This is a genomic window from Fictibacillus macauensis ZFHKF-1 (assembly GCF_000269865.1).
GTDB lineage: Bacteria > Bacillota > Bacilli > Bacillales > Fictibacillaceae > Fictibacillus_C > Fictibacillus_C macauensis.
In genome coordinates this window covers 56,419-114,089 of the sequence record NZ_AKKV01000030.1, presented here as the reverse complement: position 1 = coordinate 114,089, position 57,671 = coordinate 56,419, and the positions used below count along the sequence as shown (strand labels likewise).

Genomic DNA, 57,671 nt, shown 5'->3' with positions numbered 1-57,671 from the left:
CAAAAGGGTTACAGTTCACACTCGCTTCAGCTATTAAATCGTATAGTGAACATCCTAAGCTGTTGAAAGCGCAACATGAGCAGACAAAAGACGTGCAAATTTTTCTTTTCCAACAAGCCACGTTTCTGCCAGAAGAGCTATTACGCTTGTTACAGCAGTATGATTATCCGAAGAGTGTACCGAAAGTAGTCCTTTATCATACAGAATTCAATGGAGGCTTTACAAGAGAGGATGCGGCGCTTCTTCTCTTGTTGAATACGCTTGGTGTAGACATTATTATGTACAATCCTTCAGGACAATCAGATATTGAACATTTTATTGATTCGATGCATTATGATGTTCATCATTTAGAAGATATTGTTTTTGAACAGTTGTATGTTTCATCTGAGCAACATAAAGGGTCACTAATTAAGCGCTTAGTGCGCAAGATTTTCTAAATTGTTTGAAGAGGAGAGGTTGTTATGACCACAGAATTACAGTTGCAAAAACAGGATTTAAATGAAGGAAGTGCGAATCAACTTCGCGAGCAGCTTCGCAATGAACCACAAGTCCTACAACTAGTACAAGCTATGGATTTAAGAGATCAAAATGAATTGCTCTCTTTAGGTAAGGAACCAGCAGAGCGCTTGTCACGCTTTTCTGATCGCATTTTAGATTCTATGTCGGTAACGAAATTAGAAGAATCTAGTCAGTTATTAAATAAGCTAGAAAAAGTGATGAAACGCTTTGATAGTAAAGAGTTAACAAAAGAACCTGGATTCATGGATAAGCTATTTAAACGTGCTAAGCAAACAGCAGAAGCTATTTTTAAAAAGTATCAAACGATGGGAAATGAAATTGATCAAATTCATGCACAATTTGCCATTATTGAAGATGAGCTTAAGCGCATGAATAACGATATTGAAGGGCTTTATCAGGAAGATATTGAATATTACTATGAACTAGAGAAGTATTCTGTGGCAGCTGAACTGAAGCTTGAAGAAGTGAAAACAACCATTTTACCCAAACTAGAAGAGCGTGTGAATGGCGGTGACCAGTTAGCGCGTATTGAGCTTGAAAATGTACATGCTGCTAAAGAATTATTAGAACGTAAAGTGGATGACTTAGAAAAAGCTAGAATGGTAGCAGTCATTGCTGCTCCTCAACTAAAAACAATGCAGCGCGGTAATAATGATCTTGTTGCTAAAATTAATAGCGCCTTTATTACAACGATTCCGATTTTTAAAATGGGGATTATCCAGTCGGTGCATGCAAAACGTCAAAAGCTACATTCTGATGCGCTTCAGGCATTTGAAGAACGGACGAATGAACGGTTGAAACAAGTAACGAGCGACATTATGAATCAAAGTATTGATATTGCGCGGCAAACGGGTAGTTCGAGTATCAAAATGGAAACGATTGAAGAAATGTGGGGAACGATTGTAAAAGGAATTGATGAATACAAAAAAGTGAAAGATGAGCAATCCCTAAAGCGTGTTGAAGATCGGAAGCGTTTAGAAACGTTGCGAGAAGATGCAAAACGCGTACTGTCGCAGTAAACTCTCTTCTGTTGAGTTTTAGAGCAGGATGTGGTGTAGGCGCTATATGGCCTGTTGTGTTCTTTTTTGAAATGAATGGTTCAGTCGCTGCATACAGTAAAGAGATTGCGCGAAACAACCCGAGAAGGACCTGGTAAGGAGATGGAGTGAGAATATGAAGCAAGCGGAATCCATGATTACAGTTGACTCTTTAGTGAAACGCTATGGCAATTTTACTGCGGTAAATGGGGTAACCTTTCAAGTGCAAAAAGGAGAAGTTTTTGGATTATTAGGTCCTAATGGTGCTGGAAAAACAACGACACTTGAAATGTTGGTCGGTCTTCGTAAACCTGAGGAAGGGACCGCCTTTATTGGCTCCTTTAATATTCGTAAAGAGCTACAAAAAGTAAAAGAAGTCATTGGTGTACAGCTGCAATCTACGACACTATTTGAGTTATTAACCGTTGAGGAAATTTTACAAATGTATGGTAGCTTTTATCCGAAGCATTTACCGATTGCTGAATTGATTGATGATATGATTCTGACCGAAAAGCGAAAAAGCCGCATTAAGAGTTTATCTGGTGGTCAAAAACAACGGCTTGCTATTGCACTCGCTCTTGTACATGATCCTTGGGTTATTTTTCTTGATGAACCAACAACAGGGCTTGATCCACAGGCACGTCGAACGCTTTGGGATATTGTCTTAAAGTTAAAAAAGCGAGGAAAAACAATCGTGCTTACAACGCATTACATGGACGAAGCGCATGTGTTATGTGACCGCATTGCGATTATGGATCGTGGAGAGCTCATTGCACTCGACACACCAGAGACATTAGTGAGAAATCTTCACGCGGCAAGTGCGATTTCCTTTTCTGTTTCTTCAGAAGTAGATTTGAATGAATGGGCCAAGGTTGAAGGTGTTACGAAAGCAGACTGCAAAGAAAAGGAAGTCGTTCTGTACAGTGATGATTTGCAATTGACCTTAACAAGCTTAATCCAAACAGCAAGTGAACGGCAGATTGCGTTAGAAGATTTACAAACGAGGACAGCTACCTTAGAGGATGTTTTTATCCATATGACAGGAAGGAGCTTGCGTGAAGAATGAAAGCTTATTGGCAGTTAACTTTAGCGCAGCTACGTATTTTTATTCGCAATAAACAAGTATTGTTTTGGACGCTAGCCTTTCCTATTTTTTTAATGGTAGTCCTTGGTTTTACGTTAGGAAAAGGCGGGGGGATTTCCGTAACAGTAGGCGTTGTCGATGCTGACAAAAGCCCACAATCGCACGAATTACTCTCGTTGTTAAAGAAAAATAAAGCCTTATCTTTTGAAGCAAAAAATACAAAAGAGCAAGCCATTTCGTCACTAAAACAAGGTGATTTGCAAATCGTTTTGCAAATTCCAAAAGGATATGAAGAGCGGATCAAGCAGAAAGGTGCAGGCTCACCTTTTGCTTTACCTGTCTATTACGATGAAACAAATTTAACCGTATCGCAAGTAGGACAACAGCTTGTTAATAATGCAATTGATACGATTAGTAAAAAACAAACCAAATACAAGCCATCAGTCGTTATTCAACCTGAGGGTATTGAATCGCTACATTTAAGTTATATTGATTTTCTTGTGCCAGGAATCGTTGCGATGATGATCTTAAATAACAATATGAATGGTGTTGCTGGGCAAATTGCTTCTTGGCGTGAACGCGGGATCTTACGGAGAATGCAAGGCACCATGTTAAAGGCCCATACGTTTATTGCTGCACAAATTACCGCGCGCCTCGTATTAAATGGGTTGCAAGCGCTCATTGTTTTAGGTGTAGCACGCATGGTCTTTGGCGTTGCTATTAGAGGCTCATGGCTGTCAGTAATTGCTTTTGTTATTCTGGGTACCCTAGCTTTTATGGCCATTGGCTTTATTATTGCGGGCATCGCTAAAACACCGGAAAGTGCAGCACCAATTGCTGGTTTTCTATCGTTTCCAATGCTTTTTCTGGGCGGTGTGTTTTTTCCAATTAAAGATATGCCCGACTTTTTGCAACCGATTATTAAATTGCTCCCTATCTCTCATCTGTCTACAGCATTGCGAGAGACGATGAATGTAGGTGTTTCCTTTGCCTCCTTAGGGATGGAGGCGCTCATTCTAGCCGGATGGCTAATCATTGCTTTTGTAATTGCAAGTATAACCTTTAAATGGGAATAGGAGATGAGATGATGGAACAACAAAATTTAAAGAATCATGCACGAATGCATCCACTCTATCATTATGTGTTGTCAATCTTTGTTCTTGCTAGTTTTGGCACAGCCATCACATACCTTATTACGTCTTGGATACACGGAGAAAATAAACTGCTTTCTGTCGTTCTCTTTCTACTCTCTATTGTCGTCCTTATAACGTTTATGTTGCTTCGTATGTATCCGTTACGGGCACAAGATCGGGCTATTCGTGCAGAAGAAGCATTGCGTTATTATATTTTAACAGGTGAGCGTTTGCCTTCTTTACTTTCTATCGGTCAAGTCGTAGCTTTACGCTTTGCTAGTGATGAGGAATTTCCTAGTTTGTGTGAACGGGCGGTAAAAGAAGGATTAGAGCCTGCCACCATTAAAAAAGAGATTCAACAGTGGAAAGGTGATTATAATCGCCTATAACGATACAATCCGAGTGTTTGCGATTTTTTGCAACCCACTCGGATTTTCTTATTTAAAGTGAAATGATGGCAAATACTGAAGCAACAATGATCATAACGAGGGTACTACCGCAAGCCCACTTCAAAAAAGTACGTTGAAGATCGCCAAATTCTTCACCAACCATGCCAACAAGCAAATAAGTAGAAGGAACGAGTGGACTTAATAAGTGCACAGGTAGTCCTAATAAAGACGCACGCCCAATCATGGCTGGATCAATGCCAAAACCAGCGCCTGCTTTAGCAAGCAAGGGGAGCACACCATAATAAAAGGCATCATTAGACATGAAAAAAGTAAGAGGAGCACTCAAAATAGCTGTAATAAGAGCGAAATGAGAACCAGCTCCAGCAGGCACATTTGAAATGATAACGCTTGCAATTTCGTCAATCATTTTAGTACCTGATAAAATGCCAGTGAATATACCGGCTGCAAAAACCATGCTAACAACGGATAAGGCATTGTCAGCATACTGAGCAACGCGCTCTTTTTGAGTGCTACGATTTGGATAGTTCAGCGTAATAACAACAGCAAAGCCAACCATAAAAAGGACGGTAGGTGGTAACCATTCCATAATTAAGGCTACAAGCAATAACAAGGTAATAGTGACGTTAGGTACTAAAAGCTGAGGCCTCTTCAAACTATTTGATTGAAGTGCTGCGCTTAAAAAGGGAGTGGAATCTCCTTCAATTGGAATGACTCCGATGCGTTTACGCTCCTTTTTCCCTAGTGTATAAGCCATGAACAGGACAAAAAGTATGCCTCCAATCATTGCTGGAATAACTGGCGTGAAAATATCAGACATTTCTAGATGAAGTGCTGTCATGGCTCGCGCCGTCGGTCCACCCCATGGAAGTAAATTCATGACTCCGGACGCAGAAACCGCAATTCCAGCTAAGAGCAAAGGACGCATCCCAATACGCTTATAGAGTGGTAACATCGCAGATATCGTAATCATATAAGTTGTCGTTCCATCACCATCTAGTGAAATGAACAAAGCAAGTATGGCTGTTCCAAGTGTGATTTTTACAGGGTCGCCTTTTACAATTCTTAAAATGAGCGCAATGACGGAGTCAAATACACCGGCATCAATGAGGATGCCGAAATAAAGAATGGCAAATAAGATCATGATTCCTGTTGGAGCAACGCTTTTAATGCCTTCTAAAGCCATCGGACCTAGCTCTGTTGTAAAGCCTCCAATTAAGCCGAATATAACGGGAACAATGATAAGTGCTACAATGGCAGTTAATCGTTTCGTTAAAATTAGTATCATGAAAGTAAGAATTAATAGAAAGCCTAAAAGCGCTAACATTGCGTTCCCCTCCTGTTTCAATCCTGTATACAAAAAAGTTTCACTACTTAATAATAAGCATAACAAATAAAAAAGTTGGTATCAAAAGGGAATTTTGAAATCATCGCTTTTACATAAGATAGAAGGCATCACTGCATAGCTGCGGTGCATCCACCGTATTGATGCGGCATATGCCGTGATACAGAAAAAGAACCTAGTTTTCACTAGGTTCTCTTTTCGTGCTTATTTTAATTTAAAGGAGCTTTTTAATGAAACAATACGGTTAAAAACAAGTTGCTCTTCTGTTGTATGTTTTGGATCAACATTAAAATAGCCATGACGGAAAAATTGGAACTTATCATGTGGCTTGCTGTCTTTCATAGTTGGCTCAATGAAGCCGTGTTGAATACTTAATGACTGCTCATTTACAAAATCGAGGAATGTTTTCCCTTCATTTCCGTCAGCCGATTTTAAATCTTCATCACGAATGAGTGGTTCATATAAGCGGAATTGTGCTGACACAGCTTGTGTTGCTTCAACCCAGTGAAGCGTTCCTTTGACTTTACGCCCCGTAAAGCCAGAACCACTTTTCGTTTCTGGATCATACGTACAGCGTAATTCAATGACGTTCCCTTCATCATCCTTAATTACTTCTTCGCACTTAATGAAGTAAGCATGCTTTAAACGAACTTCATTTCCAGGGAAAAGGCGGAAATATTTTTTTGGAGGATCTTCCATGAAATCATCTTGTTCGACATAAATTTCCCGGGAAAACGGAATTTGACGAGAGCCCATTTCCGGGTTTTCTGGATTGATCTCAGCATCAAGCATTTCTACTTGTCCTTCTGGATAGTTCGTAATCACGACCTTTAATGGGTTAAGAATACCCATGGTGCGCGGTGCTTTCATTTTTAAATCTTCACGCACAAAGTGATCAAGCATAGCTTCGTCAACTGCACCGGAACCTTTGGATACGCCGGTTGCTTGAACAAATTCACGAATAGATTCAGGAGTAAAACCTTTGCGACGCAGTCCAGAAATGGTTGGCATACGCGGATCATCCCAGCCATCTACATAGTTTTCATCAACAAGCTGCTTTAATTTACGCTTACTCATTACTGTATTCTCAATGTTCAAGCGACCAAATTCTATTTGTTGCGGTTTAGCTTCCATCTCACATTCTTCAATGACCCAGTTATACAGTGGACGTTGCTCTTCGAATTCAGTTGTACAAAGTGAATGCGTAACCTCTTCAATGGCATCTTCTAGAGGATGAGCGAATGCATACATCGGGTAAATGCACCACGTATCTCCTGTATTATGGTGGGTTGCATGAGACACGCGATAAAGTACCGGATCACGCATATTAATATTCCCAGCAGTCATATCAATTTTTGCGCGTAGCACTTTTTGTCCGTTTTCGAATTCACCATTTTTCATACGAAGAAAGAGATCGAGATTTTCTTCTACTGTACGATTGCGGTACGGACTTTCTTTACCGGGTTCTGTTAGTGTGCCGCGGTATTCACGAATTTCTTCTGCAGAAAGATCATCTACATACGCTTTTCCTTTTTTGATCAGAAGGACTGCACGCTCATACATTTCTGAGAAATAGTTAGAAGCATAGTGGAGGTTTTCCCACTGATAACCTAGCCATTCCACATCATGTTTAATTGCATCTACGTATTCTTGATCTTCCTTTAATGGATTCGTATCATCGAAACGTAAATTAGTCGTTCCATTAAATTCATCGGCTATTCCAAAGTTAATCACGATCGACTTTGCATGTCCGATATGTAGATAACCATTTGGTTCTGGTGGAAAGCGTGTTACCACATTCTTTCGTTTACCTGAAGCTAAATCTTCTTTAATGATACTTCGTATAAAATTAGAGTTTTCTTCCATCCCGTATCAGCCTTTCTGTTTATTCTATTTCCCCATTATAGCACTCGTTAGGCGGAAACAAAATTGTCATTGTTAGTGAAGTGTGAAAAGAATAGATAAGAATTAAAAAAATGGATCTTGTACGAGTAAGAAGCGCTTGAGAAGTCTGTCTATCGATAGTATTAGCAAAAAATAGAAAACACACACTGTGCTTTCCCACATGCGTGTACACAGAAATTTTTGTCGAAGAATCATTTGTCCTGCAACGTAGTAATATTTTAGTAAGAAGCAGGAATATTCACTTCAATATCGTACTATAGACGGGTGGTATGGAAATAATGTAAAATATTTTCAGAATATTGATTTTATTTACAATATTTAAACATTAATGATGATTTATCCAAAAAAGAGGGGGATTGAACATGAAAAAGAAGGCATGGGCAGGCACATTAGTATCATTATCTTTAACCGCAAGTATACTAGCAGGTTGTGGATCAAATGCAACAAATGGCGGCACAGATAGTAAAGAAATCGTAATTGGTGCGAATTTGGAGCTGTCTGGAAACACAGCTTCTTATGGTCAATCAATAAATGAGGGATTACAGCTCGGTTTGGATGAAATCAATAAGGGTGGCATTAAAGGTAAAAAGATTAAGCTCGTAAAAGTGGATAATAAGTCCGATGCTGCCGAAGCAACGAGTGGTTCTATTAAACTTGTAAGTCGCGATAAAGTAGCTGCCATTATCGGTTCGGCTACGAGTACTGATACACTCGCACAAGTACAGATTGCTAACAAAAATAAAGTACCGCTTATTACACCTACAGGGACAAATCCTGATATTACGAATAAAGATGGGAAAGTAAATGACTACGTCTTCCGTACGTGCTTTATTGACCCTTTTCAAGGTACTGTAGCTGCTAATTTCGCCTTGGACAAATTGAAAACGAAAAAAGCGGCTGTATTTATTGATAGTGCAAGTGACTATTCGAAAGGACTATCCGCAGCTTTTAAAGATGCCTATAAGCAAAAAGGTGGAAGGATCGTTGCGGAAGAAGCATATGTGGCAAAAGACACAGATTTTAGAGCGACGTTAACACGCTTAAAGGCTGCAAAACCAGATTTCATTTTTCTACCAGGCTATTATGAAGAAGTTGGTCTTATTATTAAGCAAGCACGGGATTTAGGCATTAAGGTGCCAATTATGGGTGGAGATGGCTGGGATTCTCCGAAGCTTGTAGAAATTGCTGGTGATAAAGCCTTAAATAAAACGTATATTACAAACCATTACTCCGCAGCTGATCCTGATAAAAAAATTCAAACGTTTGTTTCGGCTTTTAAAAAGAAATATGGCGGAAAATCACCAGATGCTTTTAGTGCACTAGGCTACGATACCGCTTATTATTTAGCAGATGCTATTAAACGAGCAGGAGATGTTACGCCTGAAACGATTAAAAAAGCGTTAGAAGAAACAAAAGAATTAACACTCGTTTCTGGAAAATTAACGCTTGATAAAAAGCACGATCCAATTAAGTCTGCATCCATCCTAGAATACAAAGAGGGTAAGCAAGTGTTCAATACGAAAATCAACCCGTAACACACGAAAGCGGGGCAGGGGGCGAGCGCTCCCTGGTTCGCTATTGTATTCTAAAAAAAGCTTGATAAAGGAGCGTTTTACAGATGGAATATGTCCAGCAGCTCGTCAATGGAATTTCTGTTGGTAGCATTTATGCGTTAATTGCACTCGGCTATACAATGGTATACGGGATCGTTAAATTAATTAACTTTGCGCACGGTGATGTATTTATGGTTGGTTCCTTTGTTGGTTTTTATAGCATAACGGTTTTACATTTACCTTTTGTAGCAGCGTTGCTTGTCTCAATGGTTGTTTGTGCAATATTTGGAATGCTCATTGAACGGATTGCTTATAAGCCGTTGCGTAATGCCACACGCATTGCAGCTCTCATTACAGCAATTGGTGTTTCCTTATTAATTGAATATGGATTTATCTACGTACGAGGCGCACAGCTTGAGGCGTATCCAAGAGATGTTTTACCAGATTTTAAAATCAACCTTTTTGGCGCTGAAATTGAGAGTCAAGCGATTCTCATTCTTGGAGTCTCCATCGCATTAATGATTCTATTGCAGTTTATTGTACATAAAACAAAGATGGGGAAATCAATGCGCGCTGTTTCATATGATGCTGAAGCTGCACAGTTAATGGGCATTAATGTGAACAGAACAATTTCCTATACGTTTGCTATAGGATCAGCACTAGCAGGAGCTGCGGGTGTAATCTTCGGTGTCTATTATACGAAGATTGAACCGCTTATGGGGATCATACCTGGATTAAAAGCATTCGTAGCGGCCGTGCTCGGTGGAATTGGCATTTTACCTGGTGCAATGGTTGGCGGCTTATTGCTTGGGGTCATTGAATCATTTGTTAGTGCGATTGGTTTCTCTTTATGGCGAGATGGAGCAGCCTTTATTGTACTTATTCTTATTCTCGTCTTTATGCCGTCTGGATTGTTCGGTAAGAACAGAAGAGAAAAGGTATAGGAGGAAAATGAGATGGCCTTTTTAAAAAAAGTAGGCTTCTTTTGGGGCGGGATCGTTGTATCACTAGTCATTTTTGCTGTTGTCCAATTTCTATTAAGCAATGGCACACTCGATCTTTTTTATGAAAATACGTTAGTTTATATGGCAATTAATATTATTTTAGCTGTGAGCCTTCATTTAATTATCGGAATTACAGGGCAGTTCTCGATTGGTCATGCCGGCTTCTTAGCTGTCGGCGCCTATGCTTCGGCCATTATTACGATGAAGCTAGAGCTTCCTTTTCCGCTAGCACTTCTCGTTGGGGGGATTGTTGCTGCACTCGCCGGTTTTGTGATTGGGTTTCCAAGCTTGCGATTGCGAGGTGACTATCTGGCGATTGCCACGCTTGGATTTGGTGAGATTGTTCGCATCGCCTTTTTAAATGTTGATTATGTGGGTGGCGCGAGCGGGATGATGGTTGAGCATTTCACGACATGGCCATGGGTATTTGGCTGCATGTTAGTCACTATTCTAGTCATTTTAAACTTTACTCGTTCCACACATGGACGTGCCTGTATTTCCATTCGTGAAGACGAAACGGCCGCCGATGCGATGGGAATTAATACGACCTATTATAAAGTGTTAGCCTTTATGATTGGCGCTTTCTTTGCAGGAGTGGCTGGTGGCTTGTTTGCTCATAATTTCTATATTATTCAGCCGTCTAACTTCGGCTTTTTAAAATCATTTGATATTCTGATCTTCGTCGTACTTGGTGGCCTTGGGTCATTATCAGGCGCTGTTATTTCCGCAATTTTACTCACCGTTATATCTGCTTTTTTGCAAGATTACCCAGAAACGCGCATGATTATCTACAGCCTTGTCTTAATTATCGTGATGCTATACCGTCCTCGGGGACTCATGGGTACGAAAGAAATTACTTCTCTGTTCTCAAGAAAAAAGAAATCGAAGGGTGGCGCGAAAGATGGACAAAGCGAAACCGTTGCTTAATGTAGAGAACTTAGGAATATCCTTTGGGGGATTGCGTGCTGTTCAAGGTGTAGACTTACAATTGTTTAGCAAAGAAATGGTTGGTTTAATCGGTCCTAATGGTGCTGGGAAAACAACGTTCTTTAATATGCTAACAGGTGTGTATGAACCGACAGAAGGTACGATTATGTTAGGGAATCGTAAGCTAAACGGCTTGTCACCTTATAAAATTACACAAGGTGGTATTAGTCGAACGTTTCAGAATATCCGACTGTTTGGGGAACTATCTGTCATTGATAATGTAAAAGTGGCTTATCATTCACAAGCAAAGCATTCCTTGTTAAGTTCTATTATCCGACTACCCCAACATTTTAATGGAGAACGAGAAATGGAAGAAAAAGCATTAGCTTTTTTAGAAATATTTCAATTACAGCGTTTTAAAGATGAAAAAGCAAAAAATCTTCCATATGGACAGCAACGACGATTAGAGATTGCGCGCGCACTAGCGGCTTCGCCTAAATTGTTATTGCTTGATGAACCAGCCGCTGGTATGAATCCTCAAGAGACAAAAGAACTGATGAACTTAATTGCTCTAATTCGTGAAACGTTTGAGCTTACGGTACTACTAATCGAACACGACATGCCGCTCGTTATGGGTGTTTGCGAGCGAATTTACGTGTTGGATCATGGGCAATTAATTGCACAAGGTACACCTACAGAAATAAAAAATAATCCAAAGGTGATTGAAGCGTACTTAGGAGAGGAGGTTTCTTAATGTTAAGCATTGAAGATGTGCAGGTTTTTTATGGCAACATTCGAGCGCTTGAAGGAGTATCACTTCATGTTAAACAAGGAGAAATCGTAACGCTGATTGGCGCCAATGGAGCGGGAAAAAGCACGCTATTAAAAACCGTTTCGGGCTTGTTAAAACCGAAAAAGGGTCGCGTGTTATTGGAGGGAAAAGAAATCGGTGGCAAGGCTGCCCAACTTATTGTCAAAAAAGGGATTTCTCATGTGCCTGAGGGAAGACGCGTCTTTGCAAATATGACGGTAGAAGAAAATTTACAGCTGGGTGCCTATTTACGTAAAGATAAAGAAGGACTTAAGCAAGACTATGAAAAAGTATATTCTTTATTTCCAAGGTTGTTAGAACGGCTAAAGCAACAAGCCGGCACGTTATCTGGCGGCGAGCAACAAATGTTAGCGATGGGGAGAGCGCTTATGGCAAAACCGCGGCTCCTTTTGTTGGATGAACCGTCAATGGGGCTAGCTCCTCTGCTTGTAAAAACTATTTTTCGTATCATTGAAGAAATTAACCAAGCGGGTACTACCATACTCCTTGTAGAACAAAATGCACATTTGGCCCTTTCCATCGCTCAACGAGCTTACGTCATGGAAACAGGTCGAATTGTTCTTTCGGGTACGTCTGATGAGTTAACATCAAGCGACCAAGTCAAAATGGCGTACTTAGGTGGACATTAAACGAAACGATCGCAAGACAAAACGAACGATGAAAAATAATCGTTCGTTTTGTCTTGCTCATAGGATGGATGATGCTAGGGAGCGCATAGTAAACAGGTAACTAAATTATACTTTGCTTCTGGTGGGAATTTATCATGACAGCGCTGACACGTTCGATATTGCTTTTTTCGTGCACGAATCATTGTCATAAAGAGGTTAAGGATGAGGTTTTTTCGTTCAAATGGATGAAGCTGTAGAAGTTCATCCCAGTGAAGTTCATTTTTTTGAACCCGTTCTACCTGATTTGTATGATAACCAAAGCAAAGTCCTTGCTCCTGGCGGGTAATAAAAAAAACAGGTGCTACTTTACAAAATCCTTCAACAACAAAAAAATAGTCTTTTTGTCGTGGTTCGTCTTGTTTTTGATCCAATTGGTCCTTTTGTATACATCGAGACAACCAGCGTGCTGCCTGCGCTTTTGTTGATTTCATAGACATTTCCCTTTCAACTTTAACTAAACTGCTAGCACGAAAGAACTAGAAAGTTATTGGACTATTTCGACATTTTTTGAGTATATCCTTTATGATTCTCAAAATCTTTTTAAAAAAGAGATAGAATAAAAGATAGAATCTTAACGATGAAATAAGAAAGAGGGATAAGAATGGAAATTATAGATTTTCATTGTGATGCATTATTGAAGTTGCAACAAGGTCAAGGAGAGCGTTCATTTGCCAATGATTCTAGGTTGGATACGAATAAAGAACGATTGCAAGCGGGGAAGGTCAAGGTTCAGTGCTTTGCTATATTCATTGAACCTAATGTACCATTCGATCAAAAATTTCAGATGGCTCTTAAGCAAGTGGATTATTACTATAAAGAAATTTTGCAAAAAAATAAAGAGATGAAGCATCTATCTTCATGGGAAGATTTTGATACGTTACAAGCTGGTGAAATTGGGACAATGCTTACTTTAGAAGGAGTGGATGCCATTGGGGATGATCTTACAAAACTCCATATATTGAGGCAACTTGGTGTTTTAAGTGTAGGCTTAACATGGAATCATGCCAATTTAGCGGCGGATGGAGCGTTAGAACCTCGTGGAGCAGGGCTTACTACTTTTGGAAAGGAAGTCGTACGCTTTTTAAATCAGCATGGAATGTTAACAGATGTTTCGCATTTATGTGAGAAGGCTTTTTGGGATGTAATGGAGGAGGCCCACTATCCATTTGCCAGTCATTCTAATGCAAAAGCTATTTGTAATCATCCGCGAAATGTAACAGATGATCAAGCAAGGGCTCTTTTTCAAAGCGGGGGAACGGTTCATGTTGTCTATCATCCACCTTTTATTAATGAAAACAAAACAGAGGCAACCATTTCTGATTTAATTGCTCATATTGATCATTTTTGTGCATTAGGTGGTGTTTCTCATGTCGGCTTAGGTTCTGATTTTGATGGCATTTCAACGTATGTAACACATCTAGAGCATGCTGGGAAAAGTCAAAATTTAATCAATGAACTACTAAAATATTATAGCGAAGAGCAAGTGAGGGGATTTGCATCGACAAACTTTTTACATCGTCGACCCACTATACGAAGCGTTCATACGCAGCGTAAACCGGGATAGTAGAGTAATAAAAACGACCTACCTCGTTTTGTGTAGACAAGGTGGGTCGGTTTTCTGCTGTTTGTTACCAAAACATTGGTTTGGCTACCATTAGCCAGAGCATAACGAGCATTAACGCTAAATATAACCAAATCGTTTTTTGTAGCTTAGAAGCTAACGGTGGTCGCGGAGCGTCATTGTTAGCAAACTTTCGAATGGTCGGTGAAAATGCTCTTGCTAAGAAAAATAAAGAGCTCACAAGAATCAAAATGGTTATAAGCAGCCATGGTGTCTTCCAAGACCATCCTGTCACATAAACAAGAAGAATCCCTGTTACGACGAGCACGTGACCTGCATGCTTGCTTAATCTTACGACGGCTTTAAAGACAGAAAGGTAAGCGTTCTCTTCTGCACGCACACCTTGTCGTAAGTGTTTAATAAATGGAAGAAGAATGAAAAAAGGCCCTATTGATAATATGACGCTAAAAATATGAGCATATAGAAGTAATGGATAGGCACTATTCATTGATTGGGTAAATTACGCTTGGAATGCGCGAAATTCATGGACCCATACTTTCATATGCGGTAACCAAGGCATACCAGGGTGAATAGAAAGAATGGATTGTTTATAGGCTTCGACATTTTCAAAGCCTTCTTGCTCGGCATGTTGATCCGTTAACTCACCAAGCGTTTGAACATACACATCTTCTACGATAAATTGTTGACCATTTAACTCCATCATTTCGCCAATATCAGCATAGCGTCCATTACGGCGCGTAGCCGTTTTCTTACCTGCCACTACTTTTTCTACATCTTTAGGCAAAGTAACGAGGCGTTCTATACTACATGTTTTAGGTGGTAGCTGGCTATTTCTTTCTTCAACAGTCATGATGATCCCTCCTTAAATTTTCTGGATTATTTCTTTTACTCTCCCTACTTGTCCGCTTTGAAGCCGAACTTTAATGCCATGCGGATGGAAAGCTGCTTTTGTTAAAAGGTCTTTTACAATGCCTTCGGTTAACTGACCGCTTCGTTGATGTTCCTTAAGAACGATGCGTACTAAAGAGCCGACCGTAATGTCTCGTCTTTGTTGTCCGTCCAAAAATCATCACCTCGTCTCTAAAAGAAGTATAACACGCTTTTAAAATCGTTTGCAGAGCTAGTTTCGCTTCTGAAAATATGACATAAATAAATGAAAAGTATAAATAGTATAATAATTGTAAGAGACGATGTATGATATAGACAGAGTAGACTAAAGACAGATGTTGGAAAGGGGTGGTCACAACAACGATGAAAGTTATTTCGATGTTAAAACCGTATCGGCTCCCGTTTTTTATTGCACTTTTCTTTTTGCTAGCAGAGCTAGCAGCTGAACTTGTTCAACCGTTGTTAATTGCTAAAGTTATAGACGAAGGCATCATGCAAAAAGACGTACATGCCATCTTCTTTTGGGGTGCTATTATGATGGTCGTTGCGCTTTTTGCATTTTGTGGTGGCATTATAAACTCTTTTTTCGCCACTCATGTTAGTCAAAGCTTCGGCTATGATGTTCGTAGGGCGTTATTTACTAAAATTCAATTTTTTTCATTAGCCAATTTTAATCGCTATCCTACCTCTTCCCTCATTACACGATCGACGAATGATGTCACACAAATTCAAAATACGGTGTATATGACGCTGCGAATTATGCTGCGTGCTCCGTTATTTGTCATGGGAGGTCTTGTTCTTGCACTCCTTGTAAATGTTAGATTAGCACTATTTCTAGTTGTAGCAGCGCCACTCTCTTTTTTCTTTTTACGATGGGTCATGAAAAAAGGGAATGCTGTATTTCGAGCGTTGCAAACTGGATTAGACAAGGTTAATGGCGTCATGCGTGAAAATTTATCTGGAATCCGAATCATTAAAGCGTTTCAACGGAGCACCTATGAAAGGAAGCGCTTTTCTAACGTGAATGAACAATTAAAAGATAATACAATGAAAGGCTTACGACTAATGGAAGCAACTACACCAGTTTTATTAGTCATTATGAATGCAGCTATTCTTTGTATTCTTTGGTTTGGTAATCTGCAAATTCAAGCAGGGAGCACGCAAGTAGGCGATTTAGTCGCAATTATCAATTATAGTATGCGCATTACAGCTATTTTTGGATTGTTTTCATGGATCATGATGACATTTTCCCGAGCAAAAGCATCTTCCGAACGAATTAATGAAGTGCTAGGAGCTGATGTTGATCTTACTGAAAAAGAACAAAAGACGGCTGAACTTCCTACAGCAAGTGGTAGTATTCTGTTTGATAACGTTTCGTTTTCTTATCCAGGTAGTTCAAAGCAAGTGCTTAGCCAATTTTCTTTTGCAGTATCCAACCGTGAAACGATTGCGGTCATGGGAGCTACGGGAGCCGGGAAAACTTCACTGTTTCAGCTCATTCCAAGGCTTTACGAGGCTACAAATGGCAATATCCTAGTGGGTGGCGTTGATGTAAAAAAGCTCCCGCCCCGAATATTAAGGAAACAAATCGGCTTTGTCCCGCAGGATCCGTTGTTATTTACAGGGACGGTACAAGAAAATATATTATGGGGAAAAGAAAATGCGACCGAAGAGGAAGTGAGAGAAGCTTGTCGGCGTGCACAAATTTTAGAAACCATTGACGCGTTGCCACAAGGTTTTCAAACGAAAATTGGTCAAAAAGGTGTTAACTTATCTGGTGGTCAAAAACAGCGGTTATCTATTGCACGAGCACTCGTACGAAAACCTGCTATCTTATTGTTAGATGATAGTACAAGTGCACTTGACTTACAAACAGAACACAGACTGCTGGAAGCGTTACGAGAAATTCATGTGACGACGCTTATTATTACGCAAAAGGTTGCTACAAGTAAAAGAGCTGATCGTATTTTGCTATTGGAAGACGGCAAACTTCTTGCGCAAGGTTCACATGATTCGCTACTACAACGTTCATCCCTCTATAAGCATATTTGTGAATCGCAGCTAGGAAAGGAGCTGACGCAGGATGTTTAAGCAGTTAAAGGAGCCGTTTCAATATGAACGACTACACCTTGACGAACGCAAGCCTGCTGTAAGTCAGCGCGGCAAAAAAAAGGAGAGAGCAAAAAATTTTCGTGGAACGGTTGGGCGGATTTGGGCCTATTTAGCTCGCGAAAAGCTAATGCTGATGCTTGTACTTATGATGGTTGTCGTTAGTTCAATTGCTAGCTTGCTTGGCCCTTTTTTAATTGGTCGGGCTATTGATCATTATATTATTCCGAAGCAATATGGAGGTTTTGTGCTCCTTTTAGGTGGGTTAGCGAGTGTGTATGTGATGAATTCGCTAGCATTGTGGTTTCAAAACTATTGGATGATTGGTATTTCTCAAAAAACGGTTTTTATGATGAGAACAGAGCTTTTTACCCAGTTGCACAAACTACCAATTTCATATTTCGATCGCCGCCAGTACGGAGAAATTATGAGTCGTGTTATTAATGATATTGAAAATGTTAGCTCGACTTTAAATAGCTCAGTTATTCAAGTGTTTTCCAGTGTGCTCACCTTAATGGGAACACTCGGGTTTATGCTTTGGTTAAGTCCGCTACTCACGCTTGTTTCGCTGATCATCGTTCCAATTATGTTTTTTGGTATGCGTTGGATTACTAAAAGAACAGGGCGCTTATTTAAAGAGCAGCAACGGAGACTTGGAGATTTGAACGGTTATATAGAGGAAAGTATTTCTGGACAGCGCATTGTCAAGGCTTTCTCACAAGAAGACCGAGTGCTGCAAGAGCTGTTAAAGAAAAACCAAGCATTAAAAGTAGCCGGCTTCTGGGCGCAAACCTATTCAGGCTTTATTCCAAAACTTATGAATGTATTGAATAATGGAAGCTTTGCACTCATTGCGGCTACGGGTGGTTTTTTTGCTTATAAAGGAATGGTAACAATCGGAACAATCGTTGTTTTTGCTGAATATACGAGACAGTTTACGCGTCCTTTAAATGATCTTGCTAACCAGTTTAATACGCTTTTATCCGCTATTGCTGGGGCTGAACGTGTTTTTGAGGTATTAGATGAAGAAGAGGAGGAAGCAGGAGAGCAGGAGAAAAAGCAGTTGGCTTCTCTACGAGGGGATGTTGCGTTTGAAAACGTGAGCTTCTCTTATGAAAAAGGACAACCAACGTTAAAAAACGTTTCTTTTTCTGTTGGGTCAGGAGAGACGATTGCATTTGTTGGTCCTACAGGTGCGGGGAAAACGACGATTATTAACTTATTATCTCGCTTCTATGACCCGAATGAAGGGCGGATTCTAATCGATGGCCATGATTTGAGGGAGTACAGTAGAAGTTCCATTCGACAACAGATGGGGTTTGTTCTACAAGATCCGTTTTTATTTGAAGGAACAATTATGGACAACATCCGTTATAGTCGCTTAGAGGCGACAGACGAAGAAGTTATGGAAGCAGCAAAGCAAGCGAATGCGCATTCTTTTATCTCTTCGCTTCGAGATGGTTATCATACTAAGATTGGTCAAGAAGGTAGTGGAATTAGTCAAGGACAGAAGCAGTTATTAAGTATTGCGCGCGCCATTGTAGCGGATCCAATGTTATTAATTCTAGATGAGGCAACTAGTAGTATTGATACGATAACGGAAGTGAAAATACAAGAAGCGCTTTTACGGTTAATGAAAGGGAAAACAAGCTTTGTCATTGCTCATCGCTTAAATACGATTCGACATGCAGATCATATTTGTGTGTTGCAGGCAGGAGAATTAATAGAGGATGGTTCTCATGAACAGTTACTCATTCAAAAAGGCTTTTATGCAGAATTATATGTAAGTCAGTTCGATCAAGTAGAAGGCTAATCTATTATTTATACGAAGAACTTTATCATTTCTCACGAGATGATAAAGTTTTTTTCGTAAATGGATCAAAAATGATGCGTAATTGAGAATGCTACTACGCTGTTGAGACGCCAATAACAATGATTTTACCTAGAATCTTAAGAAAAAAATCGATAAGTGACAAGACACTTGTAAATTCAATATATGGTACATTTATAGGTCTATTTATTAATTAGGATACTGTATATTGATTATAGTTATATCTAAAAATGGTAAATAATAGAATAAAATCGTCTTTTTTAGTGATTTTCATACAATAGATTCTTAAAAATTTGTTAACTGATTTTAGTATTTCAAGAGATAATATTGTTTTGGAATAACTACAAAGTAGCCTAATCACAGGCCTTATTTGATAATTTTCTGAAAAATCCGCAAATGTTTTCGTGATAACGTTTTCTTGAAATAATTTTTCAATCATTAATTACCAATATTAGGCGATATTTAACCCGTTTACTTTCTTCACATTCCATGATTTAATGAAGTTACAGAAAGCCACAAACGCTTTCATAGCAAGGGATTGGAAGCACTAGTAATGTTAAGTTTGCGAAAGTAGGTGGAATGAACTCTTTTTAGACTGAATATTCCGAATAGTAGCACTACTTAATTTACTATCTACCAAAAAAATCTAGCTATTACATTCAGGAGGAATGAACGTGAAAAAGACACTGATTACCGGAGTACTCGCCACTACTTTAGCAGCTGGAGCTACTGTTCCAATGAATGCACTTGCAGCAACGCCTCAAAAAGCAACTGCTGTCACAAACGTAGGTGACGTAACGATTAAAAACACGTTATCATCATCTATTTTCAAACTTGGATCACAAACCCCATTACTTACAGCTTACGGACTTGTTGTTCTTAAGCAACCCGATGTAAAAGGAACAGCACTTACTAGTTTTGTATCGGCACAACGCGTTACAAAAAACAATGTAAAAGAATGGCTTGATGAGCAAAGCCCAAAATTAGTTAGTCTTAATCAAGATATGATGCGCTTTAGCAGTCGTTATGCAGCATATCAACCAAAATTAGCTGAACTTGCTGGAAAGTTCGATACGGATCCAGCAGCTAAAGAAAGCTTCCTTAATGCTTTCAATAAATTAAAAGTACAAGCTTCTGGCGTAAAAGATGATATGGAGCAAACATTAGTTGAACTTGAGCGCTACAAACAGTTGCTTGATAAAGATAACCAAAATCTCACAGCAAAAGGTGATAAAGCAATCGAATCACTCAATGCGAACAGTGGAGAGCTAGCAAATGTTCGTGCTGAAATTAAGAAAATTGAAGACGAGATTCAAGAACAATTAACAATTGTCTTAAGTCGTCCGAAAGAAATCATCAAAGGCTCAATCAAAGTAAGTGAGGAAGTATTTACAACTGTCAATGAAACAGGAACTTCGCAAAAATTTGATTTTGCTTCAGTAGGTAAAATCGCAGATGCACTAATTGATGTCAGTGATGATAAAGCAACTGCTGCTTATGCCGTTATCCAAAAGAAAACAGCTGCATTAATGCCTCTATACAAAAAATTAGCGCTACTTAATGGTCAAGCAACACAAATTACGATTGTAGAAGATCAAGCAAGTGCGTTTGCAGATATGGTTGATCGCCAAATTGCAATCTATAAGTTCTTAGTAGAAGATTGGACGAAATTCAGCGCTAATATGGATGACTTGAGTGCAGCTCTTACTCAAGATGGCGTAAAGCCATCGGCAGTTAAATTAAAACTTGAAGAGTTAGATAAATTTAGCACAAGCCTTGGAAAACAAACAAAGCAATTCGATGACTTTACGACTCAAGTTGAAGTTTTATCTTAATCCATTTTTACTCTACATCAACGTAAAGGAGAAACAATCATGTCGAAAAAACCATACAAAGTAATGACCGTGACTGCACTAGCAGCTGCTCTATTCACAGGAAGTGTTGTACCAGCGTATGCAGCAACGAACGATGCACCTGCAGCCGTTAAATCTGTTAAGGCAGCAGCCCAAAAAGAAGTATCATACCAATTAGGGCCAGATGGCTTAAGAGAAGCACTTGCAGAAACTGGTAACCATACGATCGTAATGGATCTATACGCATTATCCGTTTTAAAACAAGCAAATATTACATTAAATGGTGTAACATCGATTGATGATACGTTAAAAGGGAAAATCAATTCTCATCAGTCATTATCAAAAGCAAATGCAAACTTCTGGTTAGATACGGTTAAGCCACATATTGTTCAAACAAACCAAAATATCGTTAACTACGATACGAAATTTTCAACCTACTACAATACCCTTATTAAGGCGGTAGATGATGGAAATAAAAAGACGCTAGAAACAGGCTTAACGAAACTTAAAACAGAAATTTCTGGAAACCAAGAAGAAGTAGAGAACTTGATTCAAGAACTACAAAGTTTCCGTAATAAATTATCAAAAGATACGCAAAGCTTCAAAGACGATGCAAATGAAGTAACGGCAATCCTAGCTAGTGAAGATGCAGGTATTCCGTTGTTAGAGAATCAAATTACGACGTATAACAAAACGGTGAGAGACCTAAACGGTGCAATCATTGGATCCGCAGTAGCAACGGCTATTGGGCCACTAGCAATCGTAGGTGGAGCAATCGTAATCGCAACCGGTGTTGGTACTCCGCTTGGCGTAGCCATTATCGCGGGTGGCGCAGCTGCAACAGTTGGTGGAACAGTTGGTATTGTTCTTGCAACAAAAGCACGTGATGAAGCACAAGAAAGCTTGAAAAACGTAACGAAAGAGCTTAGTAATGCAAAGCTTCAAGTCGGTTATATTACAAATGTGAAAAACCAACTTGGTACATTAACAGATACGATTGATCAAGCAATTACGTCACTTGAAGCCATTAAAACACAATGGTCGCGCATGGATTCTAAGTACACATCACTTATTAAAAATGTAAAAACGCTTGATCCAGAAGATCTAGACTTCATTAAAGAAGATTTAGAAGTTTCTAAGAAGAGCTGGAATGACGTTAAGACGTATGCAGATAACTTATTCCAACAAAATAATGTTAAAGTAACTGAAGCAAAATAATCAATCATGTGTCAAAGATCTTCCGTTCATACGGAAGGTTTTTGGCTATACACATATTACGTCAGGAGAGAGAACAATGTCTGTATTACAACGCTGGATGAATCGAAAGAACAAACAATCGCAGAAGGATATAAAAGAAAAGATCCAGGTCGTTGAACGGTCAAAGTCATCTATTCCTGAAAGTAAGCTACATGTTTCGAGTAAATTATTTATGATGAGCAAGCTTGCCCAAGCGATTACAACACAAAAAAAACATGAAATGCTGACGTTTCCTGGAGTGGACGAGAAAGAGTTAGATCGCTTTCATTCGATGGAACAGGAAATTGTAGACTATACTCAACGATGGTTACATTCAAACTACGTAACCATTGTACATGACATGTATGAAGTTCATACGAACAATGTTTACGTTCAAAGCCAGATGAAGTTACTAAAGCTTGAGTCAGCTACGTTTAATGCTGCTTACATCGAACCAATTTGTGGAGAAATCGAGCGTAATAAACAACGATATCAGCATTGTCTAACATTACTAGCTCAACATCGCAATGAATTAATGGATTTTGCGGCAACACTACGAACATATGTAGATGCATGGACAGTAAATGTGCAAGCGTCGAAAGAACTACTACCTACTATAGAAAAACAAACACGAGCACTTAAAGATGCGGTTGCAAAAGAAATGCAAAGTAAAGAAGCATTCCCAAATGAAGCGTGGGTATATGAGCAATTTCAATTCTTAACAGACGAAGAAATAAAAGCGATGGAGGAAAAAAGCGTTGCTCTCCGCGAAGAGGATCATTTTTTTCTGGCATTGCTACAAGAAGGGAATCAGCTGTTGTCTGTAATCTATGCCTTTATTAATGCAACGCAATCATTCATTCAATACTGTCAAAATGCTGCAGGCAAGTGTTCCGTTGTTATGAGAAATATGAAGCAATTAACGTTTGATTCGTCGCTATTTGCACGTGAAGATCTATTCGTTTTAAAGAAAAGCTGGAAAGAAACATACGATTACGGAAATCAAACGTTTCAACAGGTATAAACCAAAGACATCGTGGGGAATAGAGGGGCCGGTGAGATGATGAAACATACGATTAGAAAACTAGTAATAACAGCAGGAATTACTGGATTAACCATGAGCTATGCAGCAACGTCCTATGCACAACTCGATGCACAACAGGTAACCAAGGAAGAATATGCAAAAAGCTATTCTTTAGGAGCAGGCGAGTTTAAAGAAGCGATGCAAACATCGAATGCTAACGCACTAGCTCTCGATACGTATGCAAAGATGATCCTAGAGCAAAAAGAACTAGACTTAAATGGCATTCGTGATGTGAATAATAGCTTAAAGAGTCGTATTACCACTCATCAATCGAATGTTCGTGGAAATGCTTCCTACTGGATCAATACGATTGCACCAAAAATGAGCGCAACGACACAAGGTATCATTGCATATAGCAAAACATTTCATGAGGCGTACGATACGTTAGTAAAAGATGTCAAGAAAAAGGACGCCAATGCATTAGCGTCCCATTTAGGAAACCTTATGACGAGTGTTTCTGAAAACAAAGCGAAAACAGATGAACTTATTTCACTTTTATCTCAATACCGTAGTAGTATTACTTCGGATACACAAAATTTCAAAACCGACGCCGAAGAAATTACGACTATTTTAGCAGCTAACGATGCAACGTTACCTTTGCTACAAAATGAAATTAATCAGATTAATGGTTCCATTAAAAAAGGAAATGATTTAATTATTGCAGGTGGCGTCCTATGTGCCACTGGCATTGGCTGTATAGCAGGTGGACCAATGATTGCTAATGGCAAAAAAATGGTGAATAACGGAAGAAATGTCCTTGCTCAAAAAACAGCGGAGCTTTCTTCTACACAAGCTGAAGCAGCAGTTTTAATGAATGTAAAAAATCAGGTGAATAATTTAACTAGCTCGATTGACTCAGCCATTACGGCACTACAATCTGTTTCAAATTACTGGCAATCTATTGAAAGTAAATATAATAATGTAATAAAAAATCTTAAGACCGTTACGCCTGATGACTTTAACTTCCTTGAAGAAGATCTACAAGTAGCGAAGAAAAGTTGGGATGACTTAAGTCAGTTTGCAGTTGAGCATGTAGAATAAAACGAAGCCCTCTTGTTTCGATTGTGAACTTAAGAGGGCTTCATTTTAGTGTCGAGTTAAAAAAAACTTTTTACTTCTGTTGTTTCTGAGCCACACGTTTGACACGCATATTGTATTTCAAGTGCATCTTCACTAACCACATGCTCTGTTTCCTTTTGACACTTTTCACAGTGACGTTTCATGATTGCTTCTTTCATTCGTCTACCTCCTTACAGTTGTAGTGTTCCTAATTTCTCGTTTCTTTATTATTAGCAGAAGGAAAACGCTTTTCTTGACATCTTTTTTTAGTATCCTAAACTTATAGTCAAAAAGGACGATGAACTTTAGGATAGAAATGCTATCCGAAGAAATAGGTGAAAAGGTACATGAACAAGCGACAACAGGCTATTATTACACTGCTACTTGAAAGAAAACGGGGAGCTTCTGTTCATGATTTGGCAGAAGCATTGTCTTGCTCTGAAAAAACGATACGTAATGATTGTAAAGTTATTGATCAAGAGTTAAGAAAAACGGAAAAGATAAGACTTGTTCGTAAAAGAGGCGTAGGTTTGTACTTAGAAGGTAGCGAACAAGAATTGCGGCATATGAAAGAAAAGAGGGTTGCGACCACTCTTCATACGAATAAGGACGATGAAGTTCGTAGATATCAACTCATTCGCCAGCTTCTTTTGAAGAATAAAGAGATGACGCTTCAAGCATTAGCGGACCAATATTATGTGAACAAGGGAATGATTCGTCACGATTTAGAGGAAATGGAGGCATGGTTACAAACCTTTGGTATTACTATAGTTGTGAAGCAAAAGGTTGGTATTGCTTTAAAGGGCAATGAACAAGCACGAAGGGAAGCGCTCTCACGCTTGACGGGGATGTTAATTCTCGCTACTGAAGAAGAGCAACAATACATTCATTCTATTTTTGCTGCGCATGAAATTCAACTTGTAAAGGCAGGTCTTCAACAATTACAACAGAAAATGACTGGCTCTTTTACTGATGAGGCCGTCAATCAACTTGTAACACACATTTTGGTAGCAATCGCCCGGGTCAAAGTAGGTAGCCGGATCAGCATTGCACCAGAAGAAGCTTGGAAAGTTGCAGAGTCTCCTGAATATGAAGCAATCCTCCATTTCCTTCATCAACTTGAACGTCAACTTGTTGTGAAACTTCCTCCAGAGGAGCAACAATATTTAGCGATCCGTGTGCTTGGTGCAAAGGTGTATTATGACTTTATTGATCAGACTCAAAATCAGAAGCTCTTGCAAGAGGCCGGTACGGACGTAGTAGAATTTACGAAGAGATTAGTAAAAGCAATCTCTGAAGTGACAGATACGCCTTTTACGCAAGATGCACTTCTCATCGAAGGGCTTGTTGCCCATGTGAAAACGACGTTTTATCGAATAAAGCATGGTTTGCCGCTAGCTAATCCTATGATGAAAGAAATTAAAAAAAGATACTTTTCAATGTTTGAGCTGATCTATTATGTAATTCCGCCTTTAGAACATATGATGGCTGTAGCTTTTCCGCCAGACGAAATTGCGTATCTTACCTTGCATTTTCAAGCGGCCAATGAGCGTCTTGAAAAGAAAAATGCGAAACATCGTAAAGTGCTTGTCGTTTGTACAATGGGAATTGGTATGTCTCAGCTTATTGTAACAAAGCTTCAACGAAAGTTTCATTCTTTAGAAATACTAGGAACGGCTTCGTTACATGATGCCCCAAGTGAAATTCAAAAAAAACATCCGGATCTTGTAATCAGTACGGTTGCCTTTGAATACTCCGATGTGCCCATTCTAGTCATATCGCCGCTTATGACTGAAGAGGAAGAATTAAAGATAGAACAGTTTATTGAGCAAAACGAAGAAGAGCGATTTGCGCCAGGAGAATCGTTGATACAGCAGTTTATGACACCAACACTCGTGTTTATTGAAAGCAAGCCATGTACACGAGAATCGATTATTAAAGAGCAGGCAACAGCGATGCAGCAACAAGGATATGTGATGGAAGGGTATTTAGAAAGTGTGTTACAAAGAGAACAGCAGTCATCTACAGCTGCAGGCGGAGAAATTGCCATTCCTCATGGTAATCCATCCTTTGTGTTTCGAACAGTTCTCGCTATTACGGTTATGCGGACACCTATGCAATGGGGCACAACCTCGGTGTCACTTGTAATGCAACTTGCTGCCCGAAAAGAAGATCATCACCAGCTACAAGCATTATTTAAAGAAATCTTTCAGCTAACAGAAAATTTACAGTGGATTCGAACACTTCAACAAGCAGAAGATACTAAAGCTCTTTATGCTTTGTTTTGTTGAGTCACAAAGTACGGAACGTGGTTTATGCGCCTCGTTTCTTTTTTTTGGCAATGTTTCTTTCCTATCTTAGGAGAGTTTAGTTTCGCTATAATTCATCGTTTAAAATCGCAAGAATGTAAGCGTTTTTATATAATGCGTTTTTACCGTAACTTATGGTAAATAAAAAATTTTTTATCATAATTTTGTACGCTACACTTAGACTATAAACCTGTTAGAACTGGAGGATTACTTATGAAAGTATTAGCTATTACTTCGTGTCCAAACGGCATTGCTCATACGTATATGGCAGCCGAAAGCTTGCGAAAAGCTGGGGAGGCATTGGGTGTTGAAATAAAGGTGGAAACACAAGGTTCTATTGGTGTGGAAAATGAATTAACGAGCGAAGAAATTCAAACAGCAGATGGAATTATTATTGCAGCGGATAAAAATGTAGATAAGAGTCGTTTTGTGGGAAAGCCGCTAATTGAAACAGGTGTTCAAGATGGTATTCATAAAGCGCAAGAGTTAATTAAGAAGTTTGAAACAGGAAATGTCGAAGTATACGAAGAAAGTCGAGCAACTGTTGAGGAAGGAAAAGCAGAACGCAAAAGTCAGCAAAATGCTTTCTATCGTCATTTAATGAACGGTGTATCTTACATGATTCCATTTGTCGCCGTTGGAGGTCTTTTAATCGCACTTTCGCTTGCGATTGGCGGCGTGCCAACAGATAGTGGTCTGCAAATTCCAAAAGATTCGGTATGGAAGCAAATTAACGATGTAGGTGTCGCAGGCTTTACCTTTATGGTACCAATTTTAGCTGGATTTATCGCCATGAGTATTGCCGATCGTCCAGGATTAGCTCCTGGGATGATTGGTGGTTATATTGCTGCAAATGGTAGCTTCTATGGCAGTGCAGCAGGGGCGGGATTCCTAGGAGGAATTCTTGCAGGTTTTGTGGCAGGTTATGTAGCAAAATGGATTAAGACATGGAAAGTTCCACAAATGATTCAGCCGGTTATGCCTATTTTAATTATCCCATTACTGGCTTCTATTGTTGTTGCTAGTCTGTTCATTTTCGTTGTTGGAGCACCAATTGCTAGCATTATGAGTTGGTTAACAACCTTCTTAAACGGCATGCAGGGAGCATCAAGTGTCATTTTAGCCTTAATTCTTGGTGCAATGATTGCTTTTGATATGGGTGGTCCTGTCAATAAAGTAGCCTTTTTATTTGGAGCAAGTATGATTGGACAAGGAAATGTGCAAATCATGGGTGCTATTGCAGCAGCTATCTGTGTTCCGCCAATTGGAATGGGTGTTGCTACCCTACTTAACAAACGAAAATATGAAAAAGCAGAGCGCGAAGCTGGAAAAGCTGCGATTGCGATGGGACTCGTTGGTATTACTGAAGGAGCAATTCCATTTGCAGCAAAAGATCCGCTTCGAGTTATTCCGAGCATTATGGTAGGGTCCATGGTAGCTACTGTTATAGTAATGCTGAGTCATGTAGGAAATAACGTCCCTCATGGTGGAGCCATCGTTGCTGTCTTGGGAGCAATTAGTCATCCCATTATGTATTTTGTTGGCATTATTGCTGGGGTAATTGTGACAGCGCTTATGGTTAACGTGTTAAAGAAAAATATTAGCTAAGTACAGGAGTGATTTAATATGAAATTAACAGAATTAATGACAGAGAACCTTGTGGATCCTGCACTCAAAGGGGCAGGAAAAGATGAAGTCATCGACCTTCTTATTGAAAAACTAGATGCTGAAGGGGTATTAAAATCAAAACGTAAATTTAAGAAAGCTATTGAGAAGCGAGAGAAAGAGGGGAGTACGGGTATCGGATTTAAAGTAGCGATTCCTCATGGAAAATCAAAAGCAGTCAACAAACCTGCAGTTGCATTTGGCTTAAGTTCAGATGGTGTTGATTGGAATAGTGTTGATGGTGACAAAGCCCAACTCATCTTTATGATTGCGGTGCCGGAAGAAAGTGCTGGAAATGAACATTTAAAAATTTTACAAATGCTTTCTATTAAACTCATGGATGAAGCTTTTCGTAACGAGTTATTGCAAGCATCGACGCAAGAGGAAGCGTGGCAGTTGCTTGAGCAAATCGGTTAATAGCTAGTCATGACCCAAACAGGTGTAGTAAACACTGTTTGGGTTTTTTGTTTGCTCTATAGCTGATGAAAAGAGAAATACGCTATCGCACTTTTTTAGAACATTTGTTACCGAAGTAGTAAAATCTTTTAAAAATCATCCTTTTTTTGTCAAAATTAGTTGTTTTATAGAAGTTAATAACTTACAATTTATAGTAGTTAAAAAATTCTGATTTTAAGATTAAGGGGGATTTGGATGGAAGATTTTATTACATATTTAAATGATACTATTTTATGGAGTCAGCCTATGGTTTATATTTGCTTAGGCATTGGCTTGGTATTTACGGTATTGACGCGCTTAGTACAAGTACGATTATTTAAAGATATGATTAAGCTTATGTTTCAAGGGAAAAGCTCTGATGCGGGTGTTTCTTCCTTTCAAGCGTTAGCGATTGCACTGTCAGGACGAGTTGGGACAGGAAACATTGCAGGTACAGCTACAGCTATTGGTTTTGGTGGTCCAGGTGCCGTTTTTTGGATGTGGGCCATTGCCTTTATCGGAGCATCTACAGCTTTTATCGAATCCACACTTGCCCAAATTTATAAAGTAAAACAGGGCGGAGAATATCGCGGTGGACCAGCCTATTATATTGAAAAGGGAATTGGCTGGCGATGGTTTGGGGTGTTATTCGCCTTTGCAGCAGTGCTAGCAATGAGCGTTCTTATGCCAGGTGTACAATCTAACTCAATTGCCACGGGAATTGAAAATGCTTTTGGCACAAATACAAGCATTACAGGTGCAATTATTGTCGTATTACTTGCTATCATTATTTTTGGCGGAGTAAAGCGAATTGCGAACGTAGCTCAATATGTTGTCCCATTTATGGCAATTGGTTATGTTCTCGTATCACTTATTATCGTTGCGGTTAATATTACAGAACTTCCTAATGTTATTAAACTCATTTTCCAAAGCGCTTTCGCGTTAGATTCTGTTTTTGGTGGAATCGTTGGTATGGCTGTGCAATGGGGAGTAAAACGTGGTATTTATTCGAATGAAGCAGGACAAGGCACAGGGGCGCATCCAGCAGCAGCTGCTGAAGTATCTCATCCCGCAAAGCAAGGTCTTGTTCAAGCTTTTTCAGTATACATTGATACGCTTCTCGTTTGTTCAGCAACAGCATTTATGATTTTATTTACAGGAATGTATAATACACAAGCGCCTGATAAAACCTTCTTATTTAATAAATTACAGGGCGTTGAGCCGGGTCCTGCTTTTACCCAAGCTGCGGTAGAACAAGTAATCCCAGGGTTTGGTGCTGGATTTGTAGCCGTTTCATTGTTTTTCTTCGCCTTCACAACGATCATGGCCTATTATTACATTGCTGAAACGAATGTTGCGTATCTTATTAATGGACGCAAAAATAAGTGGGCAATTCCGTTGTTGAAAATTATCATTCTTGGTGCCACCTTTTATGGTGCCGTGAAAAATGCCGGCCTCGTATGGAAGTTAGGTGATACGGGCTTAGGAATTATGGTATGGCTAAACTTGATCGCTATTTTAATATTAGCCAAACCGGCCTTGAAAGCACTAAAAGATTATGATGCTCAAAAGAAAAGAGGGCTTGATCCTGTCTTTAATTCTAAGAAACTAGGCATTAAAGGAGCTAACTTCTGGGAAAAAGACTATCAAGAACCGACTACTGAAAAAGTATCCTAATTGTTTGTACTGATCTATCCTATTATTGGAAATGAAAAATCACAGCCTGGTTGGTAGTCCAGGCGCGTAGATCTCTCTACGCTAGTAGCCTTCCCCCCTCGGGATGTCCATTATTTCCTTTTATTTAAATAGAGGGGGAGTTTGATGAAGTTTACTGTGTACTATGAAAAGCCGTATTGGATTGGTGTTCTTGAATACTATGATGAGCAGCGGTTCACCGTTAAAAAACACATTTTTGGTGCGGAACCAAAAGATAAAGAAGTATGGGATTTTACGTTGTATACGCTGCCGGAGCTTCTAAATGAAAGCGCTGTTGGCATGCCTCTTCAACCTACACTTCAAAAACGTGTGAGTCCAAAGCGTTTATCCCGTCTCGCAGCTAAAGAAAGTCGTGGGAAAGGTATTCAAACCTATGCACAAGAGGCTTTGAACGTCGCACTGAATCAAAGAAAAAAAGAGCGCCAAGTAGTATCGAGAGAACAAAAAGCAGCTCATGCTGCATATAAGCGGCAACTAAAGATTGCCAAGAAAAAAGAAAAACACCGTGGTCGTTAAAAATGAAGAGGCTGAGACATAAACAGCCTTAACACATAAAAAATGGCTTTATCATCCTTTTCGATGATGAAGCCATTTTTTATGTCGCTCTTTAGTCTTGCGTATATAAGCAGCCATTGAATACAACCGAAAATGGAGTAAGTGCTCCTCTGTAATCGCGCGCAGACCAGATCCATACGCGCGCAGGAGCCCTCGGTTCGCGCGCAGACCAAGTCCATTCGCGCGCAGGAGTCCTCGGTTCGCGCGCAGACCAGGTAAATCGCCTTCAATAATGTATGTAAGGGAAAAAAAAACAGAGCAAATTAGGAGGTAATCTCGTAAATGCGCTCAAAACTGATAAAAAATTTCGTAAAAGCTATTCAATTATTGCGAAAAGAATGAAGCGTACAAGAGATTCTGGTTTGCGCGCAGCATATTGACTCGGCACGCAAGCACGTTATTTTCCCCGGTTGCACCACTAAACATAGGAAGTAGTGTGTCCCAATAACTTCCTTTTTTTATACAAAAGATGATAAGTTTATACAAAATTCTCACCTATTGGAAAGGTATTGGACTAGTTATGTCGTATTACATACAAAAAAGTAAATAAAAATACGGAGAACAAAAATGCTGATTGAAAAACTTTTTTTCCACTTATTAATTACACTCATGCCGGTCTTATGCTACAGTTTCTTTTTTGAGAGGAAGCCAATTACTCAATCACCTTATTTTATTGGTGGGCTTTATAGTATTTCAGCTGCATTTTGTATGACATTTGCTTATTATGAGGGAGGTCTCTTTTGGGATCTACGCTATGTACCGCTCATTCTAGCTTTTCTATATGGTGGTAGAAAGGCTGGTTTAATGGTAACAGCTGTTGAATGTATCATGCGTATAACAGTAGGTGGAGATGCTGCGTTGTTAGCTGTCGGAGGAATCCTTGTCGTTGCCTCCATTCCTTTTCTATGCGTTACATATTATGAGCAAGCAGACAGCAATAATCGGCTAAAAGTAACTGTTTTGTTGGGCGGATGGCCAGCCGTTATTCAGATGACGATCCTATTTAGTTATACGATTATGTATCGACAGTTCGATGGTGCTTTTCAACAAACTTTTTACCATTTATTATTGTTTGCCTGTATTCAATTAATTGGAACATGTATGGCGGCAAAATTAATTGAACTTTATATTGAACGAATTCGTATGAAAGAAGAAATTGAGCGAGCTGAGAAATTAAATACAATGGGTGAACTTGCAGCGTCAATTGCTCATGAAGTAAGAAACCCATTAACTGTCGTTAAAGGATTTTTACAACTTATGCAAAAGGAAGAAGATGCGCATAAACAACCGTATCTTCCTCTCGTCCTAAGTGAATTGGGAAGAGCGGAAGTCATTATTAGTGATTATTTAAATTTTGCTAAACCTGAATTTAAAAAAATAGAAGTGTTTTCTATTCCTAACGTGTTAACAGACATCGTTTTACTGTTAAATGCATTGGCTGTTAAAAATGGTGTGGAACTTCACGAGGAAATACAAAATAATGCTTTTCTATTAAGTGATCGTAATCAACTAAAGCAAGCACTCGTAAATTTTGTGAAAAATGCAATTGAAGCGACGCCAGAGGGAGGGACTGTACACGTCTGTTTTTTCGTAAAAGGACAACAAGCGTACATTCGTATTCAAGATACTGGGAAAGGAATGACGAAAGAACAATTAGATAAAATCGGCACACTCTTTTATACGACAAAAGAGAAAGGCACCGGTCTTGGAACAGCCGTGTCAGTAAGAATTATTGAATCAATGAATGGTAAAGTCACGTTTATGAGCGAGCAACATAAAGGGACGGAAGTAAGAATTCAGTTACCAATTTCTTCGCATGTAACAGAGAGCTTGCAATCGGAGGGGCATGTTGCCTTTTGAACGATGATTCCGTTCTTACGTGATTCAGTCATGATTCCTTCCACGGTAGGTAGCGGAAGGGATTGAACGAGGTTGATTTTTCTTAATGCTTTTTCTATCCTATTCATCTCTTTTTTCAGTCATTGTACATGATGAAGGAAGACGTCTTCTGGTAGAATGAATTCAATCGATAGATGAAGGTAGGTGATGAAAGGATGGAAAAGACGATTGCTGTTTCAGTACGAACGCTTGTTGAATATGTCTTTCGTAGCGGAAGTATTGACCCTCGCTTTAGAACAAACACGACACTTCAAGACGGAACTAGATTGCATCAAAAAGTTCAACAAACCTACAACGAAGGCGATCAGAAAGAAGTGTACTTACAATGTAAGTACGATAAAAATAATCTAACCTTCGAGATTGATGGCAGATGTGATGGGATTTTATTTTCAAAGTTGCTCATTACAATTGATGAGATTAAATCTACAGCAAAAGAATTGTCTGCAATTAATAAGGAAAGCTATCCTGTCCACTGGGCACAAGCAAAAGTCTATGCATATATGTACGCAATGGACCATGGACTATCAACAATTGACGTCCAACTTACTTATATACAAAAAGTCACAGAAGAGAAGAAGTGTTTTCGGCAAACTTTTACCGTAGAAGAGTTAACGTTATTTATGGATGATGTGTTAGATCGCTACACGGCGTATGCAACATTGCTTCTTTCTCATCGCAGCAAGCGGAATGCAAGCATCCAAGCACTCTCTTTTCCCTTTCAAAACTACCGTGCGGGACAACGAAAACTAGCTGGTGCTGTATATATAAGTATTGCGCAACAAAAAGACATTTTAGCGCAAGCTCCTACAGGAATCGGAAAGACAATGTCTACTATTTTTCCAACGATAAAAGCAATAGGAGAAGGCATTATAGAGCGTTTTTTTTATGTAACCGCAAAAACTATTACGAGAGAAGCAGCAGAGAATGCTATTTCTTTGTTAGAGAAAGCTGGATTGCAATTTCATACCGTTACGCTTACTGCTAAAGATAAAATGTGTCCTAATGATTGCGGCAAGGATGAATGTCCCTTTGCTGATGGTCACTATGATCGATTAAATGGAGCTGTACTGGATATTTTAAAGCATGAACGTAGCATGAAGCGAACAGTGATTCAGCAGTATGCTATGAAGCACCGATTATGTCCTTTTGAATTTTCACTTGATTTAGCATACATCGCAGATGCAGTGATTGGTGATTATAATTACATATTTGATCCGCGTGTATCCTTAAAGCGCATGAGTGATGAAAGAAAAAGGGAGACGGCTCTCTTAGTTGATGAAGCGCATAATCTTGTGGATCGTGGAAGAGAGATGTTCTCTGCCGTACTTATGCAGTCGGCGTTTGAAGACATCTACTCCTCTTACATAAAATTAAACCCAACCTTAAGTCAGTCTGCATACGCTGTGCAGTCCTTTCTTGGGCAATTAACCCATAAAATGACCGATGCGTATTATATAGATGACACCCCACCTGCAGAGCTGGAAGAGTGGTTAGATGTTTTTACCGCAGTAGCGGAGCGAGAGTTGTTTCGGCAGCAAGCGGACCAAGATTTATTGCGTGATACATACTTTATGGCGCAACGCTTTCTTAAGGTGTGTAGACTGTATGACGAACATTATAAGACGTATGCTATGAGAGAAGGAAGCGACATTTCATTGAAGTTATTTTGTCTAGATCCTGCTCAACTTCTGACGAATATGCGAAGAAAATATCGTTCTGCTGTTTTTTTCTCCGCCACACTAACACCGCTCGATTATTATAAAGAAATGATGGGACTGCAAGCGGAAGATTACATCCTTGCGCTGCCCTCTCCTTTCTCAAAAGAGCAACTGCACGTCTGCATACAGCCATTATCCACGCGCTATGTAGATCGCAATAAAACGAAAGCATCATTGGTTTCTACATTAAAGCGAACGGTCAAAGAATGGCCTGGTAATTATCTTGTGTTCTTTCCATCTTATCAGTACATGAACGATGTGTATGAGGCCTTTATGCAGTGCGAGATTGACGTTGCAACGAGAAAACAAGAATCTTATATGACGGAAGAGGAGCGGGAAGCATTTCTGATGGATTTTCAAAGCGAGCGCTCGTCCTCATTAGTTGGCTTTGCTGTTATGGGGGGAATCTTTTCAGAAGGTGTAGATTTAGTAGGCAACCGCTTAACAGGAGTAATAATAGTAGGCGTAGGATTGCCTCAGCTCAGCTTAGAGAGAAATCTTATAAAAGACTATTTTGGGCAACGAGGTAAAGAAGGATATCATTATGCATATACATATCCTGGGATGAATAAAGTATTGCAGGCAGGCGGCAGATTAATTCGTACCGAAAGTGATCAGGGTGTTGTAGTGTTAATAGATGATCGATTTATGCAGCCTCTCTATCAGGGGATGTTGCCGCATGAGTGGCGCGATTACAAAGTAATACCTCGTAATATACGGTAATAGTAGGATGGTGAGTAACTTTACTGCGTTAAAGTGGTGATTTTCTTTCAAGAATGATATAATCCTCTCCAATACGTATTACACTGTCATGAAAAGAGGCGTTTGCAAGATGAAAGTAGCATATTTAGGTCCTCATGGTACCTTTTCTGAGGAAGCAGCTCATAACTATTATAAAGATAAGTCTATAGAGTGGCACATGTGCAGTTCAGTTCCAGAAGTATTAGAGGCAGTCGGCGAAGGCCTTGTTGACGAAGGAATTGCTCCGATTGAAAATGCAATTGAAGGCACTATTACAATGACTGTTGATAGCCTCTTAGTTAATGATCTTTATATAAAAGGAGAAGCTATCTTACCAGTTTCTCTCCATTTACTAGCAGCGCACGAGGCGTCTATGAAAGAGATTAAAGAAGTTTGGAGTATTCCACCAGCACTAGCACAATGCCGTGCATTTTTCCGTGGAAAGAAGCTAACCATGCGCCACTTCGATAGTACAGCGGGGGCTGCTGCAGCTATTAAAGAGGCAGGGAGAGGCGACGTTGCAGCTGTAGCCTCTTCTTATGCAGGCAAGCTTTTTGAACTATCGACGGTACAGGCTAATATAGAGGATAGTTCGGAAAATCAAACACGTTTTATCGTTGTCTCTAAAGACAAAACGCCGTCATTAGGTGCGAAAAAAACAATGCTTCAAGTTACGCCAGGAGATGAGTATACGGGTGTACTTGCCTCCATCTTAACAGTCTTCTCTACACTAGGCATTAATTTAACGTGGATTGAATCTCGCCCAACGAAGAAAAAGTTAGGTACGTATCAATTTTTCTTAGAAGCGGAAGCGAGTGTCGCAGATCCAGTATTAGAAAAAGTAAGAGCTGTTATTGAAACGTTTGGTCATCATGTCAATATTCTCGGTAGCTATACGACAACTAAATTATAAAATGATATTTAGACGCTGTTCTCTTTTAGGGCAGCGTTTTTCTATTGTTTAAACAAATATCGGAAAAAAAGGTGTAAGAATTAACTAGTCACAGTTGTAAAAAATGCAGGTAAGTGACCATTGACGGTGTTTTATTAAGAAAATATTTAATTCTTTTGTAACTTCATGAATTGCAAGAATTTTTATACTATGAAAAGGAATTGGCTTTTATAATAAAACTATAGAGAAAAAATGGGGAGGATTTACGAATGAAACGCACGAAAAAAGCATTGCTTACATCTATCGTATCAACATTCGTTATCGGGAATATTGCTCTGCTTCCAACAATGAAAGCGGATGCAACAGCAGCAAATGTACAAAATGCAGCAACAAGCAAGGTCGTTTTCCAAGCAAAAGATGTGGATTCCTACTATGCACCGGCTAAAGGAAAAACAGGACAAGATTTAAAGAAAACACTAAATGATATTATTGATAATCAAACAGAATTATCTTATAACGGAGTTTGGGATGCTTTGAAGAAAACAGATGAGGATCCAAAAAACCCAAATAACGTAATTTTGTTATATACTGGACGTTCTCAAAGTAAAAGCACAAATGGCGGCGGTCCTGATGATTGGAATCGCGAACACGTTTGGGCGAAATCACATGGCGATTTTGGCACAGCAAATGGACCAGGAACGGATCTTCATCACTTAAGACCTGCAGATGTAACTGTAAATAGTGCTCGTGGTAACCTTGACTTTGATATGGGTGGAAAAGAAAACTCAGAAGCAAAAGGCAACTATGCTGATGGTGATTCTTGGGAGCCAAGAGATGCGGTTAAAGGTGATATCGCACGTATGATCTTCTATATGGCTGTTCGCTATGAAGGTGAGCACGGTGAGCCAGATCTAGAAATGAATGAAAAAGTAAACAATGGTAAAGATCCATTTATGGGTAAAATGTCTGTTCTTCTTAAATGGAACGAGCAAGATCCAGTAGATGATAATGAACGTCATCGCAATGAAGTAATTTATAAAGACTATCAACATAACCGCAATCCATTTATTGATCATTCGGAATATGCAAATCAAATTTGGAAAAAGTAACACGCATGAGTCGACCTCCTATAGGTCGACTTTTTTCTTTATAAAAATTATAGTGAGTGTGAAATGGATGGTAAAATGAGGATAAAAGAGGAGGGGGATTATGAAAAAAATTTACGCCATGGCAGTAAGCTCTTCACTACTACTTTCACTGTTAGCGACAACAGGGCAAGAAGCACAAGCGTATCAAAAACCAGTTCTGAAAAAAGGCATTACACAGCCTGTTTATGCATTAGATGAGGCGATTGTCGAGAGAGTGTTTATCGAGACAACCATTGATAGTGATCGCGATGGAAAACGCGACCGCGTGCATGCAGACTTGATTCGTCCGCGGGAGACAGCGCACGGCTTAAAAGTACCAGTAATCTATGAAATGAGTCCGTACAATGCTGGTATTAAAGATGTTCCTGTATATGATGTGAATACGGAATTAACGGCTGTTCCTACAAAGAACAGCAACACACGAGTTTCGAAAGTGGGGAGCAAAGCATTACGAAGTGCCTCTAAATTCCCTGGGTATTATGATGATTATTTCGTTCCGAGAGGATACGGTGTGGTGCTAGCTGAAAGTATTGGCACGGGTCAATCCGATGGTTGTCCAACAACAGGGGATGAGCGCGAAACACTTGGCGCAAAAGCTGTTATTGATTGGTTAAATGGATCAGCCAAAGCATACGATGCGAAGGGAGTAGAAGTAAAGGCTACATGGAGTACAGGTAACGTTGGGATGACAGGTGTTTCATATGATGGCACATTACCTAATGCTGTTGCAACGACGGGTGTAAAAGGATTAAAAACGATTGTCCCAATTGGAGCTATTAGTTCTTGGTACGATTATTACCGTGGAAATGGTGCAGTCATTGCGCCAGGTGGTTATCCTGGTGAAGATGCTGACAATATGGCAGAAGCGATCACTACGCGTAAAAATCCGGATAAGTGTAGAAAGGTAACTCAAGAACTAACAGCTGAACAAGATCGGAAAACAGGCGATTACAATAATTTTTGGGCACATAGAGACTATGTTAAGAAAGCGCATCATGTGCGAGCAAGTGTGTTTTCTGTACATGGATTAAATGATTGGAACGTTAAAACAAAACAATTGTCTTCATGGTGGCTGGCACTTGGCAAATTCGATGTACCACGTAAGCTTTGGCTCCATCAAGGTGGACATAATACGCCATACAATTTCCGTAGAGAAGCATGGTTGCATACATTGAATAAATGGTTTGATTATTGGTTGTACAATAGTCATAATAATGTGATGCAGGAGCCAGCAGTCGATATTGAACGAGAAAATTTGACGTGGAAAAAAGAAAAAACGTGGCCGGCTAAGCATACAGAAAACGTTTCTCTTTCCCTTCAGCCAGGAAAACTTACTACGAAGATGAATACAGAGCAGGTGAAACAACGTATGATTGATGATGCTTCCGTACGTGTTGAAGACATGCTGGAGGATCCTAAGCAAGCAAGCGAGCATCATTTGCTCTTCCAAACCCCTCGATTAAAGAAGGGTATTCGAATAAGTGGTACGCCATATATGCAAGCAACGGCAAGCATTGATAAGCCAGTTGCTAACCTAACAGCTGTCCTTGTTGATTATGGTCCGAAGTTTTCAGAAATTATTACGCGTGGTTGGATGGATCCACAAAACCTTAAATCCTCATCACAGTCACAAGCGCTAACCCCGGGTAAAAATTATACGTTTAAGTGGGATTTACAACCCGATGATTATGTTGTGAAAAAAGGTCATACAGTTGGTCTTGTGCTGTTATCGAGTGATCATGATTATACGCTACGCCCAAAAGCAGGCACGAAAATAACGGTTTCACTACAAAAGAGTAAACTGATTTTACCGATTCAAGGTGGAGAAGATGCTTTGAAGTGGGAGAAATAAAAAAAGGACTTGGGACACGATATTTTCTCTGTTTTGTGGCGCATTCGCGAGCTTAGCGCTTGATTTGCTCTCTTTTTGCGCGAATCGGGTGCTCTTGCAAACTTGAACGCAAGACAATCTAAACTGAACATAACGAGCGACATCAAAAAATGGCTTCAGCATCGAAAACCGATGATGAAGCCATTTTTATGAGTTAGGGCTGTTTATGTCCCATTCTTTTTTTGTTTAAAAGACTTTCGTCGTCCAATCTTCACAATTCCAAACTTCTGTTACAACATCACGATAAAATTCTGGTTCGTGAGAAATGAGAAGAATGCTGCCTTTATAGGCTTTTAATGCACGTTTTAGTTCATCTTTCGCATCGACATCTAAGTGGTTTGTAGGCTCATCGAGAACAAGCAAGTTTGTTTCGTTATTAATTAATTTACAAAGGCGAACCTTTGCTTTTTCACCACCGCTTAATACACTCACTTTACTTTCAATGTGCTTCGTAGTTAACCCACATTTTGCCAGAGCAGCACGTACTTCATGCATGGAGTAAGAAGGAAACTCATCCCATACTTCATCAATACATGTATTGTTATTGTTCGATTTCACTTCTTGTTCAAAATACCCAATATGCAAGTATTCTCCTCGTTCAACCGTTCCAGAGATTGGTTTGATTTCACCAAGAATACTTTTTAAGAGCGTTGTTTTTCCGATTCCGTTTGCTCCTACGAGCGCAATTTTTTGACCGCGTTCCATGCGTAAATCTAGCGGGCGAGAAAGTGGTTCATCGTAACCAATGACAAGCTGCTTACTTTCAAAAATAAGCTTACCACTCGTACGGGCATCTTTAAAGTTGAATTCTGGTTTTGGCTTTTCACGTGCTAGTTCGATTACGTCCATCTTATCCAGCTTCTTTTGACGAGACATAGCCATATTACGAGTTGAAACGCGTGCTTTATTGCGCGCCACAAAATCTTTCAGCTCAGAAATTTCTTGCTGTTGGCGTTTATAAGCAGCTTCAAGTTGTTGCTTTTTCGCCTCATGGATATGTTGGAAATACTCGTAGTCGCCTACATAACGGTTTAACTCTTGATTTTCCATATGATAAATCAAATTAATAACGCTATTTAAGAAGGGAATATCATGGGAAATCAAAATAAAGGCATTTTCATATTCTTGTAAATAACGTTTTAGCCACTCGATATGCTGTTCATCTAAATAGTTTGTAGGCTCATCAAGTAACAAAATTTCTGGTTTTTCTAGTAAAAGCTTTGCCAGCAATACTTTTGTGCGCTGCCCACCAGATAAATCATGAACATCGCGATCAAGTCCGATTTCATCTAAGCCTAAGCCGCGAGCAATTTCTTCTACCTTGGCATCGATAACATAAAAGTCATTATTGGTTAATGTATCTTGAAGAACACCTACTTCTTCAAGTAATTTTTCTAGTTCTTCAGGCGAAGATTCACCCATTTTCTCATACATACCGTTCATTTCGGCTTCAATATTAAATAAATACTGAAAGGCACCTTTTAATACGTCACGAATACTGAGGCCTTGTTGAAGAACCGTGTGTTGATCTAAATACCCTACACGAACATTTTTGGCCCATTCCACTTTTCCTTCATCAGGCTGAAGCTTACCTGTAATAATATTCATAAAGGTTGATTTACCTTCACCATTCGCACCAATTAAACCAACATGCTCTCCTTTTAATAAACGAAAGGAAACGTCATTGAAAATTGCGCGATCCCCAAAGCCGTGGCTTAAGTTCTTTACGGTTAAAACACTCATCTATATGCACCTTTTCTTCTTGTAAGTTTATCCTTTGATTATAGTATGACTTCCTATGAGAACTCAATCCTTCTAGGAAAAATTTCATCGATAGCTCTTTCTTAGTAAGTCATTAAGACTGTTGTAGTTTATATAGATCAGGGTAATGGTTCGTAGGTCTTAAATACTAAATAGTAAAAAATACTTACATATTCATTGTTTATATTTGACAAATTTTATTGTCTGATGGAAAATGTTGAGAAAGCACTTAGTAGTTATACTATTTTTTGAAAGCGTTTTGTGACAGCTATTTAATAATATGTATATAAAAGTTATTTAAACTTTAAAGTTGGTTATGTGTTAATTTAGGTTTACTTTGGAAAGCACTCGGGAAAATGTAATAGTATTTAGGAGGACCTATGTTAAATTTACTAAAACGTACGTTTACGAAAAAAAATGTGTACTATGGGATTCCATATAAACTATTGAATAAAGAGCAATTGAAAAAAAAGGTTAAAGTCACTGTTGTTATGCCTGTGTTTAATGCGATGGACTACTTAGAGCGTGCAATAGATTCGGTCATTGACCAAACAATGAACGTTGACACTATAACACTCATTTTAGTAGATGATGGTTCGACAGATGAATCTCAGTCCATAATGGAAAAGTATTCTACAATGCACTCTAATATTGTATCGGTATTTCTCAGTGAAAATACAGGCACACCTGCTTTACCACGAAATTTAGGAACATACTTAGCTCAATCTACTTATATTATGTATTTAGACTCCGATGATTGGCTTGCTAGAGAAGGGGTTAGTACCTTATATGAATTAATGGAGGAAACAGGCGTTAACTTTAGTGTAGGAAAGACGATTAGAGTAGGTACTAAAAAACAAGCGATAGTCGGAAAGCATGAATCGAATAAAGTACGTAAAAAGGTTTCTCCCTATTCGATTCAACACATGTTTCATCACTTGAGTCCTTGTGGACGCATGGTTAAATTAGATGTGATTAAAGATCATGATCTTACATTTCCAGACATGAAATATGCTGAAGATAAGCAGTTTTTTATAGATGTTTTACTTCATTCTCCTGAAATATCGACTACTACAACGCCCATCTATTATATTAATCGAGATGAGGAGAATGTCTCCTTAACAAAACGCACAGATACGTTAGAGAAAATGCACACAAATGTTGAAGTTCTTAAATATGTCATGGATAAAAATTTGCCAGAAGCTAAAGAACGGCGCATTGTTAATCGCATCATCGAATTTGATTGCACAACCCGCTTGTTTGATCGCCAGCATTTTCTTGAAAGTGAAGAAAAAGATCTTTACTTTGATATTTATAGTAAGGTCATAAATACCTTTTTTTCCTATCAACGATCTTATTCACTAGAAGATAGTTTTATTAAGCCGATTAATCGCCTTATATTCCAGCTGTTTGTAGAAAACAGATATGAAGATCTTATCGCCTTAATACAATGGTCAAAAGAAGAAAAAGATAAAACGGTCATGTATGAAGACCATTTACCGTATTATTCTATAAAAAATGGAGAGTTAACACTTCCGATACCATTTTTATTCAAATCGACCGAAGTGGATCTCTTCAATAGTGCAGTGAAACTGACGGTTCAAATGGAAGGTCATTCTATACCAGCATTTCAGCAAATCAAACTTCAAAATCGTAAAGTAATTGAGGATATTCAGTATATAGATCTTCATGTGAATGTGTTAGAAGCAGGGAAAATAGAAATATACTTTAACATTGCAGATCTTGAATCATTAGCCGAAGCTACTTACGCATTTTACTTAATGTACGAAGATTATAAACAAACACTTCTTCCGTTTTTGCATAAAGAAGAGTTGCTGCTCACAATCTCGAATGATCAAGAAATTCTTGCCTATTCAACGGTTAAAGATAATTTCTCTATTAAAGTAAGACAACGAGGATAATAGAATGGTTCATAAATAGAAAGAAGGCTCCTTTCATACGATTGTTTTAGGGAGCCTTCTTTCTATTTTCTACTACAATTTTGAAATAGGCTCTTGCATCCCCTTTTAGGATGAGAGCCTATTTAGTTTTTAGTTAGTCGGACTGTAGGTAACGTCATTCATTGGCTGTTTAGCTGCATGTACTAAATCGTTTAGGGAATAGATTCTTCCATAGCGATCTTTAAAAGCAATGTGTTCATGAGAAAATTTTGTAGGTGAGTCAATGCCTGCAGCTGCGGCTAAATTAAATAATCCTTCTCGTAATGAAAGAACATAGTTGCAAACGCGGTATTTTTTTTCTTCAATGCTTAAGCCTTTTTGTAATTTTGGATCAGTGGTTGCAACGCCAACAGGACACTGATTGGTATGACAGACTTGAGCCATAATGCAACCTACATTAATCATAAAACCACGTGCAATATTAATTAAATCAGCTCCCATAGCTAGGGCAATGGCGATATGATCAGGAGAAGCTAGCTTTCCAGAAGCAATAAGCTTAACACGGTGGCGAATGCCATAGGTTTTAAGAAGTTCATCGATAATAGGAAGTGCAGCGTGAATAGGAAACCCAACGGAATCAGCTAGTTCTTGATACGTAGCACCCGTACCACCTTCACCACCATCAATGGTTATAAAGTCGGGACCTGTGTTACTTTCCTTCATATAACGCACCATTGTTTCTAATGCATCAACATCACCAACGACAATCTTCATGCCAATCGGTTTGCCTGAAACCTCACGAAGCTTTTCAATAAATTGAAAGAGAGAAGGGACGTCGTTAAAATCTTTAAAGCGATTTGGACTGTTAATCGTTACACCGGGTTCTACCATCCGAATCTCAGCAATTTTCTTAGTGACTTTATTTCCTTCTACGTGACCACCACGCGTTTTTGCTCCCTGGCCGAGTTTAAGTTCAAATGCTTTAACTTCGGGAAGATCACTTTTCTTTTTAAATTCTTCCCAAGAAAAATTGCCTTCTTTGTCTCGTACACCAAATAGACCAGGTCCGATTTGCATAATAAGATCGCCACCGCCGTCAAGATGTTCCTGAGATAGACCTCCTTCCCCTGTATTCATCCAAGTTCCCCCAGCGAGAGCAAGACCGTGTGAAAGCGCGAGAATCGCATTTTCACCAAGTGCACCGTAACTCATGCCGGATTGACCAATCATTCCTTTTACGACAAACGGATGTCGACATGTTGCGTCTCCGAGAATAATCGCGTCTTCATCTTTTAAATAGTAAGGGCTTACTTCTACTTTTTTTCGATGCTCTTTGCGGGCGAATAAATTCTCTCCGTCTACTTCATACACTTTAGAATGGACCTTCGGCTCATGATCTATGTTCATTTCTTCCGATAGTTTTGGAAATAACGTATTGCGTATATAAAATCCATCCGCTTGAAAATCACGAAGCGAACCGAAGCCGATAATCCGTTCTTTATATTTTCCAGATTTAACGATATTCTCAAATTCTTTACGTGAAAAGGGTTTGCCTTCGTTGTCATTATTAAATAAATATTGTCGAAATTCTGGGCCGACTTTTTCCGATACGTAGCGTATTTTCCCTAGCACCGGAAAATTTCGTAAAATGGCGTGTTGTTGTTGTCGATCATCCTTTATGTACAAATAAATAAATAGTGCTAGCGGCAGAATTACTACAATCCCAACTCCAATGAGTAGAATTGATAGGAGAATCGTAGACGTGGTCATGAACAGCCTCCTTATATTATTATTTAGTATTCTATTCCACTCTTTTTATAGAAAGAAACAAAAAAACGACGTACCATCTCAAATGATACGTCGCAGTGATTATTCTACATATGAACAAGCTCTACAGAAACATTTGCAAAAAAACCATTGCCCGTAAAGTTACCATCTAAATCAAATTGCCAATCATAGCAACCGGCTTCAATATGAATTAAACCAGGCATAATGTCCATTGTTATGTCTTCAATTAACGAGACATCAAGTTGTTTTGTTACAAACTCATCAGCGACTGTATAAGCAATTTTCATTAAGTTTTCATCAATTATGTTAAGATCCTTACGCTTAAATGCAATAACAACATTCATAACAGCATACTCATAAATTGTCATGTAATCATCCCCTTTTCGTTACTATCATTAGTATGACCAATAAACTATGAATCTATTCATTCATCGTTTGAAAAGGGATTTTTTTTAGGAGAGTTGATTATTTGCTTTTACAGTAATGACTGGGGTGTGCTTGACGAGATGACAGTGATCTAGTGCTCCAGCAGGTATAAGGCCAAGTGTAAGAGCTGCTTCAATTTTTTCTTTATTAGGTGTGCGTGTTGTTAGAATGCAATCTTCTAGTTGCAGTTCCTCTAATTTGTTCACTGTCGTTTCCGCGACGTAACTTTGTGAAGTTCTAATTTGACGTTGAAGTTTATAGGCCCCAACTGCAAGTTCTCCTTTTTGATGATGACCAGAGATAAAATCAAAGTGAGCATTAAATTGCTTTTTTAGTGTGGATAGTTCATTCTCAATGGCTTTTGCTTGTTTACTTAATTCGTAAAAGCGACAAACCATTTCTTCAGTAACTTGTCCATGTTTTGTTTGCAAAGCAATCTCCCCTTTAGTAAGCTTTGCTCTCATTGTATGGGGGAGGGGCGAAGTTTATGACAAGGATCCTTGTAGGAAGCAAGCATAAAAAATCATCCGCTTTAGCAATTAGCCAATGCGGATGCAGTGATGGATCATCTATTCAAATTTGTAAGTCCAAAATTGTTCACGATTAATCCGTTTTAAAACGTCTGGAACTTGCTTAGAATCTTCTTCTGCCATTGCGGCAATAAGCCATTCTGTTTGGGAACGATGGGCTTTAATCGCCTCGATCTTTTGTTGAGAGACAGAGCTAACGTCACGAATAACATCAGGTTCGCCAAGCATCTCGTAGCAATCATTAGAGAAGGCTACACAGTTAAGCGTAGGACGCTGTGCTTGAGGCATTGATTCTACAGCAGCAATTACTGCACGTGCTGTTGCTTCGTGATCAGGATGCACGCTATAGCCAGGATAAAACGTAATAATTAAAGTCGGATTAATTTCATCAATAACCCCTCTAATTCGAGCGGAAAGAGCTTCTGGATCTTCAAATTCTACCGTTTTATCTCGATAGCCCCAACACCGCAAATCATTGATATTCATGACTTTTGCAGCATTGTGTAGCTCTTTTTTTCGAATCTTTGGTAAAGATTCTCGCGTAGCAAATGGTGGGTTCCCTAAGTTACGACCCATTTCTCCAAGTGTTAAACAAACATACGTTACCGGTACGCCTCTACCCGTATGCATTGAAATTGTTCCTGAAACACCAAATGCTTCATCATCTGGGTGCGGAAAAACGACTAAGACGTGTTCATGCTGTGACATGGTGGTACCTCCTATTCAAACGGTTTCGGACTGAGTTGCAATGCAACAGCTAATTTTCCATCAGGGCTATGACCAGCGATGAGAAGTTGCCCATCTTCTGTTAGCTCCCAATGCGTTAATCCCTCTGCATATACCCAGCCTATTTCCAGTTTAAGACCGGCGCGATACGGTGCTTGATCACCTGTAATCAAGCCTCGTGTGAAATTAATTTTTGCGTTGCGAATATAAGCGCCCGCAGAAAAAAATGATTGATCAAAGTGGGAGGCGTACGCGCCGTTCGTCGTCTCCAAGTGTAAATAGACATCGCGGTTCGCAAATTGCTCAATGTGTTGTTGAACCTCATTAAGGTTAATCGGCTGCAAGATTTTCCCTCCTCATACGTTTCTTTATTTATTATACTTTACTCCTATGAAAAGCGTTAAGAAATGCGCTCAAAAAGGAGAGGAACAAACATAGTGTTTGCTCCTCACGTTCTTCCTATTATTGATTTCGATAAGCGCTATGATCTGTTGGACCGACATATTGGTTAATAGGAAATGAATGGCGAATGGCAGCTGTAATAAAGTCTTTTGCAACTGCAATAGCATCGTGGACAGGTTTGCCTTTTGCAAGTTCTGCCGCTACGGCAGATGCAAACGTACAACCAGCTCCATGAGTATACGTTGTATCAATTTTTTCAGATTCAAGGACTTCAAAAGTCTTGCCATCGTATAAAACATCGATTGCTTTTTCATGTTGAAGCTTGCCGCCGCCTTTTACAATAACGTATTTGGCGCCACCAGCTTGAATTTTTTGAGCAGCTTCTTTCATTTCATCAATTGTTGTAATAGCATTCATGCCACTAAGCTGAGCCGCTTCAAATAAGTTCGGTGTCACGACAGTAGCTTTAGGTACAAGAACATTTTGTAATGTTTCAGCTAGCTCAGGGTGAAGTGGTTCGGAACCTTTACAAACCATAACTGGATCTACTACGACCGTTTTTATATCGTATTTCTCAATAGCCTCAGCAGTGGCTTTAATAACCTCTACAGAAGCGAGCATGCCTGTTTTAACTGCATCAACACCAATGCCGCCTAGAACTGTTTTTAGTTGAGCTTTAAACAGATCAAGAGGAAGCATAAATACTTCATGAAACCATTCTCGGTCAGGATCTTGTGCTACCACTACGTTAATGGCAGTCATTCCGTAAACTCCAAGCTCTTGAAATGTTTTTAAGTCTGCTTGAATACCTGCTCCACCACTTGTATCGGAACCGGCGATTGTTAGTGCTTTAAACTTGCTCATCATTCAATCTCCTTTAATATAACTGACTTTAGATTTCTCTTTTTTTCCTTTTCATATTATATCAATTTTTTTAGCTGAGACAAAATACACAATGTTTTTGCCAGTAATAAGCCATTTATGGTTAACTTAACGTAAAAGCAGTTGCTAATCAACTAAATAAAGTAGGTGAGAGTATGTTTCGGAAGTTATTTCAACGATCCAGTAACAACGTTCCATCTGAAGAAGTAATTACTTCTCCTATAACAGGGAAGGTAATGGCAATTGAGGAAGTGCCTGATCCTGTTTTTTCTCAAAAGATGCTTGGTGACGGTGTAGCAATCCTACCGGCAGAAGGAAATGTGTACGCTCCCATCGATGGAGAAGTCATTCAAGTCTTTCCTACCAAACACGGTATTGGCTTGAGAGGCCGCCAAGGAATTGAGCTGCTTATTCATGTTGGACTGGATACGGTTATGATGAAAGGAGAAGGATTTAACGCTCATGTAGAAGAAGGAGAGCGTGTTTCTGCAGGTCAGCTTCTCTTATCGTGTAATCTTTCTCTGATCGAAGAAAGAGCAAAAAGTACAATCACAACACTTACTATTACGAATGGTGAAAAAGTTGGGTTGATGGATAAATACTTAAATCATCAAGCTGTTGCCAACGAAACAGTGATCTTACGATTGAAGGAAATTAAAGACTAAAGTTAAGGTGGAGAACAGAGACGAAAAGCATTGTGCTTCGTCTCTGTTTTTTTGATGTATTGAAAACCCCTGGCTATGCCGGGGGTTCTAAAAAGCTTCAAGCGTGGTATTAAAAAAACCTCACTTCATGATAAGCTAAAGTTGGTTTCCCGGCCACTTCACTCATCATAAAAGGAGGTATGTCCTTGTGAAGGACATGAATCAGTTTAGCACACAGGACATGGAATTGTAAGTACCACATCGTATTCGTACCAATATATAGAAGACAAATTATATATGGAAAATAAAGAAAGAATATCGGTCAAATGATCCGAAACTTATGTGAATGCAAGGGAGTCGTCATTCATGAAGCCAATGCATGCAAAGACCACATTCATATGTTGGTGAGCCACCTAAATGAAGCGTATCTCAATTTATGTGTTACTTAAAAGGAGAAAATATTCTGATGATTTTCAATCGACATGCGGATTTAAAATATCGCTATAGGAATTGGTGTTAAAAGAATTATTTTTTTTCAATTAAAGTAATAGCATCTTTTGAATCATTTGAATTAACTATATAAGTGTCGGTGCTGTCACCTATGTATTTTAAAACAATTTTATTTTTAACTTTTGCCATGTATAAACCTCTTTCATCTCCTTTTTTATCGAAGAGTATTTTTATATCGTAATCATATTTCCCAGAATCATATTTTTCTTTGCTTGCATTTTTTAACATGTTTTTAAATATTTCGATTTCCTTAGCTTTGTTAAATATTTTATAATCTTCTTTTTGAATTTTTGATACTCGGACTTCTTGTAAATCTTTTATTCTTTCATAAGTTGGCATTTTTTCTCCTTGTTCATTTTTGTCTTTAGCTTGATCTTGACATGCTACTGATAGCAAAAATAAACATAAAAAACTTACTATTAAAAAAATATTTCTCATTTGAAAACCCTCTTCCACTTTGTGTTTATTTTTCCATTATTAATATAACATAATTTATTTTTTATGCTATATAAATAATGTTAAATATTGGTATATAGAATACATACGAAATCAGCTCGTAGAAGGTTTTCGTGCAGATCAGTTAACGTTATTTGAAGAGTATGACCCGTTCACCGGACAGAAAAATAAAAAGAAGTAAGGAAATTCTTTAGAATTAGTGAGCGAATGTGGTGCAAAAGGGAGATCTCTTAAGGGGGCCTTTAAGGCCGGGTAAGCGAGGCTTTTAGCCGCAGAGCAAACCACCAGTTTCCACTGGTGGTTTTGATTAAATGTACGCTGTCCTCTCTGCTTAGGAAAATTCACCAACTAATGACATGAATCATACACTGCACTAACACTTGCAAAGGGTGGAGATAGCTGTGGGATGCATAGTGAACATCTATTATTTAAAGGTGAACAGCTTAGCGAGCAATAGCTCTTTAAATCTAGGCTCAACATTGCATAAAGACAACATGACCAATAGTAAGTCAGTCGGAGATAACTATTCATCAGGCGACTATTCTCCAACGGAAGCGATCATGAAAAATGTAATGAATGATCAGGATATCAATGATCAAGGGCAAAGCGCTAATAGTGAGGATGCAGAATAACGGTAGGAGGAAGCTAGATGCCTTATTTATTTAATATCTTTAATATTAAAACAAACGGTGTTACGATGAACGGAAACGTTGATATCGGTCCAACGGTTCATAATAGCCATACAGCTAATACGAAGTCAGTAGGCTCGACCATGTCTCTCGGAGATTTTTCTCCGTGTACTGGATTTATGGTTAATAGCAATATTGATCCAGATGTAAGCGATCAAGATCAAATTGCGAACCCATCTGCACCAGTAGTAGGTCAGTTGTAAACAGATTCAACAGGATGTCCAATCCATTTTACAGCTTTTCCATAAACTAAAGGAAAAGAGGTAAAGGATGGGGCAACCGTGCAATTTTCATTTAATATAAAAAATGTTGTGACGAATGGCATTACCCAGAACGGAAATATTGATATTGGGAGCAGCTTGCAAAACAGTCATACTGCCAATACGAAATCGGTAGGCGCGGTATTTACGTTTGGCGATTGTTCAGATGCTTGTGCCTACATGATTAATCTTAATGAAGACAACGACGAAAATGATATGACTGATTATGAATAGCAAAGATCGAGGCTGCCGTCTTAAAGGGAGTCTCTTTTTCTGTAAAAATGGTTTGTTATGCGACTGATTTTTATTGATTGAAGGTTGAATCTCGTTAGTAGTACTACTATATTATGGGTCATGAGCTTTAGAATATAGTCAGATTTATCGAAACTGTGAAAAAAAGACTAGTCTCTTTAATAAAAAGTGATAAAATAAGGGGAGAAATTGAAAGCGATTTCATCATGAGGGTACAGAGGTGAAAAAATGGGACAAAACAATCAAGAATTAAGAAGGAATTTACAAGCGCGTCATTTATTTATGATTTCATTAGGTGGAATTATCGGAACGGGGTTATTTGTAAGCTCTGGTCAAACGGTTTATAATGCAGGCCCTATCGGTGCTATAATTGCCTACATTGTAGGTGGCTTTATTATGTATTTAACGATGCTTTGTTTAGGAGAGCTCTCTGTTGCCATGCCGGTTGCAGGTTCTTTTCAAACGTATACAACGAAGTTTATAGGACCAGGTACAGGCTTTGCTGTCGGCTGGCTTTATTGGTTTGGTTGGGCCATGACGGTGGCATTGGAATTTTTTAGTGCTGCTGCCTTAATGGAACGGTGGTTTCCAAATGTTCCAACTTGGATATGGTGCATGGGCTTTGCCGTCATTATGTTTGGCTTAAATGCGCTTTCTGCGAAAGCATTTGGAGAAGCTGAGTTTTGGTTTTCAAGCATTAAAGTTACCGCTATTATTCTCTTTATTTTGTTAGGTCTTGGTGCGATGTTTGGTGTTGTGAATATGAGTGGCGGTCATGCTGCTCCTGGCTTTTCAAATTTCGTAGCAGAAGGCTGGTTCCCACATGGATTCGGAGCTGTATTTATTACGATGCTTGCTGTTAACTTTTCGTTCCAAGGAACCGAGTTAATTGGAATTGCAGCAGGAGAGAGTAAGAACCCGGAAGTAACGATTCCAAAGTCAATTCGTCAAACGGTATGGCGTACATTGCTTTTCTTTGTTTTAGCCATCGGAATCGTGTCTGCATTATTACCACTTACGGAAGCAAAAGAAGTAGGAAGCCCATTTGTTGAAGTCTTTGATCGAATTGGTGTACCGTATGCGGCGGATATTATGAATTTCGTCGTGTTAACGGCATTACTTTCTGTAGCGAACTCAGGATTATATGCAGCAACACGCATGCTGTTTTCTTTATCAAAGGAAGGAATGGCAAGTCCGAAGCTCGGTAAGCTAAACAAGCGTGGCATTCCTATGAATGCATTGTACATTACGTTGGGGATTGCGCTGTTGTCATTATTGTCCGCATTTTTCAAAAACCAAACAGTATTTAATTGGTTGCTGTCGGTAGCGGGTATTGGGGCACAAGTAGGCTGGATTGCTATTACAGCCTCGCAACTTGCTTTTCGACGGAAGTATGTAAAAGACGGCGGGAAAGTAGCAGATTTAAAGTTTAAAACACCGTTTTATCCATTTTTACCAGCCGTTGCTTTGATCCTTAATTTAGGCGTACTTGTGAGCATGGGCTTTAATGAAGAACAACGTCTTGGACTGTATCTAGGTGTCGGCTTCTTTAGTTGCTGTTATATTTATTACTTCTTATTTATTCATAAGAAAAAAAAGCACCAATCTCAACGAAAACAAAACGTCATGTAGCGTACAAATGATTAACGATTTCTTTGCACACGATTTCAGTTGTGTAAGGAGATCGTTTTTTTTATTTGCATTAAAGGTATGAATTTTTTCTTATTTTCCCAACATTAACTTCCATTGACAATAGCAATGAAGTACCGTAGGATAGAAACGACCTTTATTGCATAAAAGCGTTTAAGTGATTGTGTACTAATATAGAGAAAAGTTCGAGGAGAGAAGATAGATGAATCAAAGAATGAAAGCGCCAGCGGTTGTTTTACTACTAGTATTAATTGTAGCCATTATGTTTTCTAGCTTAGTGTTACTAAAAGTAGAACCGCATATTCCTTTGTTTTTTTGTATTATGATCACGAGTATATTTGCTCTTGTTTCAGGAGTGAAATGGAAACAGATTGAAAAGGGACTCATCGCCGGAATTGTGAACGGAATTCAACCCCTCATGTTGCTTTTCATGATTAGTTTTGTTATTGCGAGTTGGATGATGAGTGGAGCTGTTCCGACGTTACTCTATTATGGTATGGGCTTTATTAAACCCGAATGGTTTGCTATTAGTGCCCTTTTTATTACCATTCTTGTATCTACCTTCACAGGTAGTAGCTTTACGACGGCAAGTACAGTAGGTGTTGCACTGATGGGAATCGCTCATGCACTCGGTGTAAATCCAGGACTTGCAGCGGGAGCCATTGTATGTGGTGCCTGTTTCGGTGATAAGATGTCTCCATTATCAGATTCCACGAATTTAGCTTCTGGAACAATTGGAGTAAACTTATTTAATCATATTCGACATATGATGTGGACAACCGTCCCAGCACTGATTATAACCGCCATTATTTTTGTGTTTGTTGGTCATCATTCAAGCGGTGCCTCTCTTGACCAATTAACTGAAATGAAACGAGTATTAGGGAGTCATTTTACGATTACGCTTTGGACGCTTTTGTCACCATTATGCGTCATGATTCTGGCATTTCGAAAAGTGTCCATTATTCCGACCTTGATGATTGGTGTCGTAACAGCAATCGTTACAACATTTTTTGTAAACGATACACTAACACTTAGTCAAATCATCAATACGCTTCAAAATGGCTTGCAAATGAAAACGGGTAATGTGGCAGTAGATGCAATTATTAATAAGGGTGGATTGCTTCCGATGATGTGGTCTGTCTCTTTAATTATGATTGCCCTTGCCTTAGGTGGCCTGTTACAATCGCTCGGCTTGCTTGATTTGTTGTTAAAGTCAGCAGGAGGAGCAATGAAAAAGACAGGTCATTTGATTGCAATGACAGCTGCGACTGGATTAGGTGTAAATTTATTAACAGGAGAGATGTATCTGTCCATTTTATTACCTGGTCAATCCTTTAAAAAATATTATGAGCAGCATAATGTGTCATTACTTAACTTATCACGCACAATGGAAGATGCGGGTACGTTAATTAACCCACTCGTTCCATGGAGTGTAAGTGGTGCCTTTTTTGCAGCAACACTTGGTGTGTCAGCGCTTGACTATATTCCGTTTGCTTTTCTATTGTATTTATCACCTTTATTTACTCTAATCTATGGCTATACAGGAATCGGACTTGCTTCTAATGAAAAGAAGTAATCACTCGTTACTAGTGAACGAAGATTGAAAGTCGGATGAGCCAGTGATATAGTTAAAAAAAGGAAGAAAGACAGCGGAGGAGAAGCTATGGCCTATACGATTAAAGATGTAGCGAAAGAAGCAGGGGTATCTGTAGCCACTGTCTCAAGAATCCTCAATGGATTACCTGGCTATTCTGTGAAAACAAAAGAAAAAGTAATGCAGGTTATTGGTGAAATGGGCTATCAACCAAACGCAATTGCGCGAGGTTTAATTAATAAACGAACGAAAACAATTGGCGTTTTATTACCAGCCGTATCTGATCTATTTGCATCGCTAGTGTTAAGTGGAATTGAAGATCAAGCACACGAACTCGACTACAGCGTCATGATTTGTAATACGGATCAAGACGGTGTCCGCACGATGAAATATTTACATGCGCTTCGAGAAAAGCAAGTTGACGGCATTTTATTTATTAGTGAGCAATTGAAGAAAGAATATTATGATGCGGTCATTGCTATGCAGTTACCGATGGTTCTTGTGGCGACGACGTCTCCATATAATGTTCCGTTTATAAAAGCAGATGATGAAAAAGCGGTATATGATGGTGTTACTTACATGTTAGAACAAGGTCATCGTGCAATTGGATTACTTGCTGGAACAAAGGGTGATCCAATCGCTACAGAACCGAGAATGAAAGGGTATGAACGGGCTTTAAAGAGCTATGGACTTCTAGTAGAACAGAAAAGAATCGTCTATGGAGACTTCGGTTTTGCCTCTGGAGTAACAGGAGCTGAAGCATTAGTCAAACAAGACCCTAGTTTAACCGCCATTTTTTGTTGTAGTGACGAAATGGCAGCGGGAGCTCTTTCTTACCTTTATTCTCAAAATATAGCTGTACCCCAACAAGTTTCCATTATGGGTTATGATGATACGAAGATGGCTGAAATGACGATTCCGCCTTTAACGACGATTAGTCAACCATTGTATGAAATGGGGAAGCAGTCTGTAACGATGTTATTACAGCAAGAAGAGCAACATTGGATCATTATGCCTCACTCTATAACCGTAAGACAGACTGTAAGCGCTCGAACATAGTAAAAAAAGTACCTCCTCATTTAAGAACATGAGGAGGTACTTTTTTTACTATCTGCCAATTTGATTCGTGTTCGGATGAATTCCTTGCTGACCAGGTACCCAGTTTGCTGGGGTGGCTGTGTTTGTCGTTGTTGCATAATGAAGTGCTTGCACGATTCGAAGTAACTCATACGTATTACGGCCAACCTCTTCTGGATAGAGAATTAGAATGGACGCTCGTTCTGCAGCTCCCTTTTCTTCGTTTAACACCTGATAGGCTTTTGAAATACTGTGATTGCGATCGCTTATGAGTGGATATTGAACTTTACTAGCAAGAGGTGACGTCTCTTTAAATACTTTATGAGCGTGAATGAGATTCTTGTGAAAGGCAGGTGCATGAAAAAGCGATGCGCTTTCGTGTAATTTTGCCCTTGATTGTCTTTGCATACGTCACCCCCTCTCTATAGACGATGTATGCAGGGATTGGCGAATGTATGTGGCCGGTTATTTAACCACCACAGCCACAGCCACTTCCTCCAGCAGTAGGTGGTGGCGTTAAATATGAAGATGTTGGTGCTTGTGTTGGCTGGTAGGGCGGACTAAATGATTGTGCAGGCGGTGTCGGTTGGGAATACCACCCTGGGTTATAGCCGGCGCCCATACCAGGATAATAGGTACCAGGTGAGCCATATCCATAGGAAGCAGGATTGTAGTAACCAGGAAATCCTTGTCCGTAGCCAGCTGAGGCATATTGTCCATGCGGATATGGGTTTTGCCCATAATAGTAAGGGTACATGTCATCATTCCTTTTTATTTTAATCATTGTTTCTTTTATTCTTCCTCTTGAATGTCTATATAGTGTGAGGTTGGAAGCTTTTTCTTAATCCGTATTTTTAATAAACCATCTTGAAATGTGGCGGTAACGTCCTCTGTTGTTAATTCAAATGGTAATGGAATTAAACGTTCTACACGTTTGTGTGATTGATTTGCTGATGTAAGCGATGTTGATTCATTCGTAAGTTTCGTAGATTCAGTAGCAAAGGCAATGACACGTAACGCGCGATCCAGCACTTCAATTTGAATTTGTTTTTGGTCATAACCGTCAAGTCTAGCCGTTGCAATATATTCTGTTCTTGTTTCATGAACATCTAAAGGAAATGAAAGATGATCTACAAAAGAAGCGTAATGTTCAAAACTCTTATCAATAAATGACTCTAGTGATTTAATCCACGTACTGATCGTTTGTTCATTGAAAATGGAAGAAAGGGGTGAATCATTGTCTTTGGCCATGTGCTCATTGCTCCTTCCTGTTATGCATTGCCAGCAACATTTGAATCAAAGGCATCTGTGTCTAACGTATTTGTGGCACTAATAAGTGTTCCTGTTTGCAAAAAATTACCGGTGTTGCCACCACCTGCTCCGGCATACGACTTACTTGCGCTTTTTGGATTAATGACGAGGGCATCGCCGAAATTTACGATGCCGTCGGCTGCAACCGATGAGATTGTTACAGGTCCAACGATGAGAGAAGGCAAGGGATGACCTCCTTTTCTTTTTCTTTAGCGTATGTATAAAAAAGAAAAGAGTGAAACGGCAAAGGTTCCAGAGTAAGGGTGAACACCTATGTTTCTATGTGCATACAGTAAAGCGAAGTGTTATAAGCAAGGGGGGACCGTTTGTATGCCAGGCATTGTTGGTACGATATCCATTGCCTCTGTTGCTAATAGCTCTGTCGTTCATGTCGGGGACGTACAAACGATTACCCCGATCAGTACAGCAAAAACGTTTGCCGGGGCAGGATCATTTAATACAGGGGATCATATTCGAACGAATACACACTATAACGAAACAAACACGATGGATGATGACGTAGTAGACGATTCTGTAGCATTAAACAATTAGAATCAAGAGAGTTAGTATTCACAGGAAAATAATTGGAGTATTCGGCATAACGTGTTATAAGGAGATGATGCTATGCCGGATACGTATGATCAATACTATCTCATACAGCAAATGCAAGGGCAGCTACAATGTCTGAATGATAAAGTTTGTATGTTAGAAAAGAAGCTGTCTGATGTTACCGAACAATTAAAAAAAATACAGTCACAACCGGCCACTCAAATTCAATACTCCTTTGATCAATTAAAAATTGAACGGTTAGATGGAACGTTGAATATTGGTTTAAGTGGTTCGGATCAGAATGGTAAAGATTTAGTAGAGGATTTTACAGTGGGCGGGGAGTCCATCATGACTGGACAGAGAGAGGAACTGGAAATTACTACCCTTCATGAATATAAAGATATTTTACATGCACTGGAGCATTATTTAACGGCAGAGGTAGCCATTGATATTCAAAAGATTGAAAATGAACATCAGTATCGTTTAGATTCGACCTATCATGAGTTAATGGTCAATGATATACGGCAGCAACTGCCAAAAAGACTTCAACATTATTTAGTAAAGTATCCACCAAAAACGAACGAGGAAGTTCTGTTTGTTGAAAATAAGGTTAAAGGTGATATTTATAAAGGAATGGAGCATTTTTTAATGGGTTTAAAACGCAATGCCATTGGGGGCGATTTAAATGAAGTACGAAGTGATCAACCACGAGACGAAGGTTCATAACATTTTAATTCTTGGGGTGAGCATATCGGCTCTTGTTTTAATTGGTGATACCAATTACATTACCTTGTCTTCCATATTTGATACACCTCCCGAAAGCCTTGTGGTAGGGACCGTACTCGTACCAATGTAGAGGGGGGGGCTATATGTTACCGAGATTAGCTCAAGTACAGCACATAAAGCTTAATTCGGTTCTTTTATCTTCCGTTGTCAATGTAGGTGACACGGGAGAAATTCGTTCCCAAGCTAGAGCCATTGCTCTGCAAAAATTCACGCCAACCTTTTCGCAAGAGTTAGTAAAAAAGGTTGATTTTGCAAATTATCAAACTTTTCAAATTCCAAGACCACAACCCACTCAACCAAATGGTGTGCAGATGAGTATCGAAAATCGTTATCCTGTCATTGAAGTCGGTTCGATTCGAATTATAGGGATGTCCACGTGCGGCATTTTGCATGTTGGAAATGTGGGTGAGGTTGATTTGGAGGCACGGGTAAAGCAAATTCGTGAGTATGAA

The 57,671-nt window shown here is 39.2% G+C and carries 57 protein-coding genes and 2 pseudogenes (2 of these 59 only partly in view); 40 read left to right on the top strand and 19 right to left on the bottom strand.

Features of this window, described 5'->3' with window-relative positions; genetic code table 11:
* The 5 genes from A374_RS13750 to A374_RS13730 all read left to right on the top strand — a co-directional run.
* Positions 1–437, top strand: partial view of a YceG family protein gene (locus tag A374_RS13750; RefSeq protein ID WP_007202832.1) — the final stretch only. The gene continues 1,189 nt to the left of window position 1, outside the view; only the last 437 of its 1,626 coding nucleotides appear in the window; its start codon lies off the left edge, out of view; it ends in the stop codon at positions 435–437.
* A 24-nt stretch (positions 438–461) separates the two neighbouring features.
* The gene (locus A374_RS13745; protein WP_007202831.1) at positions 462–1,538 is read left to right on the top strand and encodes a toxic anion resistance protein; all 1,077 of its coding nucleotides are present in this window, start codon (positions 462–464) and stop codon (positions 1,536–1,538) included.
* Between the two features lie 154 nt (positions 1,539–1,692).
* A complete protein-coding gene (locus tag A374_RS13740) occupies positions 1,693–2,622 on the top strand; it encodes an ABC transporter ATP-binding protein (protein ID WP_007202830.1) in 930 nt (309 codons plus the stop codon).
* Positions 2,619–3,716: an ABC transporter permease gene (locus A374_RS13735; protein WP_007202829.1), complete on the top strand. Its 1,098-nt coding sequence runs from the start codon at positions 2,619–2,621 to the stop codon at positions 3,714–3,716. Before A374_RS13740 ends, A374_RS13735 begins: the two co-directional genes overlap by 4 nt.
* A gap of 8 nt (positions 3,717–3,724) precedes the next feature.
* Positions 3,725–4,162 carry a DUF6526 family protein gene (locus A374_RS13730; protein ID WP_238535179.1) on the top strand — a complete coding sequence of 146 codons (438 nt, stop codon included), beginning with the start codon at positions 3,725–3,727 and terminating at the stop codon, positions 4,160–4,162.
* A 52-nt stretch (positions 4,163–4,214) separates the two neighbouring features.
* Here A374_RS13730 and A374_RS13725 read toward each other — a convergent pair whose 3' ends face one another.
* Both A374_RS13725 and A374_RS13720 read right to left on the bottom strand, forming a co-directional pair.
* Complete coding sequence (locus A374_RS13725) at positions 4,215–5,507, bottom strand: CitMHS family transporter (RefSeq protein WP_007202827.1); 1,293 nt, start codon at positions 5,505–5,507, stop codon at positions 4,215–4,217.
* 222 nt (positions 5,508–5,729) lie between these two features.
* Positions 5,730–7,391 (bottom strand): glutamine--tRNA ligase/YqeY domain fusion protein, encoded by a 1,662-nt coding sequence (locus tag A374_RS13720; RefSeq protein ID WP_007202826.1) that lies wholly within the window; start codon positions 7,389–7,391, stop codon positions 5,730–5,732.
* Between the two features lie 401 nt (positions 7,392–7,792).
* Here A374_RS13720 and A374_RS13715 point away from each other — a divergent pair, with 401 nt between their 5' ends.
* The 5 genes from A374_RS13715 to A374_RS13695 all read left to right on the top strand — a co-directional run bounded on the left by A374_RS13715 (position 7,793) and on the right by A374_RS13695 (position 12,375).
* The gene (locus tag A374_RS13715; RefSeq protein ID WP_007202825.1) at positions 7,793–8,965 is read left to right on the top strand and encodes an ABC transporter substrate-binding protein; all 1,173 of its coding nucleotides are present in this window, start codon (positions 7,793–7,795) and stop codon (positions 8,963–8,965) included.
* Between the two features lie 83 nt (positions 8,966–9,048).
* Complete coding sequence (locus A374_RS13710; protein WP_007202824.1) at positions 9,049–9,927, top strand: branched-chain amino acid ABC transporter permease; 879 nt, start codon at positions 9,049–9,051, stop codon at positions 9,925–9,927.
* A 12-nt stretch (positions 9,928–9,939) separates the two neighbouring features.
* On the top strand, positions 9,940–10,914 hold the full coding sequence (locus tag A374_RS13705) for a branched-chain amino acid ABC transporter permease (protein WP_007202823.1): 975 nt from the start codon (positions 9,940–9,942) through the stop codon (positions 10,912–10,914).
* On the top strand, positions 10,889–11,668 hold the full coding sequence (locus A374_RS13700) for an ABC transporter ATP-binding protein (RefSeq protein ID WP_007202822.1): 780 nt from the start codon (positions 10,889–10,891) through the stop codon (positions 11,666–11,668). The genes A374_RS13705 and A374_RS13700 overlap by 26 nt, the downstream gene beginning before the upstream one ends.
* Positions 11,668–12,375: an ABC transporter ATP-binding protein gene (locus tag A374_RS13695; protein ID WP_007202821.1), complete on the top strand. Its 708-nt coding sequence runs from the start codon at positions 11,668–11,670 to the stop codon at positions 12,373–12,375. Before A374_RS13700 ends, A374_RS13695 begins: the two co-directional genes overlap by 1 nt.
* A gap of 74 nt (positions 12,376–12,449) precedes the next feature.
* Here the strand turns inward: A374_RS13695 and A374_RS13690 are convergent, their stop codons facing one another.
* Positions 12,450–12,845, bottom strand: a complete 396-nt coding sequence (locus tag A374_RS13690; RefSeq protein WP_007202820.1) for a hypothetical protein — start codon at positions 12,843–12,845, stop codon at positions 12,450–12,452.
* Positions 12,846–13,015: 170 nt separating this feature from the next.
* Here A374_RS13690 and A374_RS13685 point away from each other — a divergent pair, with 170 nt between their 5' ends.
* Complete coding sequence (locus A374_RS13685; RefSeq protein ID WP_007202819.1) at positions 13,016–13,978, top strand: dipeptidase; 963 nt, start codon at positions 13,016–13,018, stop codon at positions 13,976–13,978.
* A 64-nt stretch (positions 13,979–14,042) separates the two neighbouring features.
* Here the strand turns inward: A374_RS13685 and A374_RS13680 are convergent, their stop codons facing one another.
* From A374_RS13680 to A374_RS13670, 3 genes are read right to left on the bottom strand one after another with little or no spacing between them, the layout of a single operon-like run.
* Entirely contained in the window at positions 14,043–14,483 is a 441-nt protein-coding gene (locus tag A374_RS13680; protein ID WP_007202818.1) for a DUF2269 family protein, read from the bottom strand.
* 12 nt (positions 14,484–14,495) lie between these two features.
* A complete protein-coding gene (locus A374_RS13675; RefSeq protein WP_007202817.1) occupies positions 14,496–14,846 on the bottom strand; it encodes an ASCH domain-containing protein in 351 nt (116 codons plus the stop codon).
* Positions 14,847–14,858: 12 nt separating this feature from the next.
* The gene (locus A374_RS13670; protein WP_007202816.1) at positions 14,859–15,059 is read right to left on the bottom strand and encodes a YwbE family protein; all 201 of its coding nucleotides are present in this window, start codon (positions 15,057–15,059) and stop codon (positions 14,859–14,861) included.
* Between the two features lie 188 nt (positions 15,060–15,247).
* Here A374_RS13670 and A374_RS13665 point away from each other — a divergent pair, with 188 nt between their 5' ends.
* From A374_RS13665 to nheC, 6 genes are all read left to right on the top strand, one after another.
* Positions 15,248–16,975: an ABC transporter ATP-binding protein gene (locus tag A374_RS13665; RefSeq protein WP_007202815.1), complete on the top strand. Its 1,728-nt coding sequence runs from the start codon at positions 15,248–15,250 to the stop codon at positions 16,973–16,975.
* Positions 16,968–18,806: an ABC transporter ATP-binding protein gene (locus A374_RS13660; protein ID WP_007202814.1), complete on the top strand. Its 1,839-nt coding sequence runs from the start codon at positions 16,968–16,970 to the stop codon at positions 18,804–18,806. The genes A374_RS13665 and A374_RS13660 overlap by 8 nt, the downstream gene beginning before the upstream one ends.
* Positions 18,807–19,498: 692 nt before the next feature.
* Positions 19,499–20,659, top strand: a complete 1,161-nt coding sequence (gene nheA / locus A374_RS13655) for a non-hemolytic enterotoxin subunit A (RefSeq protein ID WP_007202813.1) — start codon at positions 19,499–19,501, stop codon at positions 20,657–20,659.
* A 39-nt stretch (positions 20,660–20,698) separates the two neighbouring features.
* Complete coding sequence (nheB, locus tag A374_RS13650) at positions 20,699–21,895, top strand: non-hemolytic enterotoxin subunit B (RefSeq protein WP_007202812.1); 1,197 nt, start codon at positions 20,699–20,701, stop codon at positions 21,893–21,895.
* Positions 21,896–21,971: 76 nt separating this feature from the next.
* A complete protein-coding gene (locus A374_RS13645; protein WP_007202811.1) occupies positions 21,972–22,937 on the top strand; it encodes a hypothetical protein in 966 nt (321 codons plus the stop codon).
* Between the two features lie 36 nt (positions 22,938–22,973).
* Entirely contained in the window at positions 22,974–24,038 is a 1,065-nt protein-coding gene (gene nheC, locus A374_RS13640) for a non-hemolytic enterotoxin subunit C (protein WP_007202810.1), read from the top strand.
* A gap of 56 nt (positions 24,039–24,094) precedes the next feature.
* Here nheC and A374_RS20935 read toward each other — a convergent pair whose 3' ends face one another.
* Entirely contained in the window at positions 24,095–24,235 is a 141-nt protein-coding gene (locus A374_RS20935; RefSeq protein ID WP_169314002.1) for a hypothetical protein, read from the bottom strand.
* A 168-nt stretch (positions 24,236–24,403) separates the two neighbouring features.
* On the opposite strand from A374_RS20935, the gene A374_RS13635 reads away from it, so the two are divergent.
* The 10 genes from A374_RS13635 to A374_RS13590 all read left to right on the top strand — a co-directional run bounded on the left by A374_RS13635 (position 24,404) and on the right by A374_RS13590 (position 38,986).
* The gene (locus tag A374_RS13635) at positions 24,404–26,347 is read left to right on the top strand and encodes a BglG family transcription antiterminator (protein WP_007202809.1); all 1,944 of its coding nucleotides are present in this window, start codon (positions 24,404–24,406) and stop codon (positions 26,345–26,347) included.
* Between the two features lie 231 nt (positions 26,348–26,578).
* Positions 26,579–27,973: a PTS fructose transporter subunit IIC gene (locus A374_RS13630; protein ID WP_007202808.1), complete on the top strand. Its 1,395-nt coding sequence runs from the start codon at positions 26,579–26,581 to the stop codon at positions 27,971–27,973.
* A gap of 18 nt (positions 27,974–27,991) precedes the next feature.
* Positions 27,992–28,447, top strand: coding sequence for a PTS sugar transporter subunit IIA (locus A374_RS21465; RefSeq protein WP_007202807.1), 456 nt, complete (start codon positions 27,992–27,994; stop codon positions 28,445–28,447).
* A 234-nt stretch (positions 28,448–28,681) separates the two neighbouring features.
* Complete coding sequence (locus A374_RS13620) at positions 28,682–30,142, top strand: alanine/glycine:cation symporter family protein (protein WP_007202806.1); 1,461 nt, start codon at positions 28,682–28,684, stop codon at positions 30,140–30,142.
* A gap of 144 nt (positions 30,143–30,286) precedes the next feature.
* Positions 30,287–30,697 (top strand): YjdF family protein, encoded by a 411-nt coding sequence (locus A374_RS13615; RefSeq protein ID WP_007202805.1) that lies wholly within the window; start codon positions 30,287–30,289, stop codon positions 30,695–30,697.
* Positions 30,698–31,303: 606 nt separating this feature from the next.
* On the top strand, positions 31,304–32,596 hold the full coding sequence (locus A374_RS13610) for a sensor histidine kinase (RefSeq protein ID WP_007202804.1): 1,293 nt from the start codon (positions 31,304–31,306) through the stop codon (positions 32,594–32,596).
* Positions 32,597–32,790: 194 nt separating this feature from the next.
* Entirely contained in the window at positions 32,791–35,076 is a 2,286-nt protein-coding gene (locus A374_RS13605) for an ATP-dependent DNA helicase (protein WP_007202803.1), read from the top strand.
* 109 nt (positions 35,077–35,185) lie between these two features.
* Entirely contained in the window at positions 35,186–36,007 is an 822-nt protein-coding gene (gene pheA / locus A374_RS13600; protein ID WP_007202802.1) for a prephenate dehydratase, read from the top strand.
* A gap of 248 nt (positions 36,008–36,255) precedes the next feature.
* A complete protein-coding gene (locus tag A374_RS13595) occupies positions 36,256–37,095 on the top strand; it encodes an endonuclease I family protein (RefSeq protein ID WP_007202801.1) in 840 nt (279 codons plus the stop codon).
* A gap of 100 nt (positions 37,096–37,195) precedes the next feature.
* Positions 37,196–38,986 carry a Xaa-Pro dipeptidyl-peptidase gene (locus A374_RS13590; protein ID WP_007202800.1) on the top strand — a complete coding sequence of 597 codons (1,791 nt, stop codon included), beginning with the start codon at positions 37,196–37,198 and terminating at the stop codon, positions 38,984–38,986.
* A 225-nt stretch (positions 38,987–39,211) separates the two neighbouring features.
* On the opposite strand, the gene A374_RS13585 is transcribed toward A374_RS13590, so the two are convergent.
* Entirely contained in the window at positions 39,212–40,768 is a 1,557-nt protein-coding gene (locus A374_RS13585) for an ABC-F family ATP-binding cassette domain-containing protein (RefSeq protein ID WP_007202799.1), read from the bottom strand.
* A 398-nt stretch (positions 40,769–41,166) separates the two neighbouring features.
* Here A374_RS13585 and A374_RS13580 point away from each other — a divergent pair, with 398 nt between their 5' ends.
* Complete coding sequence (locus A374_RS13580; RefSeq protein ID WP_007202798.1) at positions 41,167–42,708, top strand: glycosyltransferase family 2 protein; 1,542 nt, start codon at positions 41,167–41,169, stop codon at positions 42,706–42,708.
* A 129-nt stretch (positions 42,709–42,837) separates the two neighbouring features.
* Here A374_RS13580 and A374_RS13575 read toward each other — a convergent pair whose 3' ends face one another.
* From A374_RS13575 to pdxK, 6 genes are all read right to left on the bottom strand, one after another.
* Positions 42,838–44,457, bottom strand: coding sequence for an FMN-binding glutamate synthase family protein (locus A374_RS13575; RefSeq protein ID WP_007202797.1), 1,620 nt, complete (start codon positions 44,455–44,457; stop codon positions 42,838–42,840).
* A 104-nt stretch (positions 44,458–44,561) separates the two neighbouring features.
* Positions 44,562–44,843 carry a hypothetical protein gene (locus tag A374_RS13570; RefSeq protein WP_007202796.1) on the bottom strand — a complete coding sequence of 94 codons (282 nt, stop codon included), beginning with the start codon at positions 44,841–44,843 and terminating at the stop codon, positions 44,562–44,564.
* An 84-nt stretch (positions 44,844–44,927) separates the two neighbouring features.
* On the bottom strand, positions 44,928–45,332 hold the full coding sequence (locus A374_RS13565) for a hypothetical protein (RefSeq protein ID WP_007202795.1): 405 nt from the start codon (positions 45,330–45,332) through the stop codon (positions 44,928–44,930).
* A gap of 138 nt (positions 45,333–45,470) precedes the next feature.
* Entirely contained in the window at positions 45,471–46,139 is a 669-nt protein-coding gene (bshB2, locus tag A374_RS13560) for a bacillithiol biosynthesis deacetylase BshB2 (protein ID WP_007202794.1), read from the bottom strand.
* 11 nt (positions 46,140–46,150) lie between these two features.
* Positions 46,151–46,501 carry a YojF family protein gene (locus A374_RS13555; RefSeq protein ID WP_007202793.1) on the bottom strand — a complete coding sequence of 117 codons (351 nt, stop codon included), beginning with the start codon at positions 46,499–46,501 and terminating at the stop codon, positions 46,151–46,153.
* A 118-nt stretch (positions 46,502–46,619) separates the two neighbouring features.
* Complete coding sequence (gene pdxK / locus A374_RS13550) at positions 46,620–47,423, bottom strand: pyridoxine/pyridoxal/pyridoxamine kinase (RefSeq protein ID WP_007202792.1); 804 nt, start codon at positions 47,421–47,423, stop codon at positions 46,620–46,622.
* Positions 47,424–47,596: 173 nt separating this feature from the next.
* On the opposite strand from pdxK, the gene A374_RS13545 reads away from it, so the two are divergent.
* Both A374_RS13545 and tnpA read left to right on the top strand, forming a co-directional pair.
* Complete coding sequence (locus A374_RS13545; protein WP_007202791.1) at positions 47,597–48,106, top strand: PTS sugar transporter subunit IIA; 510 nt, start codon at positions 47,597–47,599, stop codon at positions 48,104–48,106.
* A 196-nt stretch (positions 48,107–48,302) separates the two neighbouring features.
* Positions 48,303–48,602 (top strand): annotated as a pseudogene (gene tnpA, locus A374_RS20105) (IS200/IS605 family transposase); the annotation flags it as partial.
* An 8-nt stretch (positions 48,603–48,610) separates the two neighbouring features.
* On the opposite strand, the gene A374_RS13540 reads toward tnpA, so the two are convergent.
* A complete protein-coding gene (locus tag A374_RS13540; protein ID WP_007202790.1) occupies positions 48,611–49,033 on the bottom strand; it encodes a hypothetical protein in 423 nt (140 codons plus the stop codon).
* A 419-nt stretch (positions 49,034–49,452) separates the two neighbouring features.
* Between A374_RS13540 and A374_RS13535 the strand changes: the two genes are divergently transcribed.
* The 6 genes from A374_RS13535 (at position 49,453) to A374_RS13510 (ending at position 54,555) form a co-directional block, all read left to right on the top strand.
* Positions 49,453–49,683, top strand: coding sequence for a spore germination protein (locus tag A374_RS13535; protein WP_007202789.1), 231 nt, complete (start codon positions 49,453–49,455; stop codon positions 49,681–49,683).
* A 17-nt stretch (positions 49,684–49,700) separates the two neighbouring features.
* On the top strand, positions 49,701–49,943 hold the full coding sequence (locus tag A374_RS13530; RefSeq protein ID WP_007202788.1) for a spore germination protein: 243 nt from the start codon (positions 49,701–49,703) through the stop codon (positions 49,941–49,943).
* Positions 49,944–50,021: 78 nt separating this feature from the next.
* On the top strand, positions 50,022–50,234 hold the full coding sequence (locus A374_RS13525) for a spore germination protein (protein WP_007202787.1): 213 nt from the start codon (positions 50,022–50,024) through the stop codon (positions 50,232–50,234).
* A gap of 246 nt (positions 50,235–50,480) precedes the next feature.
* Complete coding sequence (locus tag A374_RS13520) at positions 50,481–51,884, top strand: amino acid permease (protein ID WP_007202786.1); 1,404 nt, start codon at positions 50,481–50,483, stop codon at positions 51,882–51,884.
* A 220-nt stretch (positions 51,885–52,104) separates the two neighbouring features.
* The gene (gene nhaC / locus A374_RS13515) at positions 52,105–53,478 is read left to right on the top strand and encodes a Na+/H+ antiporter NhaC (RefSeq protein WP_007202785.1); all 1,374 of its coding nucleotides are present in this window, start codon (positions 52,105–52,107) and stop codon (positions 53,476–53,478) included.
* Positions 53,479–53,565: 87 nt separating this feature from the next.
* A complete protein-coding gene (locus A374_RS13510) occupies positions 53,566–54,555 on the top strand; it encodes a LacI family DNA-binding transcriptional regulator (RefSeq protein WP_007202784.1) in 990 nt (329 codons plus the stop codon).
* Positions 54,556–54,603: 48 nt separating this feature from the next.
* Here A374_RS13510 and A374_RS13505 read toward each other — a convergent pair.
* From A374_RS13505 to A374_RS13490, 4 genes and pseudogenes are all read right to left on the bottom strand, one after another.
* Positions 54,604–54,906 (bottom strand): annotated as a pseudogene (locus A374_RS13505) (redoxin domain-containing protein); the annotation flags it as partial.
* Positions 54,907–55,042: 136 nt separating this feature from the next.
* Positions 55,043–55,357: a hypothetical protein gene (locus A374_RS13500; RefSeq protein ID WP_007202782.1), complete on the bottom strand. Its 315-nt coding sequence runs from the start codon at positions 55,355–55,357 to the stop codon at positions 55,043–55,045.
* A gap of 8 nt (positions 55,358–55,365) precedes the next feature.
* Complete coding sequence (locus tag A374_RS13495; RefSeq protein ID WP_007202781.1) at positions 55,366–55,824, bottom strand: Hsp20/alpha crystallin family protein; 459 nt, start codon at positions 55,822–55,824, stop codon at positions 55,366–55,368.
* A 20-nt stretch (positions 55,825–55,844) separates the two neighbouring features.
* On the bottom strand, positions 55,845–56,069 hold the full coding sequence (locus tag A374_RS13490) for a spore germination protein (protein WP_007202780.1): 225 nt from the start codon (positions 56,067–56,069) through the stop codon (positions 55,845–55,847).
* Between the two features lie 145 nt (positions 56,070–56,214).
* Here A374_RS13490 and A374_RS13485 point away from each other — a divergent pair, with 145 nt between their 5' ends.
* From A374_RS13485 to A374_RS13475, 4 genes are all read left to right on the top strand, one after another.
* Positions 56,215–56,436, top strand: a complete 222-nt coding sequence (locus A374_RS13485) for a spore germination protein (RefSeq protein ID WP_007202779.1) — start codon at positions 56,215–56,217, stop codon at positions 56,434–56,436.
* A gap of 72 nt (positions 56,437–56,508) precedes the next feature.
* Complete coding sequence (gene gerPC, locus A374_RS13480) at positions 56,509–57,159, top strand: germination protein GerPC (RefSeq protein ID WP_007202778.1); 651 nt, start codon at positions 56,509–56,511, stop codon at positions 57,157–57,159.
* Positions 57,119–57,289 (top strand): spore gernimation protein GerPD, encoded by a 171-nt coding sequence (locus tag A374_RS21460; RefSeq protein ID WP_083842034.1) that lies wholly within the window; start codon positions 57,119–57,121, stop codon positions 57,287–57,289. The genes gerPC and A374_RS21460 overlap by 41 nt, the downstream gene beginning before the upstream one ends.
* A 13-nt stretch (positions 57,290–57,302) precedes the next feature.
* Positions 57,303–57,671, top strand: partial view of a spore germination protein GerPE gene (locus A374_RS13475; RefSeq protein WP_007202777.1) — the 5' portion only. It continues 75 nt past the right edge of the window; 369 of the gene's 444 nt are visible here — the first part of the coding sequence; it begins with the start codon at positions 57,303–57,305; the stop codon falls past the right edge of the window.

Coding starts and splice junctions, on each gene's coding strand:
- A374_RS13665 (WP_007202815.1), top strand. CDS start 15,248: ATGAAAGTTATTTCGATGTTAAAACCGTATCGGCTCCCGTTTTTTATT.
- A374_RS13705 (WP_007202823.1), top strand. CDS start 9,940: ATGGCCTTTTTAAAAAAAGTAGGCTTCTTTTGGGGCGGGATCGTTGTA.
- A374_RS21460 (WP_083842034.1), top strand. CDS start 57,119: ATGAAGTACGAAGTGATCAACCACGAGACGAAGGTTCATAACATTTTA.
- A374_RS13680 (WP_007202818.1), bottom strand. CDS start 14,483: ATGAATAGTGCCTATCCATTACTTCTATATGCTCATATTTTTAGCGTC.
- A374_RS13610 (WP_007202804.1), top strand. CDS start 31,304: ATGCTGATTGAAAAACTTTTTTTCCACTTATTAATTACACTCATGCCG.
- pdxK (WP_007202792.1), bottom strand. CDS start 47,423: ATGAGCAAGTTTAAAGCACTAACAATCGCCGGTTCCGATACAAGTGGT.
- A374_RS13570 (WP_007202796.1), bottom strand. CDS start 44,843: ATGACAATTTATGAGTATGCTGTTATGAATGTTGTTATTGCATTTAAG.
- A374_RS13730 (WP_238535179.1), top strand. CDS start 3,725: ATGATGGAACAACAAAATTTAAAGAATCATGCACGAATGCATCCACTC.
- A374_RS13605 (WP_007202803.1), top strand. CDS start 32,791: ATGGAAAAGACGATTGCTGTTTCAGTACGAACGCTTGTTGAATATGTC.
- A374_RS13690 (WP_007202820.1), bottom strand. CDS start 12,845: ATGAAATCAACAAAAGCGCAGGCAGCACGCTGGTTGTCTCGATGTATA.
- A374_RS13500 (WP_007202782.1), bottom strand. CDS start 55,357: ATGATTAAAATAAAAAGGAATGATGACATGTACCCTTACTATTATGGG.
- A374_RS13590 (WP_007202800.1), top strand. CDS start 37,196: ATGAAAAAAATTTACGCCATGGCAGTAAGCTCTTCACTACTACTTTCA.
- A374_RS13725 (WP_007202827.1), bottom strand. CDS start 5,507: ATGTTAGCGCTTTTAGGCTTTCTATTAATTCTTACTTTCATGATACTA.
- A374_RS13540 (WP_007202790.1), bottom strand. CDS start 49,033: ATGAGAAATATTTTTTTAATAGTAAGTTTTTTATGTTTATTTTTGCTA.
- bshB2 (WP_007202794.1), bottom strand. CDS start 46,139: ATGTCACAGCATGAACACGTCTTAGTCGTTTTTCCGCACCCAGATGAT.
- A374_RS13695 (WP_007202821.1), top strand. CDS start 11,668: ATGTTAAGCATTGAAGATGTGCAGGTTTTTTATGGCAACATTCGAGCG.
- nhaC (WP_007202785.1), top strand. CDS start 52,105: ATGAATCAAAGAATGAAAGCGCCAGCGGTTGTTTTACTACTAGTATTA.
- A374_RS13720 (WP_007202826.1), bottom strand. CDS start 7,391: ATGGAAGAAAACTCTAATTTTATACGAAGTATCATTAAAGAAGATTTA.
- A374_RS20935 (WP_169314002.1), bottom strand. CDS start 24,235: ATGAAAGAAGCAATCATGAAACGTCACTGTGAAAAGTGTCAAAAGGAA.
- A374_RS13615 (WP_007202805.1), top strand. CDS start 30,287: ATGAAGTTTACTGTGTACTATGAAAAGCCGTATTGGATTGGTGTTCTT.
- A374_RS13645 (WP_007202811.1), top strand. CDS start 21,972: ATGTCTGTATTACAACGCTGGATGAATCGAAAGAACAAACAATCGCAG.
- A374_RS13510 (WP_007202784.1), top strand. CDS start 53,566: ATGGCCTATACGATTAAAGATGTAGCGAAAGAAGCAGGGGTATCTGTA.
- A374_RS13675 (WP_007202817.1), bottom strand. CDS start 14,846: ATGACTGTTGAAGAAAGAAATAGCCAGCTACCACCTAAAACATGTAGT.
- A374_RS13485 (WP_007202779.1), top strand. CDS start 56,215: ATGCCAGGCATTGTTGGTACGATATCCATTGCCTCTGTTGCTAATAGC.
- A374_RS13630 (WP_007202808.1), top strand. CDS start 26,579: ATGAAAGTATTAGCTATTACTTCGTGTCCAAACGGCATTGCTCATACG.
- A374_RS13740 (WP_007202830.1), top strand. CDS start 1,693: ATGAAGCAAGCGGAATCCATGATTACAGTTGACTCTTTAGTGAAACGC.
- gerPC (WP_007202778.1), top strand. CDS start 56,509: ATGCCGGATACGTATGATCAATACTATCTCATACAGCAAATGCAAGGG.
- A374_RS13595 (WP_007202801.1), top strand. CDS start 36,256: ATGAAACGCACGAAAAAAGCATTGCTTACATCTATCGTATCAACATTC.
- A374_RS13575 (WP_007202797.1), bottom strand. CDS start 44,457: ATGACCACGTCTACGATTCTCCTATCAATTCTACTCATTGGAGTTGGG.
- A374_RS13580 (WP_007202798.1), top strand. CDS start 41,167: ATGTTAAATTTACTAAAACGTACGTTTACGAAAAAAAATGTGTACTAT.
- A374_RS13710 (WP_007202824.1), top strand. CDS start 9,049: ATGGAATATGTCCAGCAGCTCGTCAATGGAATTTCTGTTGGTAGCATT.
- A374_RS13585 (WP_007202799.1), bottom strand. CDS start 40,768: ATGAGTGTTTTAACCGTAAAGAACTTAAGCCACGGCTTTGGGGATCGC.
- A374_RS13545 (WP_007202791.1), top strand. CDS start 47,597: ATGTTTCGGAAGTTATTTCAACGATCCAGTAACAACGTTCCATCTGAA.
- A374_RS13620 (WP_007202806.1), top strand. CDS start 28,682: ATGGAAGATTTTATTACATATTTAAATGATACTATTTTATGGAGTCAG.
- A374_RS13745 (WP_007202831.1), top strand. CDS start 462: ATGACCACAGAATTACAGTTGCAAAAACAGGATTTAAATGAAGGAAGT.
- A374_RS13635 (WP_007202809.1), top strand. CDS start 24,404: ATGAACAAGCGACAACAGGCTATTATTACACTGCTACTTGAAAGAAAA.
- A374_RS13735 (WP_007202829.1), top strand. CDS start 2,619: ATGAAAGCTTATTGGCAGTTAACTTTAGCGCAGCTACGTATTTTTATT.
- A374_RS13660 (WP_007202814.1), top strand. CDS start 16,968: ATGTTTAAGCAGTTAAAGGAGCCGTTTCAATATGAACGACTACACCTT.
- nheB (WP_007202812.1), top strand. CDS start 20,699: ATGTCGAAAAAACCATACAAAGTAATGACCGTGACTGCACTAGCAGCT.
- nheC (WP_007202810.1), top strand. CDS start 22,974: ATGATGAAACATACGATTAGAAAACTAGTAATAACAGCAGGAATTACT.
- A374_RS13685 (WP_007202819.1), top strand. CDS start 13,016: ATGGAAATTATAGATTTTCATTGTGATGCATTATTGAAGTTGCAACAA.
- A374_RS13520 (WP_007202786.1), top strand. CDS start 50,481: ATGGGACAAAACAATCAAGAATTAAGAAGGAATTTACAAGCGCGTCAT.
- A374_RS13495 (WP_007202781.1), bottom strand. CDS start 55,824: ATGGCCAAAGACAATGATTCACCCCTTTCTTCCATTTTCAATGAACAA.
- A374_RS13715 (WP_007202825.1), top strand. CDS start 7,793: ATGAAAAAGAAGGCATGGGCAGGCACATTAGTATCATTATCTTTAACC.
- A374_RS13530 (WP_007202788.1), top strand. CDS start 49,701: ATGCCTTATTTATTTAATATCTTTAATATTAAAACAAACGGTGTTACG.
- pheA (WP_007202802.1), top strand. CDS start 35,186: ATGAAAGTAGCATATTTAGGTCCTCATGGTACCTTTTCTGAGGAAGCA.
- A374_RS21465 (WP_007202807.1), top strand. CDS start 27,992: ATGAAATTAACAGAATTAATGACAGAGAACCTTGTGGATCCTGCACTC.
- A374_RS13700 (WP_007202822.1), top strand. CDS start 10,889: ATGGACAAAGCGAAACCGTTGCTTAATGTAGAGAACTTAGGAATATCC.